Consider the following 57,671-nt stretch of genomic DNA (forward strand, 5'->3'; position numbering starts at 1 on the left):
AATTGTAGCTTTTTTAATACCGCGCGAAAGTATAATACGAAGCTTACTATTCGAGTGCTTACTAATGTGACTTCCAACAACATCAGGCACAGTGGCAAGAACTTTCCCTGAATCAACATCATCACTGTAGTCTCTGGAAACAGTGTAAGGAATTCCAGCAACCTTCAAAGTATGCTCATATTCTTGCCAACTAATATCTTTAACTTTGCAAGCTGCTTGATTTGCGCATCGAAGATCATCCGGCTTAGGAAGCGTCCAGTAGCTGCCAGGGCCTAGGAAGTACCAGAAGCTTCCAATAGCACCAAGAACTAGCACTGCAATAACACTTCCTCCTGCAATAGCAATTACTCGCTTTTTAGAAGATGAATCTTTTTTAGAGTCTGAATTAAAACTTGCAGGATGCAATGTTGGAATTAGTGGATTTATAGAAGTCTTATTGCGATTAAGCTCGTGTGAATCAATTGCAATAGTTGGCATATTGCTGTCGTCAAATTCTTCAAGCGGATTGCTTGGAGAATCAGAGTTAGTATTTTCTTCAGATTTTACAGCGGCAGTGCTTATTGCTTGAGTAGCATCTAAATCGCTTGTAGAATCATCTGAATCTTGAGAATACTTATAATCTTTAGTTTTATTATCACTATCAGACTTATCAATATCTGTAAGGCGCAGATTATCTAGAGGAGATAATGAGTCGGAATCTTGCTCTTCCTTAACAGCATCAATTTTATATTGCCAGTCTTCAGCACTTAATTGTTTTGAAAGATTTCGCAATTGCGTTAATGCTTCGATAGCATTATCTGGTCGATCATTCATATCGCGCGCAGTAAGCTTAGATATAAATTGCGCAACTTTTTCGTTAATATCTGGGCACGCTGTGCTTATTGAAGGAGTGTTTTCGTGAACATGCTTAAACACTAGTGTTACAGGATTGTCTGCAGTAAAAGGAACTCGTCCCGCAAGCATTTCCCATGCCATCATTCCAGCAGAATATAAATCACCTTGAGGTGTTGCAAGATTGTTCTCAATAAGTTCTGGAGCAAGATAAGCCGCAGTTCCAAGCAATAATCCGGTAGAAGAAAGAGTTGCTTGGGATATTGCGCGAGCCAAGCCAAAATCAGTAATCTGCACGTGACCGCGATCATTAATCAAAATATTTTCAGGCTTAATATCTCTATGCACGACTCCAGCTTGGTGTGCGGAAGCAAGACCGTCTAAAGTTTCAGCCAACAAGCGTAAGGTGTCACGAACACTAAAAGTGCCTTGCATGTTCATTTCGTAGCGCAAATTAACGCCGTGCACATACTCCATAACAAGATAATCAAGACCGTCGTATTCGCCAGTGTCATAAACTTGAACAATATGCGGGTTTGCTATAGCTGCTGCAGAAGTTGCTTCTCTGCGGAATCTAGCAATAAACTGCTGACGATGCACTCCTTGAGCAAGCTGAGTGTGCATTATTTTAATTGCAACAGGCCTATCGAGACGCTCATCCTGCGCCTGGTACACCGTAGCCATACCACCTTGAGCAATTTTACGCACAATACGATAGCGATTTTCAATGCACATTCCAGGCTGAACCTGAGTAGCTTCATCCATTGTCACAATCCTTATACGCGTAAACCTTGCTTACTATTTACAAGCCTACGTATGATTTTACAAGTAACGTAGTAAGTATGGTTGCTTTCGATAGTTACACTCAAATACTATTGTACATTACGCCATGCTTCAGGTATAAAGCGTTCGCTTATATTGCGAAGTATTGCTTTACCGCTGCTACTTAGAGGACTTTCATCAATTGAATTATTTGACTTCTGCCAAAGATTCATAATACGCTGTTTTGAACGTTCAATAGCTCCCGAAGTATGGTAGATTTGTATTATTTTTTCAACGTCGCTTTCACTGCGTTCTTCGCTTGTATAAGCTTTCGTTAGTATTTCTTTTTCTTGGTCACTTCCGTATTGCAACGCGTCTGCAAGTAGCACAGCACGTTTTCCTTCGCGAATATCTCCACCAATAGGTTTTCCTGTAAGCTTGCTATCTGAAACAATGTCAAGCAAATCGTCAGCAAGCTGGAAAGCAATCCCAAGAGGATCTCCAATAGAATTAGCAAGATTATAAGCATCGTTTGGATTCATTGATGCAGCAAGAAAACCAAGTGTTAAAGGAGCAATAGTTGTATAACTTGCTGTTTTCCACCTAAACACATTAAGAGAAGACTGTGCAAGCTCAGATGGATTATCAAGTTGCATCATTTCAATAGACAAATCCAAAACTTGACCAATACCTACATTTCGTTGCATTGAAGCAAAAGCTTGCAGCAATTCTTCACTATAATTAAAATGCTTTGCTGAATTTCTAGTAATATCAAAGCTTTCTGTAGCAAGCAAATCACCAAGCATAAGGCCAAGCCCTGAGCCTATGTGCTTGTTGTTGCATACAGAACTTAATGCACAATATGCACTGGGTTTTCCACGTCTTAAAGCTGACTCGTCAATAATGTCGTCATGAATTAATGCTGCGGTTTGAAATACTTCTAAAGCACAAGCAATATCGAATAAAGCTTTATCTTGAATTTTACTCGTAGTTTTTTCGCTAGAAGCAGCATTATAAGCACTTATGGTAAGTAGAGCTCTAAGACGTTTACCGCCTTCGCTAGAAACGATAGCTTGCTTTATTACCTGCTGTAAAGTTGTTTTACAGGTTGAAGAAAGATTATTTTCGGCGCTTGTGCAAAATTGCTGCGAAATTAAATACGCAATTCGAGATTCAATAGCAGCAAGATTGCAAGTATCGTCCGTTAAAGTGCTCATATTATGAAAGTTATCCACAGGGCTGAACAAGTAAAACACAATAGTTTACACGATTTAATGAGCTTATAACCGTTGCAATCGTTTTTTATTGAATACTATTTCGCATATTGAGAAACTTACACATATCAAGAATTACGCTCGTAAAACTTGATTTAGTAATAAAAAATTATGAGCAAATATATGTGCAATACGTCTTAATGAAGGGGAGTAATTATTATGACAGTAGCAGGTATTGATTTAGAAGAGAAGATTTCGCATAGTTGCATTGATGATTTTGATACTCAAAGCATATTGGAAGTTTATGGTGAAAGCGCTAATCTTTGCGATGATTCAATAGATTTTATTGGATTGGATGATTTTAGTAGTTTTGCTGGGCAAGAGATTTCGGACATTGAAGGAAAAATATACCCTTCGAAAGAATGTAGCTTCTTTATGACATTCCCAAAAGAATATGCGTATTTTAATTGCGATGAAAATTCTCAATGGGTTAAAGGCATACAGCATTGGATTCCAACAGTTTCAAAATCTTTTATTCAAAACGCGAATATAAACGGTAAAGAAAGCGCTGTTAGAAATACTGCATGTGTTGCTTTCGTACGATGGTGTGACATGTTTCTACACGACAAGAAAATGTTCGGATATGATTTAGTAAATCTTGCTATTGGAATGTTCCACAATATTAACGTCCGCGACGCAATGCTTATATCTATTTTAGATGAAAATCAAGAATGGTATGACGACAATGCTCTAGCAGAATTCGCATGGTATCCGCACACGCCTATGGTGTCAGATAGATTACGTCAATTTTTAGAAGCTAAGTTTATTCAAACAAGCAAAAAGCCGAATATAAAAAGAGCAATAACAGCATGCAGAGTGCTACAAGTTATGGCATTTGCTACACAAAGTATACCGGAGCTAACAGTGCAAATTTACGCACTTTTAGCCTATATTAGCTGGTGGTTTAGGCTAGGTAACGTTAAAAAATATACTGAGCGAGCATTGAGTATAGATAGTGATTGTACAATGGCAAAAATTGTTGAAGGAGCTTATGAAAATAAGCTTGAACCAGCCTGGATATCAGAATGCGCCACGCCGCAAGAAAAATAAGGGGGGAATAATCGTCGTGCTTAAATGGTTTACTACTTAAGGTAAAACTTGCCCTTGCTTGAACTATGCCTATATGCGCTGCAAGGGGATACTACAGGAGGAACAGTTTGACGAGCGAAGTTGAATCATCAGCTGATCAGAGCGAAGAGCAAGATGGTAATAAGCCTGTAAAAGCACGTAAAACAAGTACTGCACGACAAAGTCACGCTCGCACTTCGTCTGCTGCTAGTAAAACGCGTAGTTCTCGTTCAAAAAAAGTAGTTGAAAATCAAACTGATACTGAGTTAGGTTTGAGCGAAGTCGAATCTGAAGTTGAAGTAGAAGTTCGCAACAATAGTGATAACAGTATTGATAATGCTCAAAATGATGCTATAGAAGATGGTGATTCATTAGCTATTGACGATTCATTAGACGATGCTCATCTTGACGATGAGGATCAAATGAATTTGGAAGATTTGGATGATATTCATCCGGAAGATATAGCTGATGTTGATGATCTTGGAGATGTTGATGTAGATGTTGATAGCAATCTTGAAGATGATGTAGATGATCTTGAAGATGTTGAAGACAATGATCAACATAAGCATGATGTTCCTCAGGTTCCACAGGCTAAGGGCGCATTTATTGTTCGAGATGACGATGATGACGATAATCTAACTCCTTCCGGAAATCCTAAGCGTAGAGTTATTGCTACAGGAGCTACTGCTGACCCTGTTAAGGATTATTTGAAGCAGATTGGCCGCGTGAGCTTGCTGAACGCTGAGCAGGAAGTTGATTTGTCTGAACGTATTGAGGCTGGCTTGTACGCTCAGCATTTACTCGATACCGAGATTGACAATATGGAATTTAAGCGCAAGCGCGAACTTAAGTGGGCTGCGGCAGACGGTAAGAAAGCTAAAGATCATCTTTTGGAAGCAAACTTGCGTCTTGTTGTTTCTCTTGCTAAGCGCTATACCGGTCGCGGAATGCTTTTCCTTGATTTGATTCAGGAAGGTAATCTTGGTTTAATTCGAGCTGTAGAAAAGTTCGATTGGAAGAAGGGCTTTAAGTTCTCCACTTACGCAACATGGTGGATTCGCCAAGCAATCACTCGCGCTATGGCAGATCAGGCTCGTACAATTCGAGTTCCAGTGCACATGGTGGAAGTTATTAATAAGCTTTCTAGAGTTCAGCGTCAAATGCTTCAAGATTTAGGTCGCGAGCCTACGCCAGACGAGCTTGCGCGCGAGCTTGATATGCCAGTTGAAAAGGTGCAAGAAGTACAAAAGTATGGGCGTGAGCCTATTTCTTTGCATACACCTTTGGGTGAAGATGGCGATTCTGAGTTCGGAGATTTGATTGAGGATACTGACGCAATAGCACCATCTGATGCTGTAGCATTCTCTCTTTTGCAAGAGCAGTTCAGGCAGGTTCTTGAAACATTAGCTCCTCGGGAGGCTGGTGTTATTAAAATGCGCTACGGTTTGGAAGATGGTCAGCCTAAGACTTTGGATGATATTGGTCGCGTTTATGGCGTTACTCGTGAGCGTATTCGCCAGATTGAGTCCAAGACAATGTCTAAGTTGCGTCATCCTTCTAGATCGCAAACTTTGCGTGACTTCTTAGATCAGTGATTTTGTAACGTTATATTGCAAAAGTGTCGTGTTTCTACTTTAGTTAAGATGCGACACTTATTGCTTAATAGTTAGCTTATATAAGGGGTAGAAGTGGTCTCTAAAGAGCAAGAGCAATATGATGCCGACAGTTTGACAGTGCTAGAAGGCTTGGATGCTGTAAGAAAGCGTCCAGGAATGTATATTGGCACTACAGACAGCCAAGGATTAATGCATTGCCTCTGGGAGATTATTGACAATGCGGTTGACGAGGCTTTGGCTGGAGCTTGTGACCATATTGTTGTTACTCTTCACGATGATGGCTCTATTGAAGTTGCAGATAACGGTCGTGGCATTCCAGTAGACGTTGAACCTAAAACAAAGCTCACTGGTGTTGAAGTCGTTTTAACTAAGCTTCACGCTGGAGCAAAGTTTGGTAACGCGTCTTATAATGCTGCAGGCGGTTTGCACGGCGTTGGCTCTTCTGTTGTAAACGCTTTAAGTTTGCGTTTGGATGTTGAAGTTGATAGAGACGGTAAAACGCATCATATGGCGTTCCATCAGGGACATCCTGGTGTTTATAGTGATGCGGATCCGGAGCATCCATCTCCAGCATCTCCGTTTAAGCGCACGCGCAAAAATAAGCCTACTGAGCTTGAAATTATTGGCACTGTTTCGCCAAAAACTACCGGAACTCGTGTACGCTATTGGGCGGATCCAGAAATCTTCAATTCTACTGCTCATTTTAGCTATGAGCAGCTTATTGCTCGCGTGCGTCAAACAAGTTTCCTAGTTCCTGGCTTAAAAATTACTGTTATTGACGAGCATGTTCCTGAAGGTGAATCTGCAAATATTGAAGAAATTGATTCTCCTGAAGATAATGTTGCAGAAGATAATGTTGCAGAAAATAATATTCTTGAAAATCAGTCTGATAATAGCGATGACTCTGTGGCTGAATTTGAAGAATTAGAATCTGAAACAACATTAGAAGATGAAGATAAGTCTGAAGATGAGACTGAAAATATAGCGACTGAAAATTCTGAATCTGAAGAATCAAAAGCACAATCTATTGCAAATGTTGAGTCTGCTAACTCAATGCAAAATAAGCATCACCCTCGCGTGATTGAGTTTTTGCATAATGGTGGCGTTAAAGATTTCGTTGATTTTCTTTCAAAAGGTGAAGCAGTATCCGATATTTGGCGTATTTCTGGCGAAGATACGTATGTAGAAGAAACGCAAGCCGTTGATTCTGCAGGAGATTTACACGCGCAGCAGGTAACTAGAAAATGCGGTGTTGACATTGCAATGCGCTGGGTAAACGGCTACGATTCAACGATTATTAGTTTCGTAAACGTTGTTGAAACTCCTGGCGGAGGCATGCATGTTGACGGCTTTATGCAGGGATTAACTAAGCAGATTCGTAAAGCAGTGGAAGATAATGCTAGAAAGCTTAAAGTAAATCTTAAAGACGCCAACACAAAAATTGAGCGCGACGACATTATGGCAGGATTGGTAGCAGTCGTAACTGTTCGAATTGCTGAACCTCAATTCCAAGGTCAAACTAAGGATGTTCTTGGAACCGCACAAGTTAAGCCAATCGTTACTAAAATGACTGACGCTCAATTTGGCGAAATGATTACCGGTTCTAAGCGAGGATTCAAAGAGCAGTCTGCTAGAGTTTTGGAAAAAATAGTTTCCGAAATGCATGCGCGTATTCAGGCGCGTAAAACTAAGGAAGTTACTCGCAGAAAGAATGCTCTTGAGTCCGCTTCAATGCCGCCAAAACTTTCCGACTGCCAGCCTGGAAACGACGATGTTGCAGAACTTTTCATCGTCGAGGGCGATTCTGCACTTGGAACTGCAAAAGCTGCTCGAAACTCTGCTTTCCAAGCGCTTCTTCCAATTCGCGGTAAGATTTTGAACGTGCAAAAAGCAAGCCTTGCGCAAATGCTTTCCAATAAAGAGTGCGCTGCAATTATTCAGGTTGTTGGAGCAGGATCGGGCGCAAGTTTTGATATTTCGCAAGCGCGTTATAACAAGATTGTTATGATGACCGATGCAGATGTTGACGGCGCGCACATTCGTATTTTGCTGCTAACGCTGTTCTACCGTTATATGCGTCCGCTTATTGAGCACGGTCATGTTTATGCTGCAGTGCCGCCTCTTCACAGAATTGCGCTCGCTGGAAAGCGTAAGGGCGAGTATATTTACACGTATTCCGACGACGAGTTGGCTGGAAAGCTAGATGATTTGCAAGCTAAGGGCATTGATTTTAACAGTGACATTCAGCGCTACAAGGGCTTGGGTGAAATGGATGCGGATCAGCTTGCAGACACAACTATGGATCCTAGAACTCGCATGCTTCGAAGAATTCGCATGGAGGATGCTCAGCAAGCTAGTGAAGTGTTCGATTTGCTGATGGGCGATGACGTTCCTCCGCGCAAACAGTTTATTGTTGATAATGCGGACGACTTTGATCGTTCCAAAATCGATACCTGATTTTGCTATATAAACACTTTTTTGATAAGTGAAACTGAATTATTAATTACACGTGAATTACTTACGAGTATTGATTACGCGTAAATTACTTACACAAAATCCTCCTGTCTAGTGAATTGCTGCAGGAGGATTTTTTATGTGGACTATTTATTTAGTTATTTAGTTATTTACTAGCAAACATATCTTTTGCATACTGGTGAATGTCATCTGGATTTATCATATTGTATTTTTCTTTTATTTTCGTAAAGTATTCGCCAATTATATTTTTGCTGATTATTTTATTTGATGAATCATCAGCTTTTAGATTGCCGCGAGTAAGTATCCAAGGCTCCTCATGATGCGTAAATCGTTCAAGTTCTTTACCGCTGTAGCAGCAAATATTATCAATAACGCTATCGCATATTGCTTTTTCAGTAGCAGATAGTGTAGTTGTTAGTTCTGCTGTAAGTCTTGTGATATCGCTTTTTTGAGCGTATTTGTAATCAGCTAATTTTCCTGATGATTTAATTCCTGATATTTCTGTTGTTGGCGAATCGATTGGTGTAAAAGTGTAGTCTTTATAGCGCAAATAGACGTCTTTATACACAGGTCCATGAACCCATGCTTGACAATCATCGGTAAATAAGAACGATTTATAGAATGCAAAGTAAAAACCTTGTATATAGTACAATGATTTTTGCAAAGCAAGGGGAGTAATGTCCTCACATTTTACGAGCAAGTATTGTATTACATAGTTTATTTTGTTGCTTGAATCTGTGTTAATAGAGCCGTTATTGCTTGAAGAATTGTTGGACTTAAGCAATAGTTTTTGAGTTGCCTTGTAGCTTTTTTCGTAGCTAAGTGCGGATTTCAGATTATTTTTATTACTGATTAATAATTGCAAGTAATATTCCGGGTCATTATAAATGCGTTGCAAAATGTCAGAATATTGTTTTGAGGGGATGTCTCCGTCTGCAAATCTAGAAAATGTCTGTTCTCCCCAGCCAAGTAGCAGCGAAAGTGGTCGTTTACCTATTGAGTATTTAGTAGGTATTTCGTTGATTTTATCAAGTGGAATAATATTGTTTTCTTTACGATACTCGTCATACAATGCTCGAAGATTTGCGTCGATAATTTCTGGTACATATACGGCAGAATCGCATTCTTTGCAGTGTGCCTCTGTGCCGGTGTAGGAATATTGTTTTCCTTTAATAGATGCAGTCATTGGAATGGATTTTGTTGAGTACTCAACTTCATTCCTGCATTCTTCGCAAAATGTTTTATTATCTTTCATTATGAGCCTTTTATTGAGAATTAGCAGATTTATTATTTTTTTTTGAGTTGTTTATTAGATTATTTAAATAAATAATCTATCTGTTTATTTGCTTTATGAAATGAAATAACAACTGTTCTATTTTGCTGAGAAATAGTAATGATATTAAACTTCGTGTAAATGTTTACCATCTCACATTTACCTACGTGTGATAGTTTTACGCGTGGTGCGAATACGTAAAGCGTTTCATATTCATAGCCTCTTTTTTTGTTTTTTAACGAATGACAAAAATCTTCCACTTCTATGTTGAGAAGTATATTTTTTTGAATATCTGATCGTATGTTGTATTCTCGAATGAAGTTTATGTTTTCCTGACGATTTTCGTTTAATGAGATGGTAAAGCGGTCATTTTTTATGCAATCTTTTATCTTTGCGAGTATTGCTGAAATTTCTTCTTTTGTGTAATTCTGATTATAGTTCTTGTTCATATACCACCTCCACTCTTATGATACAAAAAATAAGTGCATTCATCAAGAAAAACGCATCTATTGATGCATAAATAATTGCACATGCATTTTAGAATAAAATTTATTAGCCTTATTAATGTTCTTGGCTTGTTTTTATGCTTTAAGATGATATGCAAGAAGTCTTCGATAGAGATAATCTTGATTTTGCAATATTTTGTATTGAAAATGTTGCTAAGAAACTTAATCAAAACCCTCGTGATACGTATGATGCTTTAACTAAGAAAAGTAATATTCTTATGTCTTATATTGTTTCATCTTATGATGCTGTACATACTCAAGGCAAAGAGTATATTACAAACGACATTATTTCCTTCATGCGCGAAAAAGGTGTGGCAAGTTTTTAGGGGAGTGATGGATTTTGAAGGCGAATCCTGTTTTGTTGCAAAAGAAGTATGCGAGGGTTGTAAGTCTTCTGGCTGAGCGTGCTGGGTTGAGCTATGAGCAGGCGCTTGACGTGTTTTACCATTCTGTTACTTACGATTTGATGCGTAATGGCATTTCGGATATGCATTGCATGAGTGATGAATATTTAGTGCAAGATCTGGTAGAAAAAATGCATGAATGTTAATGATTCTGATGCGTTTTTTAATTCATAATTTTGTATATACATTATACAGAATTATGGTATATTGGTTAGTGTGGTTGCATTCTTAGGATGAGATTGCAGCTGTGTGATTTTTATTTTATAAGTTTTTTAAATTTGTTTATTTTGCGAGGAAGAAATGAACAAGAGAACTGTGCTCGTTTTGTCGACGACGATGATGAGTATTGCTACTGCTGCTTGCGCTTTTTGCGTTTCGCAGACTGCGAATGCGGCTGAGAAAAGCGTTACTAACGTTGAAAGTGCTGTTGCAACAACAAAATCTTCAACCCCCCCCCCAGTTGCAAATAGCACTTTTACAAATACTGGTGCTTCTAACGAAAGTAGCCTAAAAACTGAAGATTACTCAAAGAAGAGTGAAGATTCTGGAATTTCTGAAAATGGTGATGCAAAGGCTGCAGAACCTACGAATAGTAGCGCAAAGACTGAAGTGAGCTCGAAAACAAGTGCCGAGATTAAGAATGAGACTGGGGCTAATGATAAGCCTGAATCCAAGTCTGAGACTATTGAGAAGAATGATGTAAAGTCTGAGTCGAAAGAAGATTCATCTTCTTCAACAATTTATAATCAAATGTTTTTGGCAAGTACTGGTAAGCCAGCTCCTATTCAAAATCCTGCAACACAGACAACTGAGCTTAAGGTTAGTCTTTGTTGGGAAACCATGAACGGTGATAATAACAATGCGCTAGTTAAATCTGATAGCGATTTTGGTCAACTGAATTTTGTGAATTGGGATTTTGGTTCCACGCTGGACGCAAGTAGACAAGACGTGAAAGACGCGTTTTCAAAGATTAAGTTTCAGATAGTAGATACAACAGATAACAACAAGGTAGTAGCAACGACTACTGGCACTTATGATGCTACTACTGCTACTAGTGCAACCAAAAGCTTGGGCAGTTATGATTCAAGCCATACTTACGAAGTGTCAGTAGTAAATAGCACAATTCCAAGCCCGTATTATGTGACCTATAATAACGTTTCTGCAGATGAAGGTGATGAATTTACACCTAGTGTTAGCAACTTTACGTGGACTCCAGCTAACGGGTCTAATAAAACTTATCAAAACAAATATTTTCGACTAAACGCATTGGAAATTGTTTATGCGAAGGATGAGTCTGTGGCGGACAAGTGCTTCTCGTATGAACAGCCTAAAAAGGAAAATGGTGACTATCGATCTGATGGTGATTGGAAGTTTACTTATAACAATGACAATATTTTTAAGCGCCTTCGTGTAGATAATAATGCTATTCAATTCCCTAAGGATAAAGATGGCAATCTTATACATCCTGTTAAAGCAGGTTTTAAGTTTGCTGGCTGGCAGTTCTATGTTGCTAGAAAGACAAACGGCATAGCATACACATCGTATGACCGTATGAGTGATGATGATAAAAAAATCATTAATAGCACAACCGTTGCTTACGTACCGTTTAATGCTCAGACTATTACCTACCCATATCTATTTGCTGTGCTTAGGGATAACAAGGGTGTAAATACGTTTGGCAGTAAACTCGGTACGCAGTATTGCTCTACAAATCACACCTTTGTTGTGTTCCCTAAGTGGGAAGTTGCTGGTTATACAGTTACTTTTATGAATGGGAATACTCAATATAAACAAGTAAAAGTGCAAGAAAACAACTCTATTGATAGTGATGAGTGGACTGACCAGTCTATGCCTCAAGATCCTACGAAAGATGGGTTTACTTTTAAAGGATGGAATACTCAAGCTGATGGATTGGGTTCAAAGTTCCTTGCTAGCACTAAGGTGAGTGGCGATTTAACAGTTTACTCCATTTTTAAGGATTATCCGCCGGTTATTACAGTGCAGAATAAGACGATTACCGAGGGGGATTCGCTTGATTTAAATAGTCTTGTTGTGTCTGCAACCGATCAAGAAGATGGAGACTTAAAAAATAAGGTTCAGATTACCAATAATGGCGGTTTTGATAATAGTAAAGTTGGTTCGTATAAGATTACGTTTAGTGTAACAGATAAAGGTGGTGCTAGTGCAACAGCAGCTGCCACAGTGACCGTTACTAAGAAGCCAACACCTCCAACTCCGCCAGCTCCTACGCCGGAACTTGAACCGGAGCCAACGCCAACTTTGGAGCCGGACATTAATTGGGATGATATTCCGAATATAGATTTGACTCCAGATCAAGAACCTGAGTCAACTCCTGTTCCTGTTGCTCCAGCTCCTTCGCAGCCAGAGCCGGAAGTTAAGCACGTTGTTAAGAATCTTCCTAAAACCGGTTCAACAGCAACCCCGGTTCTCGCTTCCGCAATTGCTTCGCTTTTCGCCGGTTTAGCCGGTTTTGCTGAATCATTTGCTGCAACTCGTAAGCGCAGAAACTAGTTATAAGTTGTAAGTAATACGTAGTTTTAATTGCTTACGTTTTAATAATTAAGGCTTCTGTTTTATGTTTAACGCATAAGCAGAAGCCTTATTTTTCGTCACGCGATATGCTGTTAATGCTTATTGGGCTACACTTGTTTGGTGAGTTGTTTTGTAAATACATATTGACTAAGGTTGGGGAATTTTATGATTAACGTTCTTCTTGCTGTTATTTATCTTGCTTTTATTAGCTTGGGTTTGCCGGATGCTCTTCTTGGAGCTGCGTGGCCTACGATGAGTCACGATGTTGGTGCGCAAATTTCTTGGGCTGGTGGAATATCAATGGTTATTTCTGCAGGAACAATTGTTTCTGCGCTGCTATCTAATAGGCTTACGCATAAGTTTGGCCCCGGGAAGGTTACGCTTGTTTCAGTTGCTTTAACAGCTTTAGCGTTACTAGGTTTTTCTTTTGCTCCGAATTATCTTGTGCTTATTTTTCTAGCTATACCATACGGTTTAGGTGCTGGAGGAGTGGACGCGGCTCTTAATAATTACGTTGCAATTCACTATGAAAGCTGGCACATGAGCTGGCTCCACTGCATGTGGGGAATTGGAGCTTCAGCAGGCCCTTACGTTATGGGTTTTGCACTTTCTCACGGTCAGCGTTGGCCTGCAGGGTATCAGTATATTGCTGCTATACAAATTGTTTTAACTCTTGTGCTGTTTATAAGTTTGCCGCTGTGGAAAAATAATAATAAAAAGGCAGAGCCGCATAATCTTACTGAGGTAAAGAAACAATCTTCTGGAATGCTATCTTATAAGGAAGTTTTGCTTATTCCTGGAGCTAAGAATATTCTTATTATGTTCTTTTGCTATTGTGCTTTGGAGCAAACTGCAGGCTTGTGGGCTAGTAGTTACATGGTTTTGCATGGGGGAGTTAGCCGAATTGTGGCGGCAGGCTGGGCAAGCTTGTTTTATGTTGGTATTACGGTTGGTCGTTTTGTAAGTGGATTTCTTACTATGCGTTTTAACGATGCAACAATGATTCGTATTGGGCAGTGCGTTATGCTTGTGGGAATTTTGGTATTGTTGCTGCCTTTGCCGAATCATATTGAGCTTATTGCAGGATTTGTAATTATTGGGCTTGGTTGTGCTCCGGTGTATCCGTGTATTATTCACTCAACTCCGCAATATTTCGGTGCAGATAAGTCGCAAGCGATTGTTGGCATGCAAATGGCAAGTGCATATATTGGATCTATGGTAATGCCTGCGATTTTTGGACTAATTGCGCAGAATGTTTCTATGGTTCTGCTTCCAGCTTATTTGCTTATTCTTCTTGCTGTAATGACTTTTATGCACGTGCGTCTGCTTCGAACTTGCGAAAGTCGAGCGTAAGAATATTTTCTTGTATTTCTTTGCTAAAGATTTGTTGTTGAAATTTGATTAAAGTTATTGTGAGCTTGGTCACATTTTTGTTACGGATTGAGTTGTAAGTTGTATAATATCTGATGGTTCAATGCTATTAAATACCTGAATTATATTTGTTTTAGTGTTGATTCCGTTATTTTTCTAAAGATTATAGAAAATTTGGTTTTGTAAGAGGAAAAATGAGTAAGAGAACTAACGTAATTTTGACTAGCACTATGATGGGTATTGCTACTGCTGCTTGTGCTTTCTGCATTGCTCAAAGTGCGAATGCTGCCGAAACTTCAACTGCTTCTGGTGTTACTACGACTGTAAATTCTTCTACCACAGTTTCTAATACAGAAACTTCTTCTACAGAAGGTTCTTCTTCCGTAACTTCTTCTAACGCAGCTTCTAATACGCCAAATGAGGGGTTTGCTTTAGATAGCACTTCAGCAAAACCTTCTGGAAATACTGTACCTTCCAAGTCTAGCGAAACTGCAAAAACTGCCGAAAGCAAAAAATCTGCTAAATCTGCTAAAGCTTCTGAATCTGTAACTGATGCTGAAAATTCTGAAAATGCTAGACTTACACAAACTCTTGTAGATGTAAGTAATACTAATCTTCAAACAAATAATCGTGAAAATAGACGCGTACACGCATCTGCAGAATCTAGATCAGCATCAACTGATTCAAGTACTACAGATGATGCATCTTTAACTTGGACGAAGGACGACTTTAACATTTCTGCCGATGGTAAAACTGTTGGCGGCAGGAAAGATGTTTATTATCCGGAGACCGGTCAAACGGTAAATGAATATGTAGACGGCCTAAGCGCTAAAGGCAAGGAAAAACTTAAGAAGAACCATCACATTGTTATTCCTGAAGGCATTGAAGTTATTCATGAATGTGCTTTTACTGGACACGCAAAACAAGTTGGGAATAAGCAGCATGAACATATTGACGGCGAAACCTATATTGAAGGCGTAACGCTTCCGCAATCTCTTAAAATCATCGAATACGGTGCGTTTGGCTGGAACAAAATTAAGGGTACCGTTATTATTCCAAAAAATGTCATTTCAATACATAGCGCAGCCTTTGTTGCTAATGAAATTGAAAAAGTTGTGTTTGAAGGCGTGCTTGATAGTAAGGGCAAAGAGCACGATACAGATGCTGACCCGTATTATCTTGCTGGAGTTGGCGAAAAGGCATTTCAGGGTAATAAAATTTCTGAAATTGTTGTAAAAGGTAATTTAGGACAGTATAAATTGCATCCGTCCTCCGATCCTAGTAAGAGCGATTCTGTATTTGATAACCAGAATCCAGGAACTTTCACTATTGAAGTGGGAGAGGAATACAAGCGCCCTATTACAATTACGCAGGAAAACTCTAATCATATAATCAGTGTTATGGAGGGTTTTGCTGAGAATGGAACTCCTACAATTATTGATCAATCTTCATATTTTAAGAAAAACGCTGATGGCAAATATATAGCAGTAAAAACTGGAACGCTTGACGGCCAGTGCATGTTCTACGATACGATTAATGGACAGTTTAGGATAATTGGCATTTCGCACTTTACTTACAACATTATTCCTAAGGCTAAGATTTATACCGTAACATTTGTGAATGGAACCGATCAAAACTATGCCAAGGTGCAGGTAAAAGAGAATAAATCCATAAAGGATAAAAGCGTTGCAGGTCAGGTTATGCCCCATAATCCTTCTGAGGCGGGTTATACATTTAGAGGTTGGAGTACGGACAAAACTGGTATAGATAAAACCAAGGAATTTAGTGCTAGTACACCCGTAACAGGCGACATAACAGTTTATGCTATTTATACTCCTACGCCAGCGGTACTTAATGCTGTTCCTTCGCTTATTGTGAAGGATAAAACCATTACTGAGGGAGATCCTCTTGATACAAGGTCACTTATTGTATCTGCAACCGATAAAGAAGATGGAGACTTAAAAGATAAGGTTCAGATTACCAATAATGGCGGTTTTGATAATACTAAAGTTGGCTCCTATAAGATTACGTTTAGCGTAACGGATAATGGTGGCGCTACTGCAACAGCAGCTGCAACAGTAACTGTTACTAAGAAGCCAACGCCTCCAACTCCACCGGCTCCTGCGCCAGAACCGGAGTCAACTCCAACTCCTGTTCCAGAACCTGAGTCCGCTACAGTTCTTTCGCAACCGGAACAACCGGAACAACCGGAACAACCGGAACAACCGGAAGCTAAGCGCGTTGTTAAGCATCTTCCTAAAACTGGCTCTTCAGTAGCTATGGTAATGAATTATTTGTTTGCACTTGTGACTGCAGGAATTTTTGCACTTGTAGAAGCTAGAAAATCACTTCGCAGATATTCCAAACATGCTCGCAAAAACTAGCTCTAAAAAAGTGTAAAACTAGCGCAGCAAAAACATTATTACCCAATGTGTGCAACTGGGGAAACAAGCTCGGTTCCCGAAGCGTCTCTTCGCATGTCTGGCTTAGGTAGCTCCACGCGGCTTCCTCTATCTGTTACTGCATGCAGTGGATAATATCCAACGTATGCATGAATAAGAGTATTTTGCCCCTTAAGGAATCGTTGCGAGCGCACGCCGCCAGTTCCGCGGCCCTTTGTTGGGTACATGTCGAAAGGTGTAAGTTTTGCAGCACCGTTTTCTGTTCCAGGAAGAGCATCGCTGTCGCCAGCAACTGTGAATACTACTGTTCCTGTAGCGCAGAATAGTCCATTTTCGCCTTCTTCATAATGCCATTCAATGTCTTGCTCTGACACTACTGCAAAGCTTGCAACTTTTGCACCTTCGGCTAAGCGAATTCCAGCCATTCCTCCTGCTGTACGACCTTGTGGACGAACTTGTTTTGCGTCGAAGGTAAGAAGTGACGAATCTGTGCTAATAAACACAAGTCTGTCATTGTCTTTAGCTGGGGCTGCGGCAATAACAGCATCGTCATCTTTCAAATCAATTATGCTCCACGAGTCCATAGTTGTTGGAGCTTCGCAGTTCCAACGTTTTACTACGCCGTTTCTAGTTCCAATCGCAAGCGGGGTAGGAGATTCGGAATTTTCTAATACTATTGCTGTAACTACACGTTCTCCTCTTACTGGATCTGTGCTTTGCGTGGATGTTAACAATTCTTGTGCTTTTACGCCTTTGGTTAATTCAGAGGTTTTTCCTTCTTCGTAGTTTATCTGCGGCAAATCAGCAACATGCGCTAATACTAGGCGTCCAGCGGAAGTAATAAGAGCGTAGCTTGCTCGAGTTGTTGTTTTAAACATTGTTGAGCAAGGAGTGTTAAAAACGTTTTCGTTGTGAGACTTCCAGCGTTCGAATGTTTCTACGTCGGTTCTCGCAATGAAACCGGAAGCACTTAACGCAACTGCACAAGGTTCGTCGCTTAATTGCAAGGCTGCGTAAGCTGCATCATTCTCTCCAGATTTACGTGCAGCGTTAGCGGCAGCAGCCAAGTCTGCTTGAGTTGAAGTAAGTTTATTAGCGGATTGTACTGCTTTAATCGCAACGTCTTCGCTATCTTTGCTAATGCTTGTTTCAACAGGAACAAAACTGCCGTCTTCGTTTTCGTCTAGAAGAATTGTTCTTCGTGGAGTATCCCACTGTTTAACCGCAGAATCCATATCTGCTATTACTACTCGGTCAAGTTTTGCGTCAGAGCTTAAGATTTGATTAAGTTCGTCAATTTTTTTAAGTAAATCGTCGCGTTCTGCTTCAAGCTCGATTCGGCTCATTTTTGTAAGTCTGCGAAGGCGCAAATCAAGAATATATTGTGCTTGAATTTCGTCAAGATCAAAAACTTTGATTAACTTGGTTTTTGCGCTATCCGCATCTTCAGAAGAGCGAATAACTTGAATAACCTCATCAATATCAAGCAGGGCAAGTAGCAAGCCGTCAACTAAGTGTAGACGCTCTTGTGCTTTCGTACGCCTAAACTCACTGCGTCTTCTAACAACTGTTCTGCGGTGTGCAATCCACACGTCCAAAAGCTCACGCAATCCCATTGTGTGTGGTCTGCCGTCTACTAGCGCAACATTGTTAATAGTGAAGCTTTCTTGAAGAGGAGTGTGCTTAAAAAGTTGCGCAAGAACTGCGTTAGGGTCAAAGCCTGTTTTTATTTCAATAACAAGACGAGTGCCGTTGTGTCGGTCAGTTAAATCAATAGCACCCGAAATTCCATCGAGTTTACGAGCTTTAACACCTTGAGAAATACGCTCAAGAACACGCTCAGGGCCAACCATAAACGGAAGCTCGGTAACAATAATCGCTTTTTTGCGAGCGGTAATATTTTCAATATGCGTTGTGGAACGCGTTGTAAACGCTCCGCGACCAGTTTCGTAAGCTTCACGAATACCGCTTCTGCCAATAATAATTCCTCCGCCCGGCCAGTCTGGTCCTGGAACGAGTTTCATAAGATCGTCCAATGTGGCTTCAGGATGTTTCATAACATATTTTGCTGCAGAAACTACTTCGCCTAAATTATGCGTTGCCATGTTTGTTGCCATGCCAACAGCAATGCCGGAAGCTCCGTTTACAAGAAGATTTGGAATAGCAGATGGCAGTACAGTAGGCTCTTTAAGCTTGTTGTCGTAGTTTGGCGCAAAATCAACAGTATCTTCGTTAATATCCGCGTTCATTCCAAGAGCTGCAGGAGCTAAACGTGCTTCCGTGTAGCGGGATGCTGCAGGGCCGTCGTCAAGAGAACCAAAGTTACCGTGTCCATCAACAAGAGGTAAACGTAGTGAGAACGGCTGTGCTAATCGAACCATTGCCTCATAAATAGCAGAATCGCCGTGAGGATGCAGCTTACCCATTACTTCACCAACAACGCGAGCAGACTTCATGTAAGCGTGATCAGGGCTTAAATTCATGTTGCCCATTTGGTAAATGATGCGTCGCTGGACAGGCTTCATGCCGTCTCTTGCATCTGGAAGAGCACGAGCGTAAATAACAGAATAAGCGTATTCAAGGAATGATTTGCTCATTTCTTCATTCAATGGTGTTTCAACAATATGCTCTTTGACTTTTCTTGGGTCGAAAGCTTGTTGTGTTGAGTGACGGCGTGAAGGCATATCTAGAACTCCTTGAATGACATTACGGCTCTCAATGTTACCAATTTCTATGCACAAACTGTAAGCATTTTCTTAATATTGTTAATAAAAGTAGGTTTATTTGCTGAAGATTTGTTACTAATTTAGTATTTTTTATTTTGCTAGAATGATTTTGCTCTCTCAGTATTAGCTCTTAGTAGTGGCTATCAGTAGTAGCTTGTGGTTCTATATAAGTGGTTCAATAGTGTATATGAGTGTTGATGTGCCATCTAAAAAAGAATTGCTGCAGTTTGTAGGCAATATTACTTATGGAGATTTTTCCAGCTCAAGTTTGCAAGATTATTCGCATGATTCTTGCTCTGAGCAAAGCAGCGGAGCTTTTCATCTTTCATCAGTTTTACCAGCTTTAAGCGATGCAATTGGCGCTCCTATAAGTACTAAAGTGCATGAAAATCCAGCTTTTTTGCGCGAAAGTCTTGGTTTTCCTAAAGTAAAATCTGCAATTGTTGTTTTAGTTGATGGATTGGGATACTGGAATATTCTAATGCGTCAAGGTCATGCGCCATATTTGCGTTCTCTTTTAAATGAGACTAAAAATCAGCGTCCTATTAAATCTTGTATTCCAAGCACAACTGTTGCTGCAATGGCAACGTTTGGCACAGGCACATGCCCAGGTCTTACTTGCATGACTGGCTATACTCAAAAAAATGCTCAAACTGGAAATCTTGCTCAACTTATTCAATTTAAAGATGCTCCAAAGCCTCTGGAATTGCAGCAGCAGCCAACAGTGTTTGAAAGCTTAGTTTCTAAAGGTTTTCGTGCAGATAGTATTAGTTTGCCTAAGTTTGAAAATTCCCCACTTACTCAAGCTGCTTTTCGTGGAGCTACTTATATTACTGCTGGAACTCCTAGAGCTAGAATCATGAAAGCTGCTAATACTACTAAAACTCCGGGATTAACTTATTTGTATTTAAGAGATACGGATAAGGTTGGGCATAATTATGGATGGGATTCCGAGCATTGGGTTGCCGCTTTTGAGCAGGTTGATTCGCAGTTGCGCTTGTTGCAGCGAAATTGTGCTAAAGGTACTTTGATTGTTATTACTGCCGACCACGGTATGATCCAGTCTGACCCTAACTCTCGTATTGATATTGCTAAAAGTGAAGAGTTAATGCGCGGAGTTGAACTGGTTGGTGGAGAACCTCGCTCTGTTATGCTTTATGCAAATAAAAACACTAATCCCGAAGATATTATTGAAAGATGGCGCAAAATTATTGGTGAAAATGCGCTTATTCGCAGCAAAAAGCAAGCTATTTTAGATGGTGTTTTTGGCAAGGTTGACCCGCGCGCAGAATCTGTTCTTGGCGACGTTCTAGTTCAGGCTCGTAACGCTTTTACTATTGTCGATTCTCGAACTCAAACAGAAAAAGCTATGAGCTTACCAAGTGTTCACGGGTCAATGACTCACATGGAAATGGATATTCCATGTCTTATTGACTTAGTGTGAATTTTTTAGCGCAATTTGCGCAGTAAAAATTCGCTCTAAAATCAAAAGAATCAGCCTTCGCCGAATAAAATCTCATCCCAGCTTGGAACTGCAGCTCTTCCACTTCGTCTCTTATTGTTATTGTGATCTGCATGATCTAAAGAGCTTTTCTTAGCAGAATCAGACTCTTGATTAGTGTCAAACTCAGCTTCATTATTTGTAGAAGTGGTATTCAAAGATTTTGCAGCATCAGAATTTACTTTTTCTGCGTTTTCAGATACTTCAACTATTTTTGCTTTCTCGGCTTTTTCGGTTTGCTTTACTTTGTCTGCCAAAGATTTTTGTGCTTCACTCGAGTCGTAAGAAAGAATACTAGATGATGCATCTTGATTTTCATCATAATCTGACTGTATAAGCGAAGGTTGCTGAGCTCTGCTGCTATTTGATAGCACGTTTTCAGCTAAATCATTTGAAGAATCTGCGATTTTCCTAGTTTTTGCGCGCTTATGCTCTTGCTTAGAATCAGAACTATCAGAAATATCCGAACTATTCGAATCAAGTTCAGAAAGCTTATCACTATTTCTAAGCTCCCATTGTGAAACAGCGCGTTCAATTCTTGCTGAACGAATTGAATTTCCCGGCAACTCTTCTGTTGAAAATGGGAAGTTTATGCTTACAGTGTCACGATACATTCCGCCGTATTGCGCTTGCTTAGCTGCATCATTACCATTTGCGTCTTCGCCAAGAAGTAAACGAGAAGATGGATTAGCGCATGTTACTGAGTTGTCATGCATATTCCATGTCCACTCAGCTTTAATAGTTCGTGTTGCAGTTTTGAAAGTAGCGCTAATAAGCCACGGCTCTAAGCCTCGGCGTGTCGCACGCCATTGAACTGTTTCCATACCAATATGAGCTTTGGCAAGAGTTCGCTCTATTAAATCTGCAAGTGTGCGCATATTGCTTTGTTTTGGTGCAGGAACAAGCAGGAATTGCTCAATAGCGTACTGTTTTTCTGTTTCCACTCCAGCAGAAAAACGCCTTACTTGGGCCTCGCTTACGTTATAACGCTTAGCAACGTGGCTTGGATCAACTCCAGCGCGAATTAAAGCCTGAATCTGCGAAATAGGCAGGGTAGCGTTCGACGATGCTGCAGATACGTTATTATCTGCCGAATTATTATCGCTATGCTTTTTAGTAATCTTTTGTGATTCAGCGATAGCGTGTTCCAGCGTGTCGTCCACTTTAATGCTTAACGGCGTGTTTTCAAAAATAAAAATCAAATTGCCGTCTGCATCAACATGGTCAAAACTCGCCTCTTTTGGCGGATTTTCAAGCATTGTGCACCACTTTCTTCGCTTTTAACAATACTATGTATATACTTTAGTCCATACACTGCATTCTTTACCATTCTATATAAGATAAAATGTGTGTATTATATGCGGGGTGGCATTAATGTATGCTATGCGCGTAGGTAGCTTAAAACGAAAGGACCATAATGGCACAGGATTATGATTCTCCTCGTAGTAAAGATGAGGACGAAGAGTCGTTGGAAGCTTTGAGCAAAAGCTCTCAAAATTCCAGCAGCGACATTGACGATGACGAGAATGCTATTGCTGAAGACTACGAGTTACCAGGTGCTGATTTAAGCAATGAAGATGCGTCTGTAACTGTTATTCCTATGCAAGGTGATGAATTTATTTGTTCTGAATGTTTCCTTGTAAAGCATCGTAGTCAATTAGCAGAAACTACGGCTGATGGACAGCCTGTTTGCAAGGAGTGCGCAGCTTAAATGGCATACGACGAGACCTACACTGGCCCCGAGCAGGTTGAGGTATTAATTCAGTATCTCGATGGCGAATCCTCCACCATGCAGCCGCTTTGTTATGCGCATGCTGGCGATGCTGGTGCAGACTTGCGTACTACTGAGGATATTACTTTGCGTCCATTTGAACGTGCTTTAGTTCCGACCGGGGTTGCTATTGCTTTGCCAGCAGGATACGTTGCTTTGGTTCATCCTCGTTCTGGTCTTGCCGCAAAACAGGGCGTAACTGTGTTGAATGCTCCTGGAACGGTTGACGCTGGGTATCGTGGCGAAATTAAAGTGCCGCTTATTAATTTAGATCCAGAAAATACCGTGAAGTTTAATCGCGGCGATCGTATTGCTCAATTGGTTATACAGCGTTATGTAGAAGCACAATTTATTCCAGCAACACAATTGCCTGGTTCTGATCGTTCAAATAAAGGCTTTGGATCAACCGGAGTACAATAATTTTTTAGTAAATCCGACCAGTTTTAGCGCTGAGTCGGATTTATTGTATTATTTGACAATTTTGTAGAGTATAACGCATTTTTGCGGGTAGGATAGTAGACAATACAGGAGGTGTGCTGCGATGGGTGAACTTCAAGATGATGTAAAAGGCGCTCATAGGCTTGGATGCGAAATCAGTGAGGATTCTCGTAACCCATTGCTGCCAATATTAAACATGTGCAAGTGGCATCATCCCGATGAAGACATGACTATTCTTCATCGTGCCTACTCCCGTGCGGTAAAACAGCATACAGGTCAGCGTCGTAAATCAGGCGAACCTTATATTATTCATCCTCTTGCAGTTGCGCAGATTCTTGCAGATCTTGGCATGGGTCCGATTGTTGTTGCAGCAGGATTATTGCACGACACTGTTGAAGATACTGATTACACGTTAGAAGAATGTCGTGCAGAATTTGGTGACACTGTAGCTGGATTAGTTGATGGTGTTACAAAAATCTCCAAGATGGAGTATGGCGAAAGCGCACAAGCTGAAACAATTCGAAAAATGGTTGTTGCTATGAGCCGAGATGTACGAGTGCTTGTTGTAAAACTTGCAGATCGTCTTCATAATGCAAGAACCTGGAGATATGTTAAGCCATCAAGTTCTCACAAAAAAGCTCGAGAAACTCTTGACGTGTATGCTCCTCTTGCAAACCGTCTTGGTATGAATGCTATTAAAACTGAACTTGAAGAACTTAGCTTCAAAGTACTTTATGCAAAAATTTATAACGAAATTGTTGTACTTGTTGCTCGTAGAGCTGGTCAGCGCGAAGTTTATTTGCGTCAAATTCTTGAAGAAATCAACGAAGATTTAGCAGTTCAACACATAGAAGCATCCGTAAAGGGTCGTCCAAAAGATTATTTCTCGATTTATCAAAAAATGATTGTTCGCGGTCACGATTTTGAGAATATTTACGATCTTGTTGGCGTTCGAATTATTGTTGACTCTATTCGAGACTGCTATGCCGCATTAGGAGCGGTTCATGCGCGTTGGAGCCCTGTTCCAGGACGTTTTAAGGACTATATTGCAACTCCTAAACTAAATATGTATCAGAGCTTGCATACTACTGTTGTTGGCCCTGGTGGAAAGCCTGTAGAAATTCAGATTCGTACTTGGGATATGCATAGGCGAGCTGAATTTGGTATTGCTGCACACTGGAAGTACAAGGCAAATGGTCAGGCTGGTAGGGCTTTAAGTAAGCCAGACAGAGATGACCGTAAGCGTGAAGGTGAGCTTGAAGAGCGTAAAGAGCTTAGTGAAGCAGATAATCTTAAGTGGATTCAGCAGCTTGCTGATTGGACTAGTGAAACGCCTGATTCTGATGAGTTCTTAGGTTCATTAAAGCAAGATCTTGGAGCTTCTGAAGTTTACGTGTTTACTCCAAAGGGAAGCATTGTTGCTCTTCCTCAGGATGCAACGCCTGTTGATTTCGCTTATTCGGTTCACACTGAAGTCGGTCACCGAATGATGGGCGCAAGAGTGAACGGAAGATTAGTTCCTTTGGACACTAAGCTTACAAATGGTGACACGGTTGAAGTTCTTACTTCAAAGTCAGATACCGCCGGCCCATCTCGTGATTGGCTGAGTTTTGTTAAAAGTCCACGTGCCAGAAATAAGATTCGTCAGTGGTTTAGCAAAGAACGTCGCTCTGAAGCCATTGAAGAGGGCAAGGACGAGCTAACTCGTGCTATGCGTAAACGTAACTTGCCTTTAACTACTTTGATGACACAGCAGGCTTTAATTGGCGTTGCGGATGAACTTAATTTGCCAGCTAATGTTGAATCATTGTACGCGGCGATTGGCGAAGGACAAGTTTCTACTCAAAATGTTATTTCGCGCTTAGTAAAAGATGCTGGTGCAGATGAGGTTGCAGAAGAAGTAGAGCAGGAAGCGTTACCTCTTAAGAATGTAGAGCGCAATAGAAAATCTAACGGTGCTTTAGGTGTTTCTGTTAAGGGTGTTGGAGACGTTTGGGTAAAGCTTGCAAGATGCTGTATGCCTGTTCCAGGAGATAACATCATTGGTTTTATTACTAGAAATCAAGGCGTGTCTGTGCATAGAACTGACTGCCAGAATATGCTTGATTTACAAAAAACTCAGCCTGAACGAGTTATTCCTGTTCAATGGACTAGCGATAAAGGTTTGTTCTTAGTAAAGGTTCAGGTTGAAGCTTTGGATAGGCAACACTTGCTATCTGATGTTACTCGCGTACTTTCGGATCATGGCGTAAATATTCTTTCCGGAACTATTGCCACTGGAGATGATCGTGTTGCAACAAGCCAGTTTACGTTTGAAATGGCAGACCCTCAGCATCTGAATACGCTTTTGGCTGCTATTCGTAAGATTGAAGGCGTTTTTGACGTCTATCGTATTACTGGCGCAAAAGATAGCGCTGAGCCTCGTTTGCGTAAAATGGAGCGCGGAGACTTATAAATAAAAAATAAAATAAGATAAAAATAAGAAGGACGTCCAACTTTGGAACGTCCTTCTTTATTAATCGCACATTTTGAATGTGCATCCGTCTAATTTCAGGCGGTAACAGCCTTCTTCAACAAGGAACCAGCGGAGATACGTACACCGTAAGAAGCTGGAATCTTGATGGTTTCGCCGGTACGAGGGTTGCGGCCAGTGCGCTCAGCGCGCTTTACGCGCTCTGCAGAGAACAGACCAGTGAGCTTCAAACCTTCACCAGACTGCAAAGCCTCAACGAACACATCCTGGAATGCGTTGACGGCGGCCTCGGCCTGTGCCTTGGTCAGGTTGGACTTCTGTGCGATCTTAGAAACGAGATCAGACTTGTTGTATGCCATGCAGCATCCTTTGGGTCAGGGGCCTTCTTTGCAAAGGCCACGTTCATTCTCGATACTAATACATTTTCCCTACAAATGTGGCCTTTTTTAGCATTTTTTTCAATAATTTTATGTATTTTTTTATAAAAAACTCATTCTGAATAGTCTTATTGCGATTTTTTGATAGAAAAATACACAAAAGTTGAGCAATTAAGCCATTTATACTAGTTCACGACTGCTAAGCCAATTCATAGCAAAGGCGCCAATAGGAATTCTTAGCCAGTAGAACATAAGCCTATAAAGCAGGGTTGCAGATAATGCAATAGTAGGTGGAACTCCAACAGACGTAAACGCAAAAGTAAGAGAAGCCTCAACCGCGCCTAAGCCGCCAGGAGTTGGTATTGCGGATCCTGCAGTGTTTGCAAGAATGAACAAAAGTATTGTTTCCCAAGGGTTCGCATAGTAGCCAAACGCAAGTAAAGCAACCCAATATCCCAATCCAATGCAAGCAACCAATACAATCGCTCCAAAAGATCCGCCAATAAGCTGAAGAGGGTGTGAAACAAGCTCTTTAACCTGTCTGCCATAATCAGACAGTATTGGCAGATAATGCTTGCGAATAATTTTACGAGCCTTAGGAATGGCCATTAAAGTGCATATTAACAAGGTTATTACGCCAATAACTGTAATAAGCATGTGCGTTGGAATCATTCCAGAAAGCACATTCTTTCCAGTAAAAATACCAATAACAAGAAGAACAATAGTTGTTATTAAAGCTTGAATAAGCCATACTGCGCTAGTTATAGCAGTAGCTTGAGTTGAATTGTAGCCATTCTTTTTCAATAATTGCATATTGACAAAAGCAGGGCCAACGCCTGCAGGCATAGAAACTGCTGTAAAACCTGATGCTGCTTGAGAAGCAAACAAAACCGTAGAAGACGGTTTTTGATCATCCATAAACGATCCTAAAGTAATTGCAGAGCCAACCCAAGCAAGCATACTGAAAATAAAGCAAAGCAAAACCATCAGATTATTAGCATGCTTCAATGCTGCAAATACTTCCTGAGGATGCCATTGTGTTGCAATAACAGCAATAGCAATAATTGCTAGAACAAGGCTCACAAAGAATCGAATATTAAAACGTGCTAATCGCACTGTATCATAGTCTTCCTCATCAGTATGCAGTGCGACTGTCTGGCTTAGCTTATTGCAAAGATGCTCAAAAACTTTCTTATTCCAAGAAGGAAGAGAACGTGTTGATGCAGGAATAGCAGCTTTTTGCATAAAAGGAAGTATTTCTGCAAGCTTGTCTGCACCCCAAGCGTTAAGAGCGGCTTTGATTGAAGTTTCAATATCTGTGCATGCAGCAATAAGAGTCAATAATTGAACTTTATCTAAAGCAATATTTGTTGAATCGCTGGCAACATCGCCATTTTGCCATCCTGCAATAACAGGAGTTCCATCCTCTAAACGTGCAATAGTTTCTGGAGTAATTCTTCGATGCGTAATTCCTCGCATATTTGCAGCGTCAACGTATCGCATAAGTTTCGCCGCATCTTCAACAGTTAGAGTGTTCAAATTACAAGGAAGTAAAGCATTTGCTGCGTGAAAAACCATGATTGATGATTTATCGCTGTCAGATACTCCGTAAACATTAGCAGTTGGCAAATGAAGATTTCTCAATACAAGAAGCATTGAAAGATGATGGTGCACGGAATGTCTTGCTGAACGGTCACGTCGAGTTGGAATATCAATTAAACGCACCCACTGCCACAGCTGGTTCAAATATCCAGGTAAATGCACTTGATTGTCTAAAACTGAAATAACATAGTGCATTCCGTGAATATCAGTTGCGTCATAAAGTCTTGAATTTTCGATTAAATCGTCATCCAAGCTTGAGCGTAAAACTCCAGTATGGTCAGCCTGCTGAGTTCTGCGAGTAAGCTGAGTTAGATTATCTATACCAATATTTTTAAGCGCAATAACGATGTCATCACCCCAAGCGCCTTTACTGCTCGTACCTTTAGCAAATCTTATTAATGTTCCAATAGTTCTTCCTACGCAGCAAGAAATAAGCGCTGCAGGGTAGGAGTCCCATGAAGAAAATAGCAGTATTGCAGAAACAATAAACAGAGCATTCCAGCCCCACATTACATGCTTATATTCTTTACGCGGGCCACTTACTGTAAGAAACGCAACCAGAACAGCGTACATGTCTGGCAATAATTCTGTTACTGAATTTGTTGGTTGAGAATGCAATGCAGAAAGCAGGGGCAAATTGTGTGTAGAAGCAATAGCGTCAGAAAGCAGCCATATTGAGCCGTAGCTTACAAACAGCGTAATAACAGAAATAGCAGTATCAATCCAACGCTTTTGTGCAGCCATAAAAGCAATTACTTCTGCAACAACAATAAGCGTTAAACCCTGCTGTATTAACGCGCACGGAATTCCAGTAACAGTAAGACCAATGATTTTACTAGCGCTACGGGCGTCAATTTCCACGCCGACTGTTGTTGCAGAAAGCCACATTGCTGACAAAACTGTAAGTACGGCAACAGCAATAGCTGAAAGTGCGTACAGCAAATCAGCCCAATTTCTCACTAAACTTGGCTGAGTGTCTTCAATAACAAGATTTGGATTTATGCGAGATTGCATTGTTCTTACCGTCTACTTATTGAATAAAATCCACCAATCGTGAAGCAAAACCAGTGTAAGAAGCAGGAGTTAAAGACTTTAATCTGCAAGCTGTAGCCTCGTCAAACTCGCGAGAAGAAATAAAATCTTCAACATCCTTTTGAGAAATATGATGTCCTCGCATAAGCTCTTTAACCTGCTCATAAGGACGCTCCATTCCAGGAACTCCCGCAATTTCTTCAGCACGCATAGCGGTTTGAATTGGCTCGCCAAGAACTTCCCAATTAGCATCCAATTCTTTAAGAATAAAATCAGAATTAGGGTGAATAGAATTAAGTCCGCCCAAAAGATTGTTAAGAGCCAAAAGAGCGTAGCCAAAAGCAGAACCGATATTTCTCTGAGTTGTAGAATCTGTAAGATCCCTCTGCCAACGGCTTTCTGTAAGAGTTGCGCAAAGAGTATCAAACAGAGAGCAAGAAATCTCAAGATTAGCTTCAGCGTTCTCAAAGCGAATAGGATTCACCTTATGAGGCATAGTAGAAGATCCAGTAGCACCTTTTACAGGAACTTGAACAAAAATGCCTCGAGAAATATACATCCAAACATCAACAGCAAGATTGTGCAAAATATGGTTAGTGTGGCTTACTGTGCTATAAAGTTCAGCCTGCCAGTCGTGACTTTCAATTTGTGTTGTTAATGGATTCCATTGAAGAGACATGCGATTTTCAACAAACTCTTTAGAAACGCCAATCCAATCAACATTAGGGAATGCTGCTAAATGAGCACCAAAAGTACCAGTAGCACCATTAATCTTGCCCAAATATTCCTGATTGTCGAGATGTTTAATCTGACGCTTCAAACGGTATGCAAAAACAGCTAATTCTTTACCCAAAGTTGTTGGAGTAGCAGGCTGACCATGCGTCAAAGAAAGCATTGGCAAGTCGCGATACTTTTGAGCATTGCTCACTAAATATTCAACAATTGCTTCCAAATTCGGCCTGTAAACATTCAAAACCGCATTTTTTACGCAACGAGCGATAGAAAGATTGTTAATATCTTCACTTGTGCACGAAAAATGAACCAAAGTTTTAAGATTAGACATCTGAGTTTCGTGACCTAACTTCTTTTCAGCCTCATCCAAAGCGTCATCAATGTAGTATTCAACAGCTTTAACATCGTGATGCGTAACAGCCTCATGAGCAGCATGACGAGCAATTCCTTCAGCATCGAAATCTTCAGGAATACTGCGCAAATACTCACATTCTTCATTCGTTAAAGGATTGACACCATTAACAATAGGCTTCCAATTATTGCCCTCATATCCGTTTGCAAGAAGAATCATCCACTCAACTTCAACACGCATGCGCTCGCGGTTTAACGCAGGTTCACTTAAGTATTCAACAAGTTCTGAAGTTTGATTATGGTAACGACCGTCTAAAGGAGTCAGAGCTATTGCAGGAGAAATATCAGTAAGCTTCATACTTGCAAGGTTACATCATGCTGTGAATTAGGCAGTTAGATAAATTATATTAACTAATGCATTATGCCTTGCCATAGGGTAGTGCTTTCTAACTTTCCGTTGATAATACTGTTAAAATGCTGATTATGCATAATCACATTTTTAGAGCCTAATTGCAGAGCGTCATCGTAGGCAGCTTTATGATAGTGCATGTCATGAGTTAAAGTTCCTTCTTCAGGCACATCGTTTACAAATATTCCGTCTTTACTAAATTTTTGATTAGAATATTTCCTTCCAGAAAAACGCGTTACTCCAGGAGGCAAAGGCTTTTGAGTTTCTTTAACATGTATTGCTTTGCCATGAATAGTAATCCAATTACTGCGGCGAGGATTTTCCTTACCATCGAGAGATGGAACAAGCTCATCTTCCATTTCAATACTCGTAACCCAAGTGCGTTTTGCAATAGGATGATTTGCAATAGGAGAGCCTGCGGTTACTACATGCTGTATGTTGTACTCTTTTGAATAATCGCTTGCAATACTTGCAGCAACAATACCGCCTTGCGAATGACCAACTAACACAACAGGATCTTTAGATTTAATCCCAGATTTTTTCATTGCTTCAACAACCATTCTTGTGCTATCTGCTTGCTTTCTAGCTAAAGGAGTATGACTCATTACCTCAGCATTCTGCTCCCATCCAAACGGTGAATGAGCCTTACCATCTGTTCCAGGTATTACAACTAGCCATGATGTTTTTCCGTCCGCTTTTTTGAAGCGTGAAATAGCAATAGTTGCGGCATCTGGATTAACAAGTGGAGGTCGAACTCCCAAATTTCCGCTGCCAAGCTCAGCTAAATTATCGAGAGTTTCACTCAAATTTCTTCCAGGTTTAGGAAGAACAAAAGCTGGTTTTCTCCATGGTTCGTTAATTTTAGTAACAGTTAGATTATTACCTTGCTTTTTGTTATTTAACTGTGCTGTAAAAAGGCTTAGCGCTCCAGAAACAAACGGAACTGAAGAAACTGTTTTGCTTGAATTATCAATATGCTTATTTGCGTACTTTAAGAAATTAAGCGACTTATTTCGATACGTTTTTGTCATTCGATTATTTCTTTTACTTTGCGCTGCTCCTAAAATAGACAGAGGTATGCCTGTAATTGGGTTTATTAGTAGATTTTGAGAAAGGCCTCGAATAGTTCCTTGCTGAATTTTGCGAGTTTTGTGAGCCCATTTCCCAACATTTTTAAGACCTGTGTGGTTATTAGCATCGCTAGACGCTGAAGAGAGTGCTGAAATAAAAAATGGTAAGGATGTTATAGGAAAAATTGCTGTAAGAAGCGCAATTCCATTATCAAATTGCTCTTTTGCTTTCTGCTCAGCTTCCTCGTAAATGCCGCTTGCTCTAATAATAAGAGCTGCCAACTGCTCTAAATTTTGAGACATATTTTGACATTTAGACGCATAAACATTGCACATACTTGGAGTTAGAAAACTTTGAGAAGCGTTTATAGTAAAAGGCGATGAAGGGTTGTAAGAAGCTGATAAATTATTAAAAGCCGAAGTTTGATTAGAAATAACCATTGCAGCATGCTGCCAAGAAGCACTTAACATTGACATTTCATGCGCAAGATTGCTTAGTTTTCTAGATACACTGCAGTATGCTTCGCTTTGCGCAACTGTAAGAGGCATTCCGCCCGAAACAGAAGATTGAACTTTCCAAGGCATATTACATTCCTCCTCTAATTTCGTAGAGTGAATATGCTTGGCTAGCAATATTGCTCATGCTATGGCGAAAATACTGGGCAGCAATACCTTGCCATTCGTTTAATTCGCTCGCTGAGGCTGCAGCAAGAATGTTTCTTGCGCACTGTTCAGTGCGCTGAATAAGCCATTTCCATTCGTAATATGTGTGCATAATTAAGTATTAAACACACTTGATAAATTAAAGTCACCAAAAAGTAGGCATTGTGGATAAAAGCTATAAGCAATTACCAAGGCTTATTTGCACCGTCTGAACTCGTTGTGCGTTTAGTCGTTTTTTCTTTTCCGTTTTGATTATCTTGATCTTCTTGATCTTGTTGATCTTTAGGATTTACCTTATTATTCTGCTTAAGCAAGTCTTCTACTTTATTTTTTTGTGTATTGTTAAGTTTAGGCTTGCTTGATTCAGTCTGATTCTTATTTTCTTCGCTCTTGCTAGAGTTTTTTAGTTGATTACTTTTAGACGTATGAGATTTAGTATTATTTTTACCATTCTTTTGCTTAAGGCTCTCAGTAAACTTTCGTGAAATTTCAGAATTGTGATCAATATTTTCGCTAAGTTTTGGTAATAAAAGTATTTGCTGAGATTTAGCGTCACTAAATTGTGCGTCAGTCTGCTGCTGTTGTGTAACCAATATATCTTTGTCACTGTAAATATTTTTAGCAGATTTCATATTTGCAATAAGACTGTTTGTTGCAGCATTATACGCATATTGCGCACGCCAATTAGTAATCGCATAGTATGCTGCGAATAACGCAATAATAAGAAATATAATAGAAATAACTCGAATAATATTTCGTTTAGATATGCGCATCATACTAATTTCCTTGATGTAATAAACCAAACAACTAATTCCCATATAAGCAAAACAGCAGCAATTGTGGCAAATGGCCAAATAATTGGTTCTGGACGCAAGCGTGGTTTCGCTGTTTCATTCATACGCCACTGATGAGAAAGTATTGGCTTTGCTTCACTTCCTAAAGCGTGATTTAAAGAAGAATGAATATACTTTCCGCTAAGCTCATCCGCAATATTTCGCAAGTTTTTCTCATCAAGCTTTGAAATGCCAGGTTTTCCAGTAGAAGGATCTTTAACCCATTCTATTGAAGAACTTAAATTGGAATCTCCTTCTGATTTTCCTTGCAAATCTTCCTCAGAAGCGTAGTCGTCAATACTTAATTTCGTACTTTTAAGCGGTATTTTTGCACCTTTAGACGAGCCAATACCAATAACAAAAGCGTGAGTAATATAAGCTCGTAAAGATGAGAATGTTCTGCGCTTTCGTTGAGTTGTTTCTTCGCCATCACTAAGAACATACAGCACTGTTGTGTCATCTGGATGAGCGTCATGAATAGCTTTTGCGGTGAGCAAAGTCTGATCTATTGGAGCGTCCAGGCTTGTTCCTGTAGCAATACTTGTAGGCTCTGTAAGTAATGTGGTTATCCAATTATCAACCGCTTTTGCATCAGGAGTTAACGGCACATCAACAGACGTGGATGCTCCAAAAGAAATAGCTGCAAAACTCGCATTTGCATAAGACTTAGTTATTTGCTTAACAATAGCGCGAGCTGCATCAATACGCTCAATATTTGCCTTATTGTCATAATTTGCATCTTTGGCTCGCATTGATCCTGTAATATCAACTGCAATGATTACGTTAGTTGCGTTTACAGCACGTTGCATAGTTGCGCGCATAATACTAGGGGATAGTATGCAGATTACGAGCATTGCGCAAATAGCTATCCTGCGCAATCTCATTGCTAAAGTTTCGTTTGTTAGTGCCAATTTTCTTCTTAAAGGCACGATTTCAAAAAACATTGCAACAAGAACAATAAGTACGGCTATAATCGCAACAATCCAACCATAAGATGGAGCGAGAACCAGTTGACCTGCTTTAGCAGTGTCATCTGCCACAATTTTGCCATATGAGAAATTGAGAGCCGCGGCTGAAAATAGTGTTGATATCATCGCTTAATCCTCTTTGCAATAGCCAACCACACAACAACGCTTACAACGCTAATAAGCACCCATATTCCAGGATCGTCGCTAAACGCTGATTGCGTTGTGCCTTGAGGGATAACTGAGTGACGTTTTTCAATTTCTCTTACAAGATTAAGAACAGAATCAGTATTTCGTTGAGTTAAGAATATTCCGCCATGAGATTCAATAAGATTCTTCATGTCTACAGTTGTATCTTCATTCTCATTCTGTTTAGCGCCTGAATATAAGCCGTAAACAGTTATATTTGCTTGCTTAGTCAAATCTAAAGCTTGCTTTAACGAGTAAGTTGGATTTCCGGAAACAACATTATCTGTTGCAAGAACAATTGATGCACTTCTGTTAAAACGACTTTGAGATTTACTAGAATTATGCGCATTGCCATAAATAAAACCAGGAAGCATTGCAGCGCAACTAACTAAGCCATCTCCAATAAGAGAAGTTGCATTTTTTCTATTTTGTGTACCTTCAAGCCAATCAGAAATTTCCTGATATTGGCGCTGCTGCAAATTGTCAATCTTATTTTGAGACTGAACCCCTCCAAGCAAATTAGCAGCATACTGCAGCTGCTTTTTAGCTAGACGATAATCATCTGTTAAAGGAAAAACTGTTCTAGAAGTGGAATTAAAAATACTTAAACCTATTCGTTCGCCTTGGAAATGCTCAATAAAATTAAGATAAGCAAGAATAACTTCGCGATCGTAAGGCAATGCAGAGCCGGAAACATCCAGACACAAAACAATATCTCTAGAACTTATTTGTTCATCCGCATTAAACACTCGAGAAGGCCTAGAGGCAGTTGCAAGTGATCCTAATAAAGACAAAACCAACATTGCTGTTGCAAATCTTTTAAGTCTTCTCCACATATACCATGAGTGACTTGCTAAAGATCCTTGCAAATCTTCATCAAAAGTAAAAGTGTAGAATTTTTGATTCAGATTGTGGTGATGCTTTTGATACTGCTTTTTAAGAATATTCTGACGAATAACGTCACCAATAATCAAAACAGCAAAAATAACTAAGCAAACTAGTATTCCTGCAGCAAAAATTAAAGGCCACTTAAAACGCCAAGGCCACAAAGTCTCAAATATCTTACTCATTAGCGTTGCCCCTTCGTTTGCCAGCCTTCGAGCAAAACAAGAACCCACTCTGCTGCTTGATCAACAGTAGTATTTTGTGCCTGTTTATTCTCTTTATAATTAGCAAATTCGGGCGGATACAAAGCTGCGATTGTTTGGCGCAACATATCTGCACCCTTTTTATTGCGCCACTTTAGGCGCAAAGAACTAATTTCACCTAAAGTATGCGTTTTAATATCTTCACCACTCATTCGAGAAACGTAAGTTCTAGCAACTGAAGCTAGCTTTGCACAAGCCTGATCAGAAGTAAGCTCATTGCTGTGATACTGTTTTACAATTTCATCAATTTCATTTCGCCACGCTTGTTTGTTTTCTCGATGAACGTGTACAGCATTATCCGCAATTTCGTCAGAAGATAACAAAACTTTCGGCTTTTTGAAAGAAAAATACAAAATAATTGCAGCAACAACAATAACAACAAAAGCAACGCCAAGTATGCTTGCAAAAAGAATGTCGTTGTGAATCTGTGGGTAAATATCTTGCATACTCATTACTGCACATCCTCCTTGCGTAATGATTCAGTAAGATAATTCGTACGACTTACAGATTTGGCAGACACTCGGAAAATTTCCTCACTAGATGACCCACATATTAATGACGCTTTAACGCCAACAAGCATGTCACGCAAGGCACTACTTTTGATGCTTCTGCGATTTTCAACCTCTTGCTTAACGTTATCGTTTTGCAAAAATGCTGGAATTCTTCGCAAAGTAATGCCATCGTTTATACGCATGTTAATTGTCTTATCAAAAGAATTAACTGGGCAAATAGTTACAACAACGAGATTATGATTTTGAGTAATTTTTCGTAAACTATCCGCATCGTGAGCTTGCAACGCATACTCGTCTGTAATAAGAACAACAAGACCGTTTGAATCAACAAACTTTTGCATTGATTTAATCAAATACTCAGTATTTCGAATATGACTTCGAGTATTAAGCAAAGCGCTGTCAAGGTTCCTTTCAAAATCAGAAAGATTACGAGCTTGAGGAACTTTAACTGTGTTGCTACCATCAACGCAAAGTAGCGAAACAGAATCGTGACGTCTTAAACTTAAAGCTGCAAAAAAGCATGCAGCGTTTGCAGCAATCTCATACAATGTTTCAAAAGATTTGCAAGCGCCGTTCATATTAATACTTGCGTCACACACAATCCAAGTATGAGATGACGAAGTACGTTCGCGCGAAGAAACCATAGGCTGACCCGTTCTAGCACTAGCAGACCAGTTCATCATTCGCGCTTCGTCACCAGGTTGCCAAGTGTGAACATCAATAACATCACCGGTTCCAAAACGGCGATGTGAAGGATGCTCACCTTCTAGTAATCCCAATGCTTTACGAGCAATAGGCAAATCTATGCGTTGGTCGAGCAGCTCAATTTTTCTGCGAACGGCTTTGGCTGGCTCAGACAACGCTAAACGTTTCATAGGTATCATGGCACAGGAACAGTCTTTACCAATGCGTCAATAACTTGATCAGTAGTAATAGAGTCTGCCAAAGCTTCAAAAGTCAACAGAATACGGTGTCTTAATACTTCGTGCGCGAATAATTTAACATCTTCTGGAATTACATAGTCTCTACCAGAAAGCAAAGCATGAGCCTGAGCAATGCGAATAAGCGCAATAGAAGCACGAGGGCTTGCACCCATGCGAACAAGAGTATTAATGGTTGCAAGAGGGTGAGAGCCTTCGCCTCGAGAAGTTGCAACAATGTCAACAGCATACTTCATAACTGCTTCAGAAACATGAATATGTCGTGCTGCAGCACGCATAAACACAACATCTTGCAAGCTAATGCGCTGTGTGCTTAAAGTTGCAGGGTCAACAACATCTGATCCTCTTTGTGTAAGCAACTGAAGCATTTTAACTTCTTCGTCAGGATTCGGGTAGGTCATAATTGCCTTAACCATAAAACGATCCATTTGAGCTTCAGGAAGATTAAAAGTGCCTTCTTCTTCAATAGGATTCTGAGTTGCAATAACCATAAAAGGCTGAGGTAGCGCAATACGCTCACCGCCGATTGTTGTTGCGCCTTCTGCCATAGCTTCGAGCATTGCAGATTGAGTTTTTGCATTAGATCGGTTGATTTCGTCTAGCAAAATAATATTTGCGTGAATAGGACCAATCTGAGTAGTAAAACGTTGGGATGCAAAATCAAAAACTTGCGTACCAACTAAATCAGCTGGCATTAAATCAGGAGTGCACTGCACGCGTCGGAAGCTACCAGACATTGCAGTTGCAAGAGTTTGTGCAGCAGTGGTTTTTGCAAGGCCTGGCACAGATTCAATAAGAATATGTCCGCCAGCAATAAGTGTTAAAATAAGAGATTCTCGCAATGCTTCCTGACCGACTAAAGTTTGTGCAAAGCGCGAGCGCAAAATGTTTGCAATCTGCTGGCAGCGACGAATATCGTCTGCTGAAATAGTAGTCGAATCTTGAGCATTTGATAATCCAACTGTAGATTTACCTGCTGCAGAAGCTATATTCGCGTTAGGAATCATATTGGAATTATTATTTAATTGTTGCTTACGTGGTTGCGGTGGAAATAATGCCATAGGCTCTATGTTAGCTGATATACGGTACTGAAATTGGTAAAAACCTGCATATTGCTAGGGATTATTTGATTACTACGCGTATTTTTAAAGCTATATTTCTTGAGAATTTAGCGACCAGTCAATTGGCGAAGCACCCATTTTGATTAGTGCGTTATTCGCTCTTGAAAACGGTTTTGATCCAAAGAAACCACGCGAGGCAGAAAGAGGGCTTGGGTGAGAAGAAGTAATAAGTGTTGCGTTTGTTAACAATGGGGCTAAGCTTTGAGCGTTTCTTCCCCATAAAATAGCTACAAGAGGCATTGGGTTTCCGTTTTCGTCTTTTCGAGAATTTAACGCATTTATTGCAGCGTCTGTTACAGTTTCCCAGCCTTTTCCTTGATGACTATTTGCTTTACCTGCTTCAACAGTTAAGCAGCGGTTAAGAAGCATTACACCCTGCTTAGTCCACGGCGTTAAATCTCCACTTTGAGGAGTAGAAACACCTAAGTCGTTCACTAATTCCTTGTAAATATTAATAAGGCTTTTAGGTAACGGACGCACTTTTGGTGAAGTACAAAAACTTAATCCCACAGGATGGCCTGGAGTAGGGTAAGGGTCTTGGCCAACAATTAAAACCTTTATGCTTTTTAGCGGAATGCTAAACGCGCGCAAAATGTTGTGACTTGCGGGAAGAATATGGTGTCCACTTTCGATTTGTTCTCGCAAAAACACTCCCATTGCTCGAATTTGTGGCTCAACTGGAGTAAGAGCTTTAGCCCAATCTGGATCCATTAATTCTTCTAAAGGTTTAATTTTGTAAGGACTCATATGGCTACTGTATGACAAGGCATAGCATAATAGGAAAAATTTCTTGAAAATTCTGATTTGTGCTTTGTGACCAGCATTCGCTACTATGGATGCATATTGTTTTAAGTAAACACTTGGAGGAATGCAATTATGGCGCGAAATAATCACAACGTGTCGTATACGCCCGATGTTTTTGATGAACCACCAGAGGGACCAGTTGGTGTGCATCGCGGCAATCCCGCTTGGTACGCTGTAATTCTTCCTTATTTTGTTGCAATAGTTATTGCATTACTGGCTGGTTTGCTTGTTTGGGCAATCGGCTCTGGAGAGATTTCGCATCTTCCATTACCTTGGAATAATTCGCATCAAAGCTCGAAGTCTACAACAATAATTAAGAAATCGCATACTGATAAGTCAGATGGAAAAGATGAAGATAAGTCTGATGATGCAGATACGGATGAAGATGAAGATGCTTCAGCAAAGCAAAAGTCCAACAAAGATAAATCAGCGGACGATACTAAGGATGCTGACAGTAAATCTGATTCTACGACTTCAGTAGATAAGTCTGCTACCGTAAAAGTTATTAATGCAACCAATATTGCTGGGTATGCTGCTAAGAATGCAGACAAGCTGAAGCAATCTGGTTATGCAAATGTTACTGCTGGTAATCCAAGCGGCAAAGTTCCGTCTGAATCTGTTGTATGGTACAAGGATGATTCTCAGAAGGCCGCGGCGCAAGATATTGCAAAAACTTTGGGCATTACTGCTGTAGAAAACGAAAAAGAGATTGTTTCGCAGATTGTAGTAGTTCTTTGCAAGTAGTTTTCTACGCACAGAAGTAATAAAAGCAAAATATAGAAGCCGGTTGGATTAAATTCTAACCGGCTTTATTTGTAAAATTTTATTGAAAGTACATAATTATAAACGCCAAAGTTGGCACTCGGGCACATAGAGTGCTAATCTGCTAATTAGCACTCGAAGGTTGAGAGTGATAATTAGCAGCTGACGGCTAATCAAATCTTATTCACCTACGAGTGAGTGTTCCATAGTTACGATATGTGGAGGAAACATGGCAAAGATTATTGCCTATGAAGAGGACGCCCGTCAGGGTATGCTCGCAGGTCTTGACAAGCTTGCTAACACTGTAAAGGTTACGCTTGGACCTAAGGGTCGCAACGTAGTGCTTGATAAGACTTATGGAGCTCCAACCATTACTAACGATGGTGTTTCCATCGCTAAGGAAATCGATCTTGAAGATCCATATGAGCGTATTGGCGCCGAGCTTGTTAAAGAAGTTGCTAAGAAGACTGATGACGTTGCAGGCGATGGTACAACAACCGCAACAGTGCTTGCTCAGTCCTTGGTACACGAAGGTTTGAAGAACGTTGTTGCAGGAAGCAACCCAATTGCTCTTCGTCGTGGTATTGAGAAGGCCTCTGAAGCAATTGTTAAAGAACTTCTTGCTTCTGCTAAGGATGTTGAAACTAAGGATCAGATTGCTGCTACTGCTACAATTTCTGCAGCAGATCCTGAAGTTGGCGAAAAGATTGCTGAAGCTTTGGATAAGGTCGGTCAGGACGGCGTTGTTACAGTTGAAGATAACAACAAGTTTGGCCTTGATTTGGACTTCACTGAAGGTATGCGTTTTGATAAGGGCTATATTTCCCCTTACTTCGTCACTAACGCAGAAGACCAGACTGCTGTTCTTGAAGATCCATACATTTTGCTCACTTCTGGCAAGGTTTCCAGCCAGCAGGACATTGTTCACATTGCTGAACTCGTTATGAAGTCCGGCAAGCCATTGCTTATTATTGCTGAAGATGTTGATGGTGAAGCATTGCCAACTCTTGTTTTGAACAAGATTCGTGGCACTTTCAACACTGTAGCTGTAAAGGCTCCAGGCTTTGGCGATCGCCGTAAGGCTATGCTCCAGGATATGGCTATTTTGACTGGTGCACAGGTTGTTTCCGATGACCTCGGCTTGAAGCTTGATTCTATCGACGCTTCTGTGTTTGGTCACGCAGCTAAGGTTATTGTTTCTAAGGATGAAACAACTATCGTTTCTGGCGCTGGATCTAAGGAAGATGTTGATGCTCGCGTGGCTCAGATTCGCGCAGAAATCGAAAACACTGATTCCGATTACGATCGCGAAAAGCTTCAGGAGCGTCTTGCTAAGCTCGCTGGCGGCGTTGCTGTTATTAAGGTTGGCGCTGCTACTGAAGTTGAAGCTAAGGAGCGTAAGCATCGTATTGAAGATGCAGTTCGTAACGCTAAGGCTGCTATTGAGGAAGGTTTGCTTCCAGGCGGTGGCGTAGCTTTGGTTCAGGCTGCTGCAAAGATTGAAAAGTCTCAGTCAATCACCGAGCTTAAGGGTGAAGAAGCAACGGGCGCTGCAATCGTGTTCCGCGCTGTAGAAGCTCCAATCAAGCAGATTGCACAAAACTCCGGTGTTTCTGGAGATGTTGTGCTCAACAAGGTGCGCGAACTTCCAGAAGGCCAAGGCTTCAACGCTGCAACCAATGCTTACGAAGATTTAATGGCTGCTGGTGTTACTGACCCAGTTAAGGTAACTCGTTCTGCTCTACAGAACGCTGCTTCTATTGCAGGTTTGTTCTTAACAACTGAAGCTGTGGTTGCTAACAAGCCAGAAAAGCCAGCTGCAGCACCACAAGCTGGCGCTGATATGGGTTACTAAATATAAAAAAGTTGAGAAAATTTTTATAGCTTAATAGCTCATAGACTGAATATCTCATAGTAGATGGCGGTATGCTCAGAAATGAAGTATACCGCCATTTTTCATTAGACTATTCAGCAGACTATTCAGCCCATTCCAAATAGGGAAGTAGCTTGAGTTTCCGCATCAAGATACACTCCCGAAGCATGCTGCATAGCTTGCTGAATTGCTTCTAATGATTGTTCCATCTGCTGCTGTGCTGCACGCCACTGACCTGCGGTCGACGCAAACTTTGTAGCAGCGGAACCCGTCCATACGCTTTGCAACTGCTGCAGATTGGCATACATGCCGTTGACTGCTTCTCTAATTGAATTAACCGAGGTTCCAACTGCTGCAGCCGCCTGCTGAATTTGTTCTGAATCAACTCGAAATTGTGCCATATTTCCCCCTATTTGTATCTGCTTAAAAAGCATTTAGTACTAATTAGCGCAACATCACACTCATTGAGTAACCTTCTTACATAAACGTGTCTTACCTACTTGTGTGATGTCACGCTATTATGAATATATGCCATTGAAAAATTATGCAAAAGTTTTAGAAAAGAATGTGGTTAAAAGGTCAGGGGTTATCCACATTTTAAATGACTATAAGCTTACAAACTTAAATTTCGCACGCTTAAAGCAAGTATTACGTGCAGTTGTGGCATGTTTAGTTAGTATTTTTCTTACTTTTCAAATATTTCCAGTATTTCCAACTTTTTCTTTACTTTCGTCTGATTTTATAAAAATTAATAAAGCTTATGCGGAAGGACAAGCTTTAAATTCAGGAATTGTTGCCACTGATTCAATTACGGATACTGAAAATCTTCTTGGTGACTCTGTTAATAAAGTTTCTGACGAAATTGCCGCAACTAAAAAGCGAACTGGAGTAACGGTAAGATTACTTTATTTGTCTACTTTTGGAGATACTAAAGATCCATCAAAATGGGCAAGTGATTTATTAATAAGCACTCTTCCTGCAAAAAATACTGTATTGCTTGCTGTCGCAACTCGCGACGGCCGTCTAGTAGTTGCAGTATCGCCTAATTCCGACGAATGGTTAAAAAGCAGAAATACTGTTGACGCATTATCTGATGCAGCATATAAACCTTTAGTAACAACAACTGGCACTCATTGGGGTCAGTCTGCAATTATGATGATGAAACAAATTTCTCGCTCTAAACGAACCGCTACAACTTCTTCTGCAAGCCTTATGTCAACACTTATTATGTTGATTATTATTATTTGCTTAGGGGCAATAGTGACACTTATTTTGGCTCACCGAAGCCGTATTCAAAAGCAGATAAAAGCAGGCGTTAGAAAAGCACGTAGACGTCATGCTCGTCGCCGCTAATAAAATCAGCTACAACTTGTTGATTTTCAGCATTTATTCAGGAAACATTCAGCTTTATAAGTGATGCTAATCAGTATGAGTAAGAATGTTGAAGCATCTATTGTTGTCGTAGACGACGAGCCATCAATTCGTGAGCTTTTAGTAGCATCTTTGCACTTTGCAGGTTTTGAAGTTGAAACTGCAGCATCAGGTTCTCAAGCTGTTGATGTTATTGAAAGAGTGAAGCCTGATCTTATTGTTATGGACGTTATGCTGCCAGATATTGACGGCTTCACCGTAACGAGACGAATTCGCCAAAATGGTATTAAAGTACCTGTTCTTTTCCTTACAGCAAGAGATGATACGCAAGACAAGATTATGGGCTTAACAGTTGGTGGCGACGACTACGTAACTAAGCCATTTAGTTTGGAAGAAGTTGTTGCAAGAATCCGCGCAATTCTTCGCCGTACTCAAGAGCAGGATGAAATAACTCCTGTTATTCGCGTAGCAGATCTTGAGATTAACGAAGATTCGCACGATGTAACTCGAAGCGGCATACCGATTGAGCTTAGTCCAACTGAATACAAGCTTTTACATTACTTGATGGATAATGAAGGACGAGTGTTATCAAAAAGCCAGATTTTGAATCATGTATGGCAGTACGATTGGGGCGGAGATGCTGCAATAGTTGAATCCTATATTTCGTATCTTCGAAAGAAAATTGACGGAATTGAAATTACGGACGAAAATGGCAAGCTGCAAAAGGTAGTCCCTCTTATTGAAACAAAACGCGGAATTGGATACATGATTCGCGAACCAAAGTAAGGTCAAGCCTGATTATGGAAAACAATAATCGTAGTAGTGACGATAAAAAGCAGCCAAATAATGCTGTAACTGCGCACTCAAACAAAGACTCAGCGCGACAGCATGTTGGAAAAAGCGTTGCTGTTATACCAAATACTGCGTCAGAAAAAAAGCCAAAACAAAACAGAATTTGCTGGCTTAAAACCAAAGCAAATTCTATTCCTTTAAGTACACGTCTTGTGGCTTGCACTCTTGCGGTACTTACTGTTGCAGCATTTTGTATTTCATTATCAATTCGTCAACTGGTAGGAAATTATCTGCTTGAAAAAACTGACGCACAGTTAACAGATCAGGCAAGACTTATTTACGACAATATAGATTTGCTTCGTTCAAAAGATTCAAGCCAATCTACAGCAGGTCCAAACGACTACTTTATGCAGATTCGCGATATTAATAACAAAATCATATCTACTCCTTTAGTTCCAAAACTAAAGGGAGATTTTGTTTCTATTCCAAAGCTTCCTGCAAACGGAAAACCCATTAAGGGAGTTGTTACAAATAGGCCTTACACTGCTCCAGCTAAAGTTAAGGGTAATCCTGGTAGTGTTGACGAGATTACTTTAAAATCCGCAAAAGCTCCTTGGAGAGTTTTGGTGCTTGAATGGGAGCATCGAAGCAGCTACACTTCAGACGTACGTTTACGCGGATACGTGTATATTGCTTTATCTTTAAGCGACCAGCTTGATACTGTAAATACTCTTACCAGATACTGCATTATGGTAAGTATTGCAGTTATTCTTCTTGGAGCGGTATTTGCGGCGCTTATTATTCAGTCCACTTTAAGGCCGTTAAAGCGTATAGAAAAAACAGCTTCAAAAATTGCTTCTGGAGATTTAAGCAGACGAGTTCCGAGCGCACCAGAAAACACAGAAGTTGGTTCTTTAGCTGCTTCTTTGAACTCAATGCTTGCGCGCATTGAACGTGGCTTTAATGAGCAAGAAGCAATGACTGAAAAAATGAAGCGATTTGTTTCTGACGCAAGTCACGAATTGAGAACTCCTTTAGCAGCTATTCACGGTTATGCTGAGCTTTATACAATGTGGCGCAATATGCCGGGAGAGCAGGAGAGAGCAGATGACTCTATTGCCCACATTAAGGCTTCTAGTGAGCGCATGACTGAGTTAGTGGAAGATTTGCTTTCTTTGGCTCGATTTGACGAGGGTAGAGGAATTAATATTTCTCAGGAAGTTAGCTTGTCTCCAATTCTTTCGGATGCTGCTAACGATTTGCATGCTTTAGATCCCGCTAGAGCTGTTCAGCAGGGTTCACTTACGCTTTCTGAAGACTTCTCTTTGCAAGATTGCACTGACTGCAATTTTGAACGCAAGTTTGTGTTCAATAGTGGAAGTCTTCCTAGCGTATCTCTTCTTGGTGATGGAGCGCGCTTACGTCAAGTTATGACGAATATTGTTGGAAATATTCACCGATACACTCCGGCTGATTCTCCAGTAGAAATTGCTATTGGCGTAATGAAGGCTTCAATTGATCCAGACCAGCTTTCCAAGCTTCCTTCAGTTAGTGACTCGTTAAAAGAGTTTTTGATGGCTGCAGAAAAAAGCCAATCTAATGATTCTGGCAATACTTACGCAGTAATTCGTGTTGTTGACCATGGCCCTGGAGTTCCAGAAGAGTCTCTTTCTCGCATTTTTGAACGTTTCTATATTGCGGATCCTTCAAGAGCGCGCGAAAAAGGCGGAACTGGATTAGGAATGGCTATTGCACAGTCTGTTGTAAAAGCTCATCATGGTTTTATCTGCGCAACAATATCTGACCCGTCAACTATTTCGAGAGACCTTACTGTTTCAGATAATAATGTTGACGACACAATGGATGGTTCTGAGCCTCTGGATATTAATCCTCATGGATTAACTCTTACTGTTGTGCTTCCTGTAAGAGAAATTGAACCTTATGCGCTACAATAGAAAAAGCGAAACAATTAACATTAATATCTGGTAAACTATATACGGATGTTTTCGCATATAAACGATGCACTTGTGTGTTTAATGCATATTGATATGCGACAATGAGTGATTATTTGAGTGAGGTGTGTTATGCCCAATGGGCGTGTGCGTTGGTACGATGCGCAGAAGGGGTACGGTTTTATTGCCGGCGACGATGGTAAGGATGTTTTCTTACCAGCTGCAGCTTTGCCTGCAACTGTAAAAAATTTGCATAAGGGTGCAAAGGTTGAATTTTCTGTAATTGAGGGTCGTAAAGGTCCTCAAGCGATGGGACTTAATCTTATTGCAACAGCGCCATCGCTAGTTAAAGCAACTCGTCCAAAGGCAGAAGATATGGCAGCAATTGTTGAAGATCTTATTAAGCTGCTTGATTCTGCAGGTAATGGTTTGCGCCGTCGTCATTATCCATCTACTGCTGAAAGCAAGAAGCTTGCTACGCTTTTGCGCGCAGTAGCCGACAATTTCGACGTTCAAGAATAGTTTCGGGAATATTATTTATGACTGATGAAGTGATGAATCCACAAGATATTGCTCGCAGCATTGCTGTGGAAACTTCAGAGCGTTCCGATGCCGTGGGAGATTTTGTGTCTTCCACGGATATTGGTGACGGTGTTACCGATTTTCGCTTTGAAAGTAAGCTTGTTGGTTACGAGGGCTGGCAGTGGTCAGTAACGTTGTATCACGATTTGGAAACTGAGCGTTGGACTGTAAACGAATCTACGCTTATTCCTACTGACGACTCACTGCTGCCACCACCTTGGATTCCGTGGAAAGATCGATTGAAGCCAAGCGATCTTTCTGTAATGGATTCTATTGGAACAGAGGAAGACGATTCCCGTCTTGAAGATGGATTCCGTCCAGTAAATCATCAGTCTGAAGATGAATTAAGCGAAAAATCTGAGGAAGAATCTAAAGAAGAAAAAGAAAATTCCGAAGAAAATACGCTTAAGCAAGATGGCGAAACTGCTGAAAATGCAGACGCCACAGAAATTGTTGAGAATGAAAATGGCTCTTGCGATTCGCAAGGCAATGAATCATCCGAAAACAATGATTCTAACGAAGATCTTGAAGAGGCAGTTTCAACTTTACGTCTATCTCGCAGACGCGTGATGACTGCAGAAGCTCTTTCGCAAACAGCAAAACGCTGGTATGCAGGGCAACACGGGCCAAAGTCACTGTCAACAAAAATAGCTGACGGTAACGTTTGCTCTTCATGCGGTTTTATGATTCCACTAGCTGGAAGCTTGGGTTCAATGTTTGGCGTGTGCGCGAACATGTGGAGTCCAGACGATGGTCGAGTTGTATCTCTTGACCACGCTTGCGGAGAGCATTCCGAAATTGAGCCACCTGAGCCATCACAGCTGTGGATTCAATCAGCTCCAGCCTACGACGATTATCATATTGATATTTTGCAGCAAGCTCCTCGAGAAGAGCGTGCAGATGTTGAGCTTATTGAGGAAGCAATTGAAGATAGCAAAACGCATCGCCGCAAGCGTCGCAAATTAAATAAAGATGCTACTAATGATGCTAATACCGCTGATACAGCTGGTATAGCTGATACTGATATCACTGATACCCCTAGTACAGATACAGCTGATTCTAAGACAGCAGATTTGACTCCAGAAATTAACGATGTTGAATCTAATGATGTTGAATCTAATGATGTTGAATCTAACTATGAGGATGAAGCAAAAACCGAAGAAATTAAGAAAATAGAAGTTACTGAAGAATCTGCTAAAAGCGAAGAACCTAATAAAAACACAGGTACTACAGCAATGCGATTGTACAAAAGGAAATCACGCAGACAACATAAGTAAAATCTAAAGAAATTCTAAGGAATACAGAAAAATCCTAAAAATCTTAACAGATTCTAATAAATACTAATAAGTTGTGTAATACTTCGCGTCATGGTGACTAGTTACCATGGAATGAACGAAAAGAACGGAAGGCAGTTATGTTTGAACGGTTCACTGATCGCGCACGACGCGTGATTGTGCTAGCTCAAGAGGAAGCTCGCTCACTTCAGCATAATTACATTGGTACTGAGCATATTTTGCTTGGTCTAATTCGCGAAGGTGACGGAATTGCATCAAAAGCGTTGAGCTCAAAGGGCGTAGACTTGGAAAGCGCGCGCAAACAAGTGGAAGAAATGATTGGCAAGGGTGCTGTTGCCCCAAGCGGCCACATTCCTTTTACGCCGCACGCAAAGCAAGTTTTGGAGCTTAGCTTACGAGAAGCTCTGCAGCTTGGTCATAGCTACATTGGTACTGAGCATATTTTGCTAGGACTTATTCGCGAAGGCGAAGGCATTGGCACACAAGTGCTTATTAAAATGGAAGTCGATCTTGGAGACTTAAGAAGCACTACAGTTGACTTAATTCGCGGAGGTAGCTCTACAAGTTCAGAAGATGAAAAGGGCGAACTTGCTAACGCTGGAAGCGTGCAAGATAAAAGCAACAAGTCTGGGTCTGCACTTCTGGATCAGTTTGGCCGAAATCTTACACTTGAAGCGCGCGAAGGAAAACTTGATCCGGTAATTGGCCGTTCTGAGGAAATCGAACGAGTTATGGTTATTCTTAGCCGACGCACGAAGAATAATCCTGTGCTTATTGGAGATCCTGGCGTTGGTAAAACTGCAGTTGTAGAAGGACTTGCCCAGAAAATTGTTGAAGGCGATGTTCCAGAAACGTTGAAAAACAAGCAGATTTATTCTCTTGACTTAGGATCAATGATTGCAGGATCTCGCTACCGTGGCGATTTCGAAGAGCGCTTGAAGAAAGTTCTTAAAGAAATTAAAACTCGCGGCGATGTTGTGCTTTTTATTGACGAAATTCACACTATTGTTGGTGCAGGCTCTGCCGATGGTGCTCTTGGCGCTTCCGACATGCTTAAGCCAATGCTTGCTCGCGGCGAACTACAGACAATCGGTGCTACTACAACCGATGAGTATCGTAAGTATATTGAGAAAGATGCTGCTTTAGAGCGTCGTTTCCAGCCAATTCAGGTTCCTGAACCTACTATTGCTGAGACGATTGAGATTCTTAAAGGCTTGCGTTCGCGCTACGAAAATCATCATCATGTAACTATTACGGATGGAGCTTTACAGTCTTCTGCAGAGCTTTCTGACCGTTATATTCAAGATCGTCACCTTCCAGATAAGGCTATTGATCTTATTGATGAAGCTGGCGCACGCTTACGAATTAAGCGCTTAACTCAGCCGCCTGAGCTTAAAGAACTTAACCATAAGATTGCTAAGATTTCTGAAAAGAAAGATGAAGCAATTAAGCAGCAAGATTTCGAAGAGGCTGCTAATCTTCGAGACGATCAAGAAAAACTTGAAAACGAAGCTGCCGAAAAGGAAAAAGCTTGGCGTGAAGGTGAGTCTAACGTCAAAATGGTTGTTGACGAAGACATGATTGCTTCTGTTGTTTCAAGCACTACAGGAATTCCTGTAGTAAAGCTTACTCAGGCGGAGTCTCAGAAGCTTCTTCAAATGGAATCTGAGCTTCATAAGCGTATTGTTGGCCAAGATGAAGCCGTATCTGCTTTGGCACGCTCTATTCGACGAGCGCGCGTTGGTTTGAAAGATCCTAAACGTCCTTCTGGTTCGTTTATTTTCGCTGGACCTACAGGCGTTGGTAAAACTGAGCTTGCTAAAGCGTTGGCAAACTTCCTCTTTGACGACGATGATGCTTTGATTCGCGTTGATATGTCTGAGTTTGCTGAAAAGTATGCTGCATCTAGGCTTTTCGGAGCTCCTCCTGGATACGTTGGTTACGAAGAGGGCGGCGAGCTTACCGAAAAAGTTCGCAGGAAGCCATTCTCTGTGGTGCTTTTTGACGAGATTGAAAAAGCTCATCCGGATATTTTCAACACGCTTTTGCAAGTGTTGGATGATGGTCATTTAACCGACGGCCAAGGCAGAAAAGTAGACTTTAAGAATACGATTATTATTCTTACTACTAATCTTGGTACGCGCGATATTGCGAAGGCTGCAAACACTGGCTTTACGCTTGGAAATAGTTCTGATTCTACGTATCAGCGAATGAAGGATCAGGTTAATTCGGAGCTTAAGCGCCAGTTCCGTCCAGAATTTTTGAACCGTTTGGATGACACTATTGTGTTCCGTCAGCTTACGGAGCCTGAAGTGCGCCAAATTGTTGATATGGACATAAAGCTGCTCAATAATAGACTGTTTGATCACCACATGTCTTTGGAATTGACCGACGCCGCTAAGAATTTGCTCGCTCAAAAAGGATTCGATCCTTTGCTGGGCGCGCGTCCATTGCGTCGTGTAATTCAGCGAGATATTGAGGATATTATTTCCGAGAAGATTTTGCTGAACGAAATTTCTGACGGCGAACGAATTGAGGTTGACGCTGAAGGCGAAGGATTGCTGGGGGAGTTTACTTTTAAAAGCCAGCAGTTTGATGTTGCTGAGTTAGATGAATCTAGCAAGGATTCTAGCGATGATGTGGAGCTAGATGAATATAGCAAGGATTCTAACAACTTATCTAGCGACGTATCTGGTGACGATTCTAGCGATAGCAAGGCTTCTAGTGACGATTCTGCAGATAATACTGCAAAGGATGCTGATAACAGCTCTGAAAGCAATACTGGAAGCAATGCTGAAAACGAAACAGTTGATAAAACTGACAGCGAAACAAAATAAGCCTAGATAGTAAAAATCCCGACTGACTGTAATGTCGTCGGGATTTTTGTTTTTATGGATTTTATAAATAACTATTGTTCCGATTAATGCAATATGTTATTCCGATACTATTTATATTGTTCCAATAAAACTTTTTACTTAGCAGCTTGGTCAGATGCCATGCACATTTAATTTGTTTTGAAAATTATGCAAAATCAGAGGTAACCCCAAAATTCGCACACGTCACAATTAAGCTTATTCACTTAAAAAAAAAAGCAACATTTTTTCAAGCTATTGTGGATAAAAGGTGATAGAAAGTTTTTACATAAGCAGGTAACTCAAATTAATGAATCACGCTTGCGCTGAGCTTCTAATAATGCTTTTTCTAATTCCGCATCTACAGCAAAAATGTAGAGTCCATTAACTCCTCGTTTTAATAACACATTAAGCTCATTTTTAAGATTATCAATTGAATAATCTAGTGCAATTTTCTTATTTGATGATAAATCTTTATCATGCCTTTTATTAGTTGCTTTATCGTTTCGACTATTTTCCGGACAAAAAACAACTTTGCCATTACGATACTGCACTGATGGCCCAATTATTACTCCAACATAATTTAGATCAAATCCTTGAATGGTAAATGTAGATCCAATCTCATTTATAGTATGACGCTGTTCTGCCCATGATTTTTTTGATTCTTTTATTGAATGCGAATGCTTTTGGCTATCTTGCGAAGACAATTGATAATTCCATGGATGGCTAAAGACCTTACCTTCTTGTTCCAAAATTTCTAACTCGGAACTACTTACATCAGAACATTCTCCAAGTCCCATATGCCATTTTCCATTGCTATCACAATGTAAATCTACATTCCAAGTACCATTTACCGCATTAGGGTTATTCCTATTGCTCTTATACTCCCAGTCGTATGTTGCAACAAGACGTGATAATCCGTGTCCATTGCACCCAGAAGCTTTTTCTTCAGATTTAGTTTTGATAGCATTAAATAGTTTAATAGGTGAATCAAATACCTTGAAATCAAAAGTTTTATTTTCAGTATCCGAATCTGCATCTTTTGTTTCAACATTATTACATAGTGGAAGAGTGTCAATACCACCATTGTATACAAAATTTTTAATCCATTTTAGAACATCTTCATTAGCGTTCATACGCATCTGCTTTTCAAGAATAAAACGATGAACATTCGCGCTTATTGAATTATTATTTAATGATAACGCTTCGGCATTATTAGTATTATTGTCTGAAGACTTTTTATCCCTGTAACATGCTCCCAATAATTTTTCTAACTCTTCTGAATTCCACCGTTGGTTACTCTGTAAAATTTGATTAGGGTCAAAAGCTGCAATAACAATTCGAGACCTACGTAAGATATCAGATAACATATTTGAACCAGAGTAAGCCTGATTAGCTTGCGTATTCAGCAAGTGAGCTTCATCAATAAGAGCTACATCGCAGCAACGTTTTGGCTTGTCAATAATGCCACGGCCTTGTTCAGTTTGTTCACTAAAACGATTAATAAACTGAGAAGGTAACATAACAAGTTCATCATTACTCTTTTGCAAACGTAACTTTGTTGCTATTTGATTGTATACATTTACTTGTTCTTTATGATTTACAATTATGCAAGCCGTTTTTTTATTTTTAATAATTGAGGATTGCTTATATTCATAATCCAAATCTTCTTCTTCGTAGTTTTCTTCTTCAATATCCTCATTGTATTGTTGTAACCGATTATTTATGTTTTTTAATCTATTACAAATTTTGTAGAACAAGTCACTAAGCAAAACTGTTTTTCCGGTACCAGCATCACCCTCTAATAAAATAAGAGTAGATGAAGCAGAGTCACACTTATTTTTTGATTTTAGAACTCCATTAACGATTTGTATAACCGCTTCTTCAATATGCTGCTGTTTAGAAGTCAATTTATGAAATGGTGACGCTTTAAATAAAGCTGAGTCTCGAATAATTCCTTCTTCTGGGAACAAAACTGGGTCCATATCATGAAGTTGAACCCAGATTTCAGAAAAAATACGTTCAAACTCTTCTTCAGGATAATACTCACCTTGAGGATTAGGCCTGCGATTGTTAACTTTATCTATTGAATCAACACTTAGCAAATACTGCATAAAACGGTTTTCGACATCTAAAGTAAGCGATTTATTAAAATGTTTATTAGCAATAATATATTGTTTTACTTGGCCTTCAGATAGTTTTTCCCAATCATCTCTGTTTTTGGTATCAGTATTTAAATGTTGTTTTGTTCTAGCCTCAATATTATTAGTTTCACCAACATAAACCGTATATTTTTCATATTCTTTTTTATGAACAATATAAACAGTTGGGAATTTCAGCAAATAATGATTTAAAACCTGAATAGTTTGGTTATCAAGATCACTTCTTTTATACTTTAGATTTTCGTTAATGCTACGTTCTAATTCATTATCTTTGAAAACTTTATAAGGTAAATCAACAATTATGGACTTAGGTGGAACAATAGCTTTCATCATAATTTAATGATAACTATTTGATAAGAAATATTCCATTAATAGAATCTACTAATAGTGGCAAAAATTAAAAATGTTTTTGAATTGGATATTTTTAATTAAATACTATAAATTTTCGACTATGAAAATTTAATCCGCGTATCAAAACTATTTCCTTAACGCAATAATTTTGGCCCCTAACCAGAATAACCAGTACAAGAACCACAATAACAATGTTGTTGATGTATAATCGCTTTTGATAGTGTTTCCCGCATGCGCGGGGGTGATCCTTCTATGTTTCGTGTTCTATCGTCTTTCTCGCATTGGCGAGGCAATTACTTGAGCTTCAAATGCATGCAATACGTTTGAAGCTCAACTAGTTTAGTAATAAATATGCAACACAATCTTTCTTAAAGCTCTTATTGAGAGTATATTTACCATTATTTAATAATCATTGTGGATTAGGAGAAATGGGAAGACGGTAACCATGAGTTGTAATCACGTTGTCAATCCTGAATTATGGGGTAAAAAGAGAGAAGTTAATGGAGTAATGCAATGGCTTCCTCTTGCTCAACACCTTGAAGATACTGGAAATGTTATTGGTCAATTATGGGATCATTGGCTTAGCGATGGTCAGCAAAGATTGATTGAAGCCTCATTGAGCAAACATGTTGATGCAAAAAAATTAACTCAATTTTTAGGATGCATACATGATATTGGCAAAGCTACTCCCGTTTTTCAGTTTCGAAAATCGTATTCAAATTCAGAAGATTTAGATATTGCGTTAAAAAATAAGTTAGCTACTGTTGGCTTTACAAATATTGATTATTTTATTGATAATGCAGAAAATTGGTCGAGTAGTCATCACACTATAACTGGTCAAGCTATTCTTTCTAATGCTGGAGTTCCTGAAGGTATTTGTGCAATAGTTGGCGCTCATCACGGTAAGCCTTTAGATGATGATTCTGTTTATAAAAGTAACGAATCTGCGTATGCTGACCATTACTATCAAAGTGAAATTGAGAGTGAAAATAGTAAATTATGGCAAAAATTGCAGAATGATATTTTGGATTGGGCTCTAGAAAGGAATGATTTTTCTAATGTGAATGATCTTCCAGAAATAAGTGAACCGGCACAAGTTTTATTGTGTGGACTAGTAATTATGGCTGATTGGATTGCTAGTAATGAAACCTATTTTCCGCTTATTCCAATAGAGAAAGATTTAATTGAAAATCAGGAAGAAAGATATAAAAAAGGCTGGGAAAAGTGGTTGCAACATGGTTCTAAAGACGTATGGGAATCATTAAATTGTTGTAGCGATGTTTCTCAAATATACAAGCATCGTTTTGGTTTCTCGCCAAATAATATTCAGATAGCGTTGCGCGATGCTATTTCTCAGTCTAAAGAGCCTGGAATTTTTATTCTTGAATCTGCAATGGGTTCAGGAAAAACAGAGGCTTCTTTAGTTGCTGCTGAGCAATTGGCAAATCTAACTGGAAGAAGCGGAGTATTCTTTGGTCTTCCTACTCAAGCAACTTCTAACGGAATGTTTAGGAGAGTTGAGGATTGGCTTAAAAGCGTGAATCGTGATTTTCAAGGTGAAATTGGTTTACGTTTAGTTCATGGTAAAGCTGAACTGAATTCAGATTATACGCATTTGCCGCATGGAATGCAAAATATGAATGATGGCTGCGAAAGTACTTCTAATAGTAATTATGTAAATAATAATGGAGTAATACTTAATGATTGGTTTACTGGACGAAAAACAGCAATGTTGGATGACTTTGTTGTTGGTACAGTGGATCAATTTTTGTTAGCTTCGTTAAAGCAAAAGCATCTTATGCTTCGTCATTTGGGATTAAGTAAAAAAGTTGTAATTATTGACGAAGTGCACGCCTATGACGCTTACATGAATAAGTATCTTGAAGAATCTCTTATTTGGATGGCAGCATACGGTGTTCCTGTTGTGTTACTTTCTGCTACTTTACCAGCCAAACGTAGAAAAGAACTTATAAAAGCCTATATGTGCGGATTGTTGGGGTTTAATTGGAGAAAATGTGATAAATCTAATGTTGATTTTGAAACAAATAATTATCCTTTAATCACGTACAGTGATAAAAACTGTGTAAAACAAAAATTTATTGAAAATGATGCTAGTGATAATAAATCTGTTTCTGTAAGAAAAATAACAGACGATAACTTACATGAATCACTTGTTAGTGAGCTTAAATCTTTGCTAAACAATGGTGGTATTGCTGGAATTATAGTAAACACAGTTAAAAGAGCTCAGGAAATTTATAATGCCTGCGTTGATGAGTTTAATGATGACGAAGTTATAGTTATTCATTCGCAATTTATTGCTACAGATAGAGTTAGAAAAGAACAACAAATTTGCAATATGATAGGCAAGAATGCTCATAGACCTGTTCGTGCAATAATTATTGGTACCCAAGTATTAGAACAGTCACTTGATATTGATTTTGATGTTTTGTTTACTGATCTCGCTCCTATAGATTTATTACTTCAACGTGCTGGCAGATTACACAGGCATACTATAGAACGCCCAGATTCTTTTAAAAAGCCAATTTTATATGTGTTGGGAACCAGTGAGTGTTATGAATTTGATAAAGGTTCAGAATCTATTTACAGTAAATATTTACTTATGAGAACTCAATACTATTTGCCAGATGCTATAAACATGCCTAAAGATATTTCTCGATTAGTGCAAATAGTTTATGGAGATAATCCTTTAGAGTTACAAGAAGATTTGAAAGATGTGTATGCTGCTGCAAAAAGAGAACATGATTCAGACAGAAATAACAATGAAAGTGATGCTGAAACATATAGAATTGAAAATCCAAAAACAGAAATCGGTAGAAAATCTATTGTTGGCTTGTTGAAGAATCCAATTGTAAAAGAGTCTGATGAATTTGCATGCGCTCAAGTTCGTAACAGCGGTGAATCTATAGAAGTTATTGCTGTTAAAAAAGTTGGATCTGGCTATGGAACTTTTCACGATTGTGAAGATATTTCGCAAAATATTGATGATTCAGAAGTTGCAATGAAACTTGCTCAAGAAACAGTAGGATTGCCGTGGATGTTTACACTAAACAGTAATCGTGTTGAAGAAACAATTGCAGAATTGGAAAGAATACGTAAGCAAAAACAGTTCCAAAATTGGGATAATCAGCCTTGGCTACGAGGGTCTTTGGTTTTACTATTCGATGAAAATAATATTTGCGAAATATCGAAATATAGAGTTGTATATTCTGAAAAAAGTGGTATTGTATGTATTAAGAGTTCAGAAGAAGACAGAAAGGAATTAAAAGGTGAGCAGGTTTAATCTACTAGATGAGCCTTGGATTTCCGTCATTGTAGACGAAAAAGGACACAATACGCTCGTATCAATGACAGATGTGTTTAAGCATGCATCTGAATATAAAGCTCTTGCTGGTGATATGAAAACTCAAGATTTCGCATTGCTGCGCATTCTGCTAGCTGTGCTTCATACTGTTTTTTCTAGGTATGATATTCAGGGAAATTCTCGTGAATTTGATTCAGATGAATATTATAAAGAGGATTTTAATGAAGAAACAATGGATATTTGGCGTGAAGTTTGGGTCGCAAAAAAGTTTCCAGACGCAGTTTTCAAATATTTAGAACAATGGCATGATCATTTCTATCTTTTTGATGACAAGTATCCTTTTCTGCAAGTGCTTAAACAAGATATCGATAGTAAAAAACTTGGTGGTAAATCTCCTAGCGAGATATCTGGTAAAAATATAAATCGATTGATTTCTGAAAGCAATAATAAAATTGCAGTATTTTCTCCAAAAGATAATGTTGATAATAATAAATCGTCACTTACTGAATCACAATTAGCAAGATGGATTATTACGTTACAGTCATATTCTGGATTGGCGGATAAGACCATTTTTGGTACGGAAAAATATAAAGCTTCTAAAGGATGGCTTTTTGACCTTGGTGGCATCTACATAGAAGGCGAAAACCTATTTGAAACTCTTATGCTCAACTGCGTGCTTATCGGTGAAATGCAATCTCCTGAGAAGAGACAAAAACCGTGTTGGGAGTATTCAGGAGCAGAAAATATTGAAAATTCGTTTTATGAAACATTTATTGACAATATTTCTCAGCTTTACACTAGATGGAGTAGAGCAATATATATAAATCCTGATATTAGTATCGACAAGCCGATATCGGTTTCTATAGTGAAACTTCCTGATATTAATCATAAAAATGCTTTTATTGAGCCAATGACAGTATGGCAGTATAACAAGGAAGGTGAAAGTAAGGACAAATACACTCCTAGGAAACATAGAGCAGAAGAATCTATGTGGAGATCGTTCGGGTTACTTACATCGCAAGAGTTATATGATGGAAGCGTAAAAAATCATAAACCAGGAATTATTGAATGGTTAAATAAAATTAGTAAAAATATTTCTGGCTCTTCTATTTCACTACAAGCTGTAAGTATGAAAGATGATGGTAATGCTACATCTTGGGTTCCTACAGATGAAATATGCGATACCTTGCATATTGATGAAGTTGTAGTAACTGATAATTCCGACGATGGGTGGGTATATAGAATTAACAATGAAGTTGAGTATACAAGATCTGCCATAGGATTCATTTACAAGCAATTTCTTCTCGACATATGTGAAATACGCAATAGAAATAAAGATGACGCAGCTAAGTATTCTACTAAGTATATTAGTCAGGTTTATTTCTTAGTTGATCAACCATTTAGAGAATGGTTAGCAAATATTATGCCAAACGATTCCAAGAATGAGCGTTGCGTTCAGTGGAGAAATACATTGCATAACATACTTATAAATGAGGCAAAAGGAATGCTAGAAAATGCAACATTGCGTGATTTTACAGGTAGATCATCTGATCAAAGTGAGAAAGAATCTACAAAAAATATAATTACAGTTTACAACATTTTTATTAGTCGATTGAAAAAATTATAAGGAAAATAAAAGACATAGAAAGGAGGCTATTATGGCTGAAAATCAAAGCAAATCTGTTGAAGTATCAAGCGTTATTAACAAAATCATAAATCAATTCTTGAACAGCTCAGATATTGCATCGAGACGAGCTATGCTTGCTCAACTACGACACACAATTGGTAAGCCATTAAGTCAGTCAGTAGAAATATGGTCATGGATACTAAGCAATGTTCCGGAAAGCTTTATCAATAAATATGGTGAAGTTAGCTATCAAATGCGAGCTGTTATAAACACTTTGCAAATATACGCATTGTACGAGCAAAGTGATGTAGAAAAATCAAGTTATAAAGATTTGAACAAATCTGAAGATTCAGTAAATGAAAAATCTTATAACAATATGGGAACAGCTTTAAGAGCACTAAGAAGTGATGAAGGCGTACGTGGAGCTACGGATAGGCGCTTTAGTGTTATGGTTACTGCAAGCGATTATGAGAGTTTTTACTACTACCTTCGTCAATTAGTCCGATTGCTAAAAAGCAGAACGAAAGAAAATAAGCA

At 39.6% G+C, this 57,671-nt stretch carries 43 protein-coding genes (2 of these 43 cut by a window edge); 23 read left to right on the top strand and 20 right to left on the bottom strand.

Annotated elements, in window-relative coordinates:
* Together ACJV7B_RS01300 and ACJV7B_RS01305 are read right to left on the bottom strand one after the other, a co-directional pair.
* A protein-coding gene (locus tag ACJV7B_RS01300; protein ID WP_419388768.1) for a protein kinase domain-containing protein crosses the window boundary here: on the bottom strand, positions 1–1,596 show its 5' portion. It extends 618 nt beyond the left edge of the window; only the first 1,596 of its 2,214 coding nucleotides appear in the window; it begins with the start codon at positions 1,594–1,596; its stop codon lies beyond the left edge, outside the window.
* Positions 1,597–1,703: 107 nt separating this feature from the next.
* Positions 1,704–2,810, bottom strand: a complete 1,107-nt coding sequence (locus tag ACJV7B_RS01305; RefSeq protein ID WP_419388769.1) for a polyprenyl synthetase family protein — start codon at positions 2,808–2,810, stop codon at positions 1,704–1,706.
* A 216-nt stretch (positions 2,811–3,026) separates the two neighbouring features.
* Between ACJV7B_RS01305 and ACJV7B_RS01310 the strand changes: the two genes are divergently transcribed.
* From ACJV7B_RS01310 to ACJV7B_RS01320, 3 genes are all read left to right on the top strand, one after another.
* A complete protein-coding gene (locus ACJV7B_RS01310; protein ID WP_004136112.1) occupies positions 3,027–3,917 on the top strand; it encodes a hypothetical protein in 891 nt (296 codons plus the stop codon).
* Positions 3,918–4,024: 107 nt separating this feature from the next.
* Positions 4,025–5,530: an RNA polymerase sigma factor gene (locus tag ACJV7B_RS01315; protein WP_419388770.1), complete on the top strand. Its 1,506-nt coding sequence runs from the start codon at positions 4,025–4,027 to the stop codon at positions 5,528–5,530.
* A gap of 93 nt (positions 5,531–5,623) precedes the next feature.
* A complete protein-coding gene (locus tag ACJV7B_RS01320; protein WP_419388771.1) occupies positions 5,624–8,008 on the top strand; it encodes a DNA gyrase/topoisomerase IV subunit B in 2,385 nt (794 codons plus the stop codon).
* 163 nt (positions 8,009–8,171) lie between these two features.
* Here ACJV7B_RS01320 and ACJV7B_RS01325 read toward each other — a convergent pair whose 3' ends face one another.
* A complete protein-coding gene (locus ACJV7B_RS01325; RefSeq protein ID WP_419388772.1) occupies positions 8,172–9,281 on the bottom strand; it encodes a type II TA system antitoxin MqsA family protein in 1,110 nt (369 codons plus the stop codon).
* 59 nt (positions 9,282–9,340) lie between these two features.
* A complete protein-coding gene (locus ACJV7B_RS01330; protein ID WP_308583194.1) occupies positions 9,341–9,748 on the bottom strand; it encodes a hypothetical protein in 408 nt (135 codons plus the stop codon).
* A 149-nt stretch (positions 9,749–9,897) separates the two neighbouring features.
* Here ACJV7B_RS01330 and ACJV7B_RS01335 point away from each other — a divergent pair, with 149 nt between their 5' ends.
* The 5 genes from ACJV7B_RS01335 (at position 9,898) to ACJV7B_RS01355 (ending at position 16,517) form a co-directional block, all read left to right on the top strand.
* Positions 9,898–10,131 (top strand): DUF3791 domain-containing protein, encoded by a 234-nt coding sequence (locus tag ACJV7B_RS01335; RefSeq protein WP_419388773.1) that lies wholly within the window; start codon positions 9,898–9,900, stop codon positions 10,129–10,131.
* Between the two features lie 14 nt (positions 10,132–10,145).
* Positions 10,146–10,355, top strand: coding sequence for a DUF3791 domain-containing protein (locus ACJV7B_RS01340; protein WP_004136124.1), 210 nt, complete (start codon positions 10,146–10,148; stop codon positions 10,353–10,355).
* 154 nt (positions 10,356–10,509) lie between these two features.
* Positions 10,510–12,741: an InlB B-repeat-containing protein gene (locus tag ACJV7B_RS01345; RefSeq protein ID WP_419388774.1), complete on the top strand. Its 2,232-nt coding sequence runs from the start codon at positions 10,510–10,512 to the stop codon at positions 12,739–12,741.
* A 186-nt stretch (positions 12,742–12,927) separates the two neighbouring features.
* Positions 12,928–14,115 carry an MFS transporter gene (locus ACJV7B_RS01350; RefSeq protein WP_419388775.1) on the top strand — a complete coding sequence of 396 codons (1,188 nt, stop codon included), beginning with the start codon at positions 12,928–12,930 and terminating at the stop codon, positions 14,113–14,115.
* Between the two features lie 212 nt (positions 14,116–14,327).
* Positions 14,328–16,517, top strand: coding sequence for an InlB B-repeat-containing protein (locus ACJV7B_RS01355; RefSeq protein ID WP_419388776.1), 2,190 nt, complete (start codon positions 14,328–14,330; stop codon positions 16,515–16,517).
* Positions 16,518–16,555: 38 nt separating this feature from the next.
* Here ACJV7B_RS01355 and ACJV7B_RS01360 read toward each other — a convergent pair whose 3' ends face one another.
* Positions 16,556–19,219 carry a DNA gyrase/topoisomerase IV subunit A gene (locus ACJV7B_RS01360; protein ID WP_419388777.1) on the bottom strand — a complete coding sequence of 888 codons (2,664 nt, stop codon included), beginning with the start codon at positions 19,217–19,219 and terminating at the stop codon, positions 16,556–16,558.
* A gap of 229 nt (positions 19,220–19,448) precedes the next feature.
* On the opposite strand from ACJV7B_RS01360, the gene ACJV7B_RS01365 reads away from it, so the two are divergent.
* The gene (locus ACJV7B_RS01365) at positions 19,449–20,705 is read left to right on the top strand and encodes an alkaline phosphatase family protein (protein ID WP_419388778.1); all 1,257 of its coding nucleotides are present in this window, start codon (positions 19,449–19,451) and stop codon (positions 20,703–20,705) included.
* Positions 20,706–20,755: 50 nt separating this feature from the next.
* Here the strand turns inward: ACJV7B_RS01365 and sepH are convergent, their stop codons facing one another.
* On the bottom strand, positions 20,756–22,021 hold the full coding sequence (gene sepH / locus ACJV7B_RS01370; RefSeq protein ID WP_419388779.1) for a septation protein SepH: 1,266 nt from the start codon (positions 22,019–22,021) through the stop codon (positions 20,756–20,758).
* Between the two features lie 158 nt (positions 22,022–22,179).
* Here sepH and ACJV7B_RS01375 point away from each other — a divergent pair, with 158 nt between their 5' ends.
* From ACJV7B_RS01375 to ACJV7B_RS01385, 3 genes are all read left to right on the top strand, one after another.
* Positions 22,180–22,473 carry a DUF4193 domain-containing protein gene (locus ACJV7B_RS01375; RefSeq protein WP_004128217.1) on the top strand — a complete coding sequence of 98 codons (294 nt, stop codon included), beginning with the start codon at positions 22,180–22,182 and terminating at the stop codon, positions 22,471–22,473.
* Positions 22,474–22,953 (top strand): dUTP diphosphatase, encoded by a 480-nt coding sequence (gene dut / locus ACJV7B_RS01380; protein ID WP_004128220.1) that lies wholly within the window; start codon positions 22,474–22,476, stop codon positions 22,951–22,953. It begins immediately after the preceding gene.
* Between the two features lie 121 nt (positions 22,954–23,074).
* Positions 23,075–25,426: a RelA/SpoT family protein gene (locus ACJV7B_RS01385; RefSeq protein WP_004136141.1), complete on the top strand. Its 2,352-nt coding sequence runs from the start codon at positions 23,075–23,077 to the stop codon at positions 25,424–25,426.
* Positions 25,427–25,521: 95 nt separating this feature from the next.
* Here the strand turns inward: ACJV7B_RS01385 and ACJV7B_RS01390 are convergent, their stop codons facing one another.
* The 12 genes from ACJV7B_RS01390 to ACJV7B_RS01445 all read right to left on the bottom strand — a co-directional run bounded on the left by ACJV7B_RS01390 (position 25,522) and on the right by ACJV7B_RS01445 (position 38,136).
* Positions 25,522–25,803 (bottom strand): HU family DNA-binding protein, encoded by a 282-nt coding sequence (locus ACJV7B_RS01390; protein ID WP_004119480.1) that lies wholly within the window; start codon positions 25,801–25,803, stop codon positions 25,522–25,524.
* Positions 25,804–26,001: 198 nt separating this feature from the next.
* Entirely contained in the window at positions 26,002–28,437 is a 2,436-nt protein-coding gene (locus ACJV7B_RS01395) for a lysylphosphatidylglycerol synthase transmembrane domain-containing protein (protein WP_004136143.1), read from the bottom strand.
* Between the two features lie 16 nt (positions 28,438–28,453).
* On the bottom strand, positions 28,454–29,896 hold the full coding sequence (gene purB / locus ACJV7B_RS01400) for an adenylosuccinate lyase (protein WP_419388780.1): 1,443 nt from the start codon (positions 29,894–29,896) through the stop codon (positions 28,454–28,456).
* A 53-nt stretch (positions 29,897–29,949) separates the two neighbouring features.
* Positions 29,950–31,602, bottom strand: a complete 1,653-nt coding sequence (locus ACJV7B_RS01405) for an alpha/beta hydrolase (RefSeq protein WP_419388781.1) — start codon at positions 31,600–31,602, stop codon at positions 29,950–29,952.
* A 1-nt stretch (position 31,603) separates the two neighbouring features.
* Positions 31,604–31,792: a hypothetical protein gene (locus ACJV7B_RS01410; protein ID WP_004136156.1), complete on the bottom strand. Its 189-nt coding sequence runs from the start codon at positions 31,790–31,792 to the stop codon at positions 31,604–31,606.
* A 73-nt stretch (positions 31,793–31,865) separates the two neighbouring features.
* Entirely contained in the window at positions 31,866–32,456 is a 591-nt protein-coding gene (locus tag ACJV7B_RS01415) for a DUF6466 family protein (protein WP_004136163.1), read from the bottom strand.
* On the bottom strand, positions 32,453–33,607 hold the full coding sequence (locus ACJV7B_RS01420) for a vWA domain-containing protein (RefSeq protein WP_419388782.1): 1,155 nt from the start codon (positions 33,605–33,607) through the stop codon (positions 32,453–32,455). Before ACJV7B_RS01420 ends, ACJV7B_RS01415 begins: the two co-directional genes overlap by 4 nt.
* Positions 33,604–34,737 (bottom strand): vWA domain-containing protein, encoded by a 1,134-nt coding sequence (locus ACJV7B_RS01425; RefSeq protein WP_419388783.1) that lies wholly within the window; start codon positions 34,735–34,737, stop codon positions 33,604–33,606. The genes ACJV7B_RS01420 and ACJV7B_RS01425 overlap by 4 nt, the downstream gene beginning before the upstream one ends.
* A complete protein-coding gene (locus ACJV7B_RS01430; protein WP_419388784.1) occupies positions 34,737–35,267 on the bottom strand; it encodes a hypothetical protein in 531 nt (176 codons plus the stop codon). Before ACJV7B_RS01430 ends, ACJV7B_RS01425 begins: the two co-directional genes overlap by 1 nt.
* Positions 35,267–36,211, bottom strand: a complete 945-nt coding sequence (locus ACJV7B_RS01435; protein WP_419388785.1) for a DUF58 domain-containing protein — start codon at positions 36,209–36,211, stop codon at positions 35,267–35,269. The genes ACJV7B_RS01430 and ACJV7B_RS01435 overlap by 1 nt, the downstream gene beginning before the upstream one ends.
* Positions 36,208–37,329 carry an AAA family ATPase gene (locus ACJV7B_RS01440; protein WP_308581794.1) on the bottom strand — a complete coding sequence of 374 codons (1,122 nt, stop codon included), beginning with the start codon at positions 37,327–37,329 and terminating at the stop codon, positions 36,208–36,210. Before ACJV7B_RS01440 ends, ACJV7B_RS01435 begins: the two co-directional genes overlap by 4 nt.
* A 90-nt stretch (positions 37,330–37,419) precedes the next feature.
* On the bottom strand, positions 37,420–38,136 hold the full coding sequence (locus ACJV7B_RS01445; protein WP_119521608.1) for a uracil-DNA glycosylase: 717 nt from the start codon (positions 38,134–38,136) through the stop codon (positions 37,420–37,422).
* A 129-nt stretch (positions 38,137–38,265) separates the two neighbouring features.
* Here ACJV7B_RS01445 and ACJV7B_RS01450 point away from each other — a divergent pair, with 129 nt between their 5' ends.
* Both ACJV7B_RS01450 and groL read left to right on the top strand, forming a co-directional pair.
* Positions 38,266–38,937 (top strand): LytR C-terminal domain-containing protein, encoded by a 672-nt coding sequence (locus tag ACJV7B_RS01450; protein WP_004136175.1) that lies wholly within the window; start codon positions 38,266–38,268, stop codon positions 38,935–38,937.
* A gap of 247 nt (positions 38,938–39,184) precedes the next feature.
* Entirely contained in the window at positions 39,185–40,810 is a 1,626-nt protein-coding gene (groL, locus tag ACJV7B_RS01455) for a chaperonin GroEL (RefSeq protein WP_419388786.1), read from the top strand.
* A gap of 125 nt (positions 40,811–40,935) precedes the next feature.
* On the opposite strand, the gene ACJV7B_RS01460 is transcribed toward groL, so the two are convergent.
* Positions 40,936–41,229: a WXG100 family type VII secretion target gene (locus ACJV7B_RS01460; RefSeq protein ID WP_004127832.1), complete on the bottom strand. Its 294-nt coding sequence runs from the start codon at positions 41,227–41,229 to the stop codon at positions 40,936–40,938.
* Between the two features lie 127 nt (positions 41,230–41,356).
* Between ACJV7B_RS01460 and ACJV7B_RS01465 the strand changes: the two genes are divergently transcribed.
* The 6 genes from ACJV7B_RS01465 (at position 41,357) to ACJV7B_RS01490 (ending at position 49,657) form a co-directional block, all read left to right on the top strand.
* On the top strand, positions 41,357–42,181 hold the full coding sequence (locus ACJV7B_RS01465) for a hypothetical protein (protein ID WP_419388787.1): 825 nt from the start codon (positions 41,357–41,359) through the stop codon (positions 42,179–42,181).
* A 75-nt stretch (positions 42,182–42,256) separates the two neighbouring features.
* A complete protein-coding gene (locus ACJV7B_RS01470) occupies positions 42,257–42,985 on the top strand; it encodes a response regulator transcription factor (RefSeq protein ID WP_004127837.1) in 729 nt (242 codons plus the stop codon).
* A 14-nt stretch (positions 42,986–42,999) separates the two neighbouring features.
* Positions 43,000–44,946: a sensor histidine kinase gene (locus ACJV7B_RS01475; protein ID WP_419388788.1), complete on the top strand. Its 1,947-nt coding sequence runs from the start codon at positions 43,000–43,002 to the stop codon at positions 44,944–44,946.
* Between the two features lie 129 nt (positions 44,947–45,075).
* A complete protein-coding gene (locus tag ACJV7B_RS01480; protein ID WP_004127843.1) occupies positions 45,076–45,465 on the top strand; it encodes a cold-shock protein in 390 nt (129 codons plus the stop codon).
* Positions 45,466–45,482: 17 nt separating this feature from the next.
* The gene (locus ACJV7B_RS01485; protein WP_419388789.1) at positions 45,483–46,802 is read left to right on the top strand and encodes a DUF3027 domain-containing protein; all 1,320 of its coding nucleotides are present in this window, start codon (positions 45,483–45,485) and stop codon (positions 46,800–46,802) included.
* Between the two features lie 137 nt (positions 46,803–46,939).
* Positions 46,940–49,657 carry an ATP-dependent Clp protease ATP-binding subunit gene (locus tag ACJV7B_RS01490; RefSeq protein WP_410314319.1) on the top strand — a complete coding sequence of 906 codons (2,718 nt, stop codon included), beginning with the start codon at positions 46,940–46,942 and terminating at the stop codon, positions 49,655–49,657.
* 317 nt (positions 49,658–49,974) lie between these two features.
* Here ACJV7B_RS01490 and ACJV7B_RS01495 read toward each other — a convergent pair whose 3' ends face one another.
* On the bottom strand, positions 49,975–52,167 hold the full coding sequence (locus ACJV7B_RS01495) for a DUF2075 domain-containing protein (protein WP_419388790.1): 2,193 nt from the start codon (positions 52,165–52,167) through the stop codon (positions 49,975–49,977).
* A 463-nt stretch (positions 52,168–52,630) separates the two neighbouring features.
* Between ACJV7B_RS01495 and cas3 the strand changes: the two genes are divergently transcribed.
* The 3 genes in view from cas3 to casB are tightly spaced (at most 31 nt apart) and all read left to right on the top strand, a layout consistent with a single transcriptional unit that may run on beyond the window.
* Positions 52,631–55,486 (top strand): CRISPR-associated helicase Cas3', encoded by a 2,856-nt coding sequence (cas3, locus tag ACJV7B_RS01500; protein ID WP_419388791.1) that lies wholly within the window; start codon positions 52,631–52,633, stop codon positions 55,484–55,486.
* Positions 55,473–57,134 (top strand): type I-E CRISPR-associated protein Cse1/CasA, encoded by a 1,662-nt coding sequence (locus ACJV7B_RS01505; RefSeq protein WP_419388792.1) that lies wholly within the window; start codon positions 55,473–55,475, stop codon positions 57,132–57,134. The genes cas3 and ACJV7B_RS01505 overlap by 14 nt, the downstream gene beginning before the upstream one ends.
* A 31-nt stretch (positions 57,135–57,165) precedes the next feature.
* Positions 57,166–57,671, top strand: partial view of a type I-E CRISPR-associated protein Cse2/CasB gene (gene casB / locus ACJV7B_RS01510; RefSeq protein WP_419388793.1) — the 5' portion only. It continues 106 nt past the right edge of the window; only the first 506 of its 612 coding nucleotides appear in the window; it begins with the start codon at positions 57,166–57,168; its stop codon lies off the right edge, out of view.

It is taken from the genome of Gardnerella bretellae, assembly GCF_048545135.1.
Taxonomy (GTDB): Bacteria; Actinomycetota; Actinomycetes; order Actinomycetales; family Bifidobacteriaceae; genus Bifidobacterium; species Bifidobacterium greenwoodii.

Excerpts from the sequence above, each read along its gene's own strand:
- ACJV7B_RS01305 (WP_419388769.1), bottom strand. The coding sequence starts at position 2,810 with ATGAGCACTTTAACGGACGATACTTGCAATCTTGCTGCTATTGAATCT.
- ACJV7B_RS01310 (WP_004136112.1), top strand. The coding sequence starts at position 3,027 with ATGACAGTAGCAGGTATTGATTTAGAAGAGAAGATTTCGCATAGTTGC.
- ACJV7B_RS01325 (WP_419388772.1), bottom strand. The coding sequence starts at position 9,281 with ATGAAAGATAATAAAACATTTTGCGAAGAATGCAGGAATGAAGTTGAG.
- ACJV7B_RS01330 (WP_308583194.1), bottom strand. The coding sequence starts at position 9,748 with ATGAACAAGAACTATAATCAGAATTACACAAAAGAAGAAATTTCAGCA.
- ACJV7B_RS01335 (WP_419388773.1), top strand. The coding sequence starts at position 9,898 with ATGCAAGAAGTCTTCGATAGAGATAATCTTGATTTTGCAATATTTTGT.
- ACJV7B_RS01345 (WP_419388774.1), top strand. The coding sequence starts at position 10,510 with ATGAACAAGAGAACTGTGCTCGTTTTGTCGACGACGATGATGAGTATT.
- ACJV7B_RS01350 (WP_419388775.1), top strand. The coding sequence starts at position 12,928 with ATGATTAACGTTCTTCTTGCTGTTATTTATCTTGCTTTTATTAGCTTG.
- ACJV7B_RS01355 (WP_419388776.1), top strand. The coding sequence starts at position 14,328 with ATGAGTAAGAGAACTAACGTAATTTTGACTAGCACTATGATGGGTATT.
- ACJV7B_RS01360 (WP_419388777.1), bottom strand. The coding sequence starts at position 19,219 with ATGCCTTCACGCCGTCACTCAACACAACAAGCTTTCGACCCAAGAAAA.
- ACJV7B_RS01365 (WP_419388778.1), top strand. The coding sequence starts at position 19,449 with ATGAGTGTTGATGTGCCATCTAAAAAAGAATTGCTGCAGTTTGTAGGC.
- sepH (WP_419388779.1), bottom strand. The coding sequence starts at position 22,021 with ATGCTTGAAAATCCGCCAAAAGAGGCGAGTTTTGACCATGTTGATGCA.
- ACJV7B_RS01375 (WP_004128217.1), top strand. The coding sequence starts at position 22,180 with ATGGCACAGGATTATGATTCTCCTCGTAGTAAAGATGAGGACGAAGAG.
- dut (WP_004128220.1), top strand. The coding sequence starts at position 22,474 with ATGGCATACGACGAGACCTACACTGGCCCCGAGCAGGTTGAGGTATTA.
- ACJV7B_RS01385 (WP_004136141.1), top strand. The coding sequence starts at position 23,075 with ATGGGTGAACTTCAAGATGATGTAAAAGGCGCTCATAGGCTTGGATGC.
- ACJV7B_RS01390 (WP_004119480.1), bottom strand. The coding sequence starts at position 25,803 with ATGGCATACAACAAGTCTGATCTCGTTTCTAAGATCGCACAGAAGTCC.
- ACJV7B_RS01395 (WP_004136143.1), bottom strand. The coding sequence starts at position 28,437 with ATGCAATCTCGCATAAATCCAAATCTTGTTATTGAAGACACTCAGCCA.
- purB (WP_419388780.1), bottom strand. The coding sequence starts at position 29,896 with ATGAAGCTTACTGATATTTCTCCTGCAATAGCTCTGACTCCTTTAGAC.
- ACJV7B_RS01405 (WP_419388781.1), bottom strand. The coding sequence starts at position 31,602 with ATGCCTTGGAAAGTTCAATCTTCTGTTTCGGGCGGAATGCCTCTTACA.
- ACJV7B_RS01410 (WP_004136156.1), bottom strand. The coding sequence starts at position 31,792 with ATGCACACATATTACGAATGGAAATGGCTTATTCAGCGCACTGAACAG.
- ACJV7B_RS01415 (WP_004136163.1), bottom strand. The coding sequence starts at position 32,456 with ATGATGCGCATATCTAAACGAAATATTATTCGAGTTATTTCTATTATA.
- ACJV7B_RS01420 (WP_419388782.1), bottom strand. The coding sequence starts at position 33,607 with ATGATATCAACACTATTTTCAGCCGCGGCTCTCAATTTCTCATATGGC.
- ACJV7B_RS01425 (WP_419388783.1), bottom strand. The coding sequence starts at position 34,737 with ATGAGTAAGATATTTGAGACTTTGTGGCCTTGGCGTTTTAAGTGGCCT.
- ACJV7B_RS01430 (WP_419388784.1), bottom strand. The coding sequence starts at position 35,267 with ATGAGTATGCAAGATATTTACCCACAGATTCACAACGACATTCTTTTT.
- ACJV7B_RS01435 (WP_419388785.1), bottom strand. The coding sequence starts at position 36,211 with ATGATACCTATGAAACGTTTAGCGTTGTCTGAGCCAGCCAAAGCCGTT.
- ACJV7B_RS01440 (WP_308581794.1), bottom strand. The coding sequence starts at position 37,329 with ATGGCATTATTTCCACCGCAACCACGTAAGCAACAATTAAATAATAAT.
- ACJV7B_RS01445 (WP_119521608.1), bottom strand. The coding sequence starts at position 38,136 with ATGAGTCCTTACAAAATTAAACCTTTAGAAGAATTAATGGATCCAGAT.
- ACJV7B_RS01450 (WP_004136175.1), top strand. The coding sequence starts at position 38,266 with ATGGCGCGAAATAATCACAACGTGTCGTATACGCCCGATGTTTTTGAT.
- groL (WP_419388786.1), top strand. The coding sequence starts at position 39,185 with ATGGCAAAGATTATTGCCTATGAAGAGGACGCCCGTCAGGGTATGCTC.
- ACJV7B_RS01460 (WP_004127832.1), bottom strand. The coding sequence starts at position 41,229 with ATGGCACAATTTCGAGTTGATTCAGAACAAATTCAGCAGGCGGCTGCA.
- ACJV7B_RS01465 (WP_419388787.1), top strand. The coding sequence starts at position 41,357 with ATGCCATTGAAAAATTATGCAAAAGTTTTAGAAAAGAATGTGGTTAAA.
- ACJV7B_RS01470 (WP_004127837.1), top strand. The coding sequence starts at position 42,257 with ATGAGTAAGAATGTTGAAGCATCTATTGTTGTCGTAGACGACGAGCCA.
- ACJV7B_RS01475 (WP_419388788.1), top strand. The coding sequence starts at position 43,000 with ATGGAAAACAATAATCGTAGTAGTGACGATAAAAAGCAGCCAAATAAT.
- ACJV7B_RS01480 (WP_004127843.1), top strand. The coding sequence starts at position 45,076 with ATGCCCAATGGGCGTGTGCGTTGGTACGATGCGCAGAAGGGGTACGGT.
- ACJV7B_RS01485 (WP_419388789.1), top strand. The coding sequence starts at position 45,483 with ATGACTGATGAAGTGATGAATCCACAAGATATTGCTCGCAGCATTGCT.
- ACJV7B_RS01490 (WP_410314319.1), top strand. The coding sequence starts at position 46,940 with ATGTTTGAACGGTTCACTGATCGCGCACGACGCGTGATTGTGCTAGCT.
- ACJV7B_RS01495 (WP_419388790.1), bottom strand. The coding sequence starts at position 52,167 with ATGATGAAAGCTATTGTTCCACCTAAGTCCATAATTGTTGATTTACCT.
- cas3 (WP_419388791.1), top strand. The coding sequence starts at position 52,631 with ATGAGTTGTAATCACGTTGTCAATCCTGAATTATGGGGTAAAAAGAGA.